The following is a 56,285-nucleotide window of genomic DNA, read 5'->3' as shown; positions in this document are numbered from 1 at the left end:
GATCATTTGATAACTACTACTCCCATCATGACTATTAACTAAAATAATCTCTGGGACATCATCTAACAAAATCTCTCCTTCACGTCGTAAACGCAACATATGACGAGCATGACCACGCTTTTCATCGTCACGAACTTTCGTCTGACATGCATAAAATGGCTGAAAACCTTCTTTTCTTAAATTATCAAGTAATGTCACAGTAGGGATATATGTATAGCGTTCAGAACGTGACTCATGCTTGTCATCAGAAAATATGCTAGGAACATACTTCATCAAATTATCATTACTTAAAGGGGTACTACTACGAACTACATTTGCAGATTTAAAGCCTTTATACATGCGAATCATATTATATTCCCTACCGATTTTTTTCCGGTGTCATTCCTTCCATTTATCAAGCTCATAATTGCTCGTGGAAGCGTTTTCTGTGACTACTTTGCAAGTCAGAGTAAGAGAAAAAATCAACGAGATACCGGAAGCCGCAGCGCAAGCAAACGACCATAGGGAGAGAGTGCGAACGGGTGAGGGTTCGATATTGATTTTTGAACGCTCAGACGTAGCTTTTGTCACAAAAAACGTAGACATGAGCAAAAAGATAATAAAAAGGGATGACACCAGAAAAGAATATTTTTCCTTAGCATTGCCGCAAATATGCGGCAATAGTGAAAGCGGCGTGAACGCAAGTTCACTGCAAGCGATGCTTTTTTCTTACAGTAATGGCTCAATGCCGTTACTGTAAGAACCGAGCAAAAAAAGCCAGCAAATTTACTGACTTTTTAATAAAAATTTAATCAATAGCTATTTATCTTGCGGTTTTAATTTTTTAGTCAATAAACCAACGTGCTTCTTCATAACCATCAATCTTATAGATCAGGCTAAGGCGTAATTGTTGAATAATTTTATAAGCAAGAGTTTGCTTATAGTTTTCAGCCTCACAGCATTGATATTCAATACAATCCAATGCTTTCAGCACGGCAGGAACTGAAAGTTGAGGCGCTGACGAATCAAAAACAAAAGAATCTATTACATTTTCTTGATACCGATGATTAAATGAATCAATATTTGCTTGATGCAATATCTTACCTGCTTCCATTTTAGCCTCATACCAATTCAAATTTAACGGGGTACAGTTAATGCAATAGTTCTCATATGCGAGCACAACAGCACTAAAATGTTTATCTGAAAGAGTGCATACGGACATAATAATATTCCCTTATTTTTGTGAAACAGACTCAAACCAATAACCTTTATTTTTGTTTTGTTCTTCCCACTGAATACGAGCAAAATCCTTATCTTTTGCTTCGATATGCTGAACACACTCAATAATCTCACCATAAAAATTTTTAGCTAAAAAACAAACTTCAAAAATATTCACTTTTACCCCTTTGCCACTCATGGGCATATCAGTACAAAAACCTTCTTTCTGGTGTATTTCCCCTTTTGGCTTCTTGCCGGGCGCGGGGCGTCTTGCGCCGTGACTCTTTAGCGGCACAGGGTTTAAGGGACGGCGTCAAGGGAGCTACCGCAGGCCGCAGCGCAAAGGAGCGACCAACGGGAGTGGATGCGAACGGGCGAGGATACGGACTTGATGCCGGCACGCCCTGTGCAAGCGTCTGTCACGGCGCAAGATGCACCGTGCTAAGCTGGGACTCAAGGGGAAACACCGGAAAATGCCATTTGGCAGTAAAAAGGCCGGTTTTGACCGGTATCCTTTAAGTCCGGCTTTGCCGGACGGTTGAAGCGGCGTGTCCACAACGTGGACGCTGCAAGCGTGCCCTCAGACTGTTAGTAGCCGGCTCAATTCCGGCTACTAACAATTTCGCTAGATGCGGAAAAAACAAACAATCATTTAATTAACATTAAAAATTGCAAATATTGCACCTTTTATCGAGCCAGTACGGTACAAAACATATAACACAGAACCAAACGAAGTTGATTATTTATCAGCCTCTTGGCGATGTTTTCATAAAAATAATATAACTCTTCGGAAATTTCTAAATGTTCCACATTAAGCAACAATTAGCGGGAAAACATCAGAATACTAGCAAAGAAAAAAGCTGGGCTGGTTCGGCATCCTTTGAGTCCGGCATCTCCAGACGGTGAAAAGCGGCGCGTCCACATTGTGGACGCTGCAAGCGGGCTGTTTTATTGGCGGTATCGGCTCTATGCCAGCTACACCGGCTAAAGTGATAGTTTCCTCATCCTGTATTCATACGGGATGAGGATTCTCTCTATTCTTTTTGTGCCTTTAAAATGACTACATCAATTGATGCATCAACAAACATATTTGAGTACACATCAGACCACTCATACGAAAATCCATTCTGTAACGATTTATTTTTCATCCCAGCAGGTAAGATTGCCACCAAGATCCCATTATCAGAAAGTAATCCTAATGCTGCCTCTACATGTGCTTTTGCTCGCCCCTCGCTGAATGGAGGATTCATTACGATACGGTCAAATTTGTCTGTGGTTGATTCAGCGCACTTAAGAAAATCACTTTGTAGCGCCGTAAACCCTTTGGTTTCGAGAATTTTGCAATGCAAAGCTGATATTTCAATACATGTGGTACGTTCTTTAGGCATAAATTTAGCCAAACCACCTTGCCCCGCGCTTGGTTCTAAACACCGATGATGGCCATTAATTTCTGCCATGTGTATAGCAACCTCCGCCAGTTCGCTTGGTGTCGGATAATACTGATGCGATTTTTTTTCGGGGATGCAACCAGAAGAGATTATTTCTCCCATTACCACCTCTGGATCATAATCAAATTCCCAAATATGGGCGATCACACGGCTATTGCGTTTGGGTTTAAATAACACCCCTCCTATAGATCGCAATACCTTATCAACTTGCTCCAGCATCGCCCGATCATCTAAATAAATTGTTAGATTAAATGGGTTCGTTGTTAGAGGTTCTCTAGCCTCGCCGTAATAATCGCGATAAGCTCTATGTCGTTCTGCTTTCATTTTATTTAAGATATTACGAACATGATAATTTAGTGGGGTATCTACCATAGTAAACTCTTTTAGCTTACGTTTTGGCTTCTGCCTAAATTCAGACGGAATTGCCTTAGGATGAAGGAAAGCCAAAATACTATTAAGTCTCCAAGCCATTTCGGGATGAACTTCAAGGTGAACTGTGCCTTTCAGATATGCCCTAATACGCAAAGTACCGCCATCAATGATCTGCCATTCCCCATGCCTTGCACGAGCAGTGCGTAAAGCACGGTCTGTCAGATCGTATGTGGGTTCTTCCAGCCCCATAAACTTAGCTATAATATGGCGTAAATCATGGATATACCCTTTTCTATCGTAATTTAAGTGCCCCGAGTCATCGAAAATTCTGGATAAAATCATCCGTTTCCCGAACCCTTCAGGCCTGTTCGTAACATGCTCCCCAGATAAGGCGCGAAAAATTCCGTCAACGCGCTCAGAAAAAAATTTTTTCCGAGAATTTAAAAGATCATTCATCGTAAATCTAACCGTTTCCTCCTCAAATTCTGGTGTCTTCATTTCTCTGATCGATTCACTCCATTCACTACGGCGTTTATTTGGCATATATTCATAAACATCTGTCATATCAATAGTTTTTTGCCAGAATGCCGCATTTAGGCTTGCTATAGCTCCATCACGCGCAAATACTTTAGATACGTCACAAGCTCTATTTTCATAGCCGTTTCCTTTTAGAAAATGGCGAACTGACACTTCATGACTACTGAGTGAATTAGATATCTTTTCGATGTTTTCCCTTAATAATCGGTACTCACCAATAAGGCTATCAATAAAGTCTGATGACGCTGGCGCAAAAAATTGCTCGTCAAAAATTGACGCATTCTGATTGATAGTAATTTCACTCATATTTTTACTCCAACTTCTTGGTTTCTTTCCGGTGTATTTCCCCTTTTGGCTTCTTGCCGGGCGCGGGGCGTCTTGCGCCGTGACTCTTTAGCGGCACAGGGTTTAAGGGACGGAGTCAAGGGAGCTACCGCAGGCCGCAGAGCAAAGGAGCGACCAACGGGAGTGGATGCGAACGGGCGAGGATACGGACTTGACGCCGGCACGCCTTGTGCAAGCGTCTGTCACGGCGCAAGATGCACCGCGCTAAGCTGGGACTCAAGGGGAAACACCGGAAAATGCCCTTTGGCAGTAAAAAGGCCGGTCTTGACCGGTATCCTTTGAGTCCGGCATTGCCGGACGGTGAAGAGCGGCGCGTACACAACGTGGGCGCTGCAAGCGGGATTTTAAATTGTTAGCAGACAGCTCAATGCTGGCAGCTAACAACCTCCGCTGTTAACGGTGAAAAAACACTCAGGAAAATAGCTAATGCATCTCATAAACTAAGTTCAGTATTTAGAGTGGGTAACGTCCAATTATGAAAAATCCCCGCAACAAATTACGGGGATAAATTAGAGCCGCATAAATTACATTACATTGATTCTTATTTCTTTCAATCCGCAGGCGCTTGCATATTTTAATATTCTTTCGACACTTGCTCTATCTGCACTTTTTTCAAGTTTAGATATTGTAGGCGGGGTTACTCCCATTTTTACTGCAATTTCGGCACTAGTTAACCCCGCTTGCTCTCTCCATGATCTCATTTGTTCTTGTAGTTGTATATGCAATTCAAGGGCTTTTTTGTGTTCATTAAATTCTTGAATAAATTCAGGATTTCCCTCTTTTTTCTTAGCTTCTAATTTCTCACGAAATGTTGTTACTTTTTTCATGCTAACTCTCCTCTTTGATACAAACGAATCATATCTTTCTTTCTATTGATAGCTGCTTGTATATCTTTTGGATCTGTTTTTTGAGTTTTTTTTATGAAAAAGCTCAAAATATAAATAGTGTTTTTTTCTTCACCATAACACCAAGTACCACGGGCTATATTGTTGCCATCTCCTGCCCTGAGTTCAAAGATTTTATTTTTTTGATCAAGTAGCTTGCAATGTGGTTCTCTCAATAAATGGGGCTTTTCTGATAACATTTCAATCAAGGAATAAAATTTTGCCTGTAATGTGATTGATAAATTATCTACTTCTAAATCAGCCACTTGATGGAAAAAAATTTCAATCATTACTATCTCCTTTTTCTATAATTAATATTAACTCAAAGTAAAACTTAGATCAAGAGGAAACTTTCATTAAAACGAAAGATTCCTCTTAAGATAATCGCGAGCCAGTGATAAGCTCACTTTTCTACCTATATTTGGCGGAAGTATTTTCTCGGTCGGGCTGAGAAAAATTAGCTTCTTTCCGGTGTATTCCCCTTTTGGCTTTTTGCCGGGCGCAAGATGCACTGCGCTAAGCTGGGACTCAAGGGGAAACACCGGAAAGCGTTCTTTGGCAGTAAAAAGGCCGGGCTTGCCCGGTATCCTTTAAGTCCGGCTATGCCGGATGGTGAAGAGCGGCGCGTACACAACGTGGACGCTGCAAGCGATCCATTTTCGTTGATATTGTTGGCCGTAGCGCAAAAGAGCGACCTGCGGGAGTGAATGCGAACGGGTGAGGATACGGACTTGATGACGGCACGCCCTGTGCAAGCGTCTGTCACAAAGTAGGAAGCACCGCGCTAATCTGTGGCTCAAGAGGAAACACCGGAAAGCGTCTTTTATCTATAAAAAGGCAGGGCTTGCACGGTATTCTTTAAGTCCGACATCGTGGGATAGTAAAGCGGCGCGCTTACAATGTGGGTGTTGTAAGCGCGCAAAATAATCATCAAATCATTTCCGATGAGCGACAATACGATCTACTTCATCAATCACCATATTTGGCGATATACAATCCATAATATGCTCATGTTTATTCAATGATAATGCTGTTCCAAAAATTACCTTATGTATTTCAGGATCTTGATATGGACCAGTTGCAGAATAACAAGCTGTAACAAAAAGGCTCACTGTAGGTACTTTTAGAGCAATAGCAATATGCATTGGTCCAGTATCTCCAGTAACCAATAAATCTAGCTCACTTATTTTTTGTGTTAGCTCAGCTAATTTTGTTTTTCCAATTAACTGATTTACTCTATTATGATATTCCTTTGGTAATAATTGCATAAACTCTTGTTGCAAGTAAATATCATTAGAAGAGCCAATCAATGCTAACTGTGCTGCATTATCATTCTTAAAAAGATCTAATGCCACCTGAACAAAATTTTTCACAGGCCAGCAACGTTCAGATGATGAAGCCCCCATTTGGAAGCCAATAGAAGCATAGTCTTTATTAATGGATTTAACATCGCATGGCGCATGCATTTCAATGCAATGTTCTGATTCTATATCACAACCTAATGGTTTGATTAATTCAAGTTTTCTTTTTATAAGATGCCCATTAAATGATTCAACATAATTAGTTAACCATTTTTCAATTAATTTATTTTCACAATAATTATCCCTAAACACATATTTAGCACCAGACATAACAGCACTTAAATAATCATAAGGATTATGTGAATGTAATATCACAGCTAAATCCGGCGTTCCATTTTCTTTTATTTCTTTCAACAAATTTGGAACGTGATTAACTTTGTTATTCCATACAACAACTCTGTCCCAATCAGATCCCCCATCAAAAAAATCTTTAAAACTCTGATGGCATATCAATGTGATAAATGCATTTCTATATCTATTCCTGATAGCATGTATTGCTGGGGTGTTCATAAAAAAGTCCCCTAATGCAGTAGTGGAATATATTATTATATTTTTGAATTCCTTTTCTTTTAGATTATTAAACTCCCTTCTCGAATGAGTAAAATCCTTTTTCTTAGTATAACCTTGTAAAAACAGATCGACCAACTTGTATTTTAAATATTTATTCACTATATGCCTTTTCTAAAACTTAACAAACGGTACTTTATAAAACTATGGAACTAGTATGTTCCATATAATATAAACAAGTAAATTTCATTACACATATAATTAAACGGCATTTAGATTAATACCGCCTAATTATATTATCTGTATCAAACTCAAGATAAATTCGCTGGCGTAAACAGCGTGGTTAATTTTGAAGTATCAACTGTTTTTTCAGCATGATAAAGGCTATAAGTATCTTGCAATTTCAGCCAAAAGCGAGGAGTACTACCTAGAACCTTAGATAACTTCACTGCCATTTCTGGAGTGACTATAGTTTTACCTGTCACAAGGCGTTGTGCTGTAGAAGAAGCAACATTTAGTGCCCGAGCAAGATCGCGAATACTTAACCCCAAGTCTTCTAAATTTCCGGCTATGATTTCGCCGGGGTGAGGCGGGTTATACATTTTCATTAGTGATAATCCTCATAGTTAACAATATACGCATCACCATCAATAAACTCGAATATTACACGTAAATTCCCTGAAACAGTAATAGACCATTGCCCTCGCCTATTCCCAGTTAACGGATGTAGGTTGTATCCAGGCAAATTCATTTCCCCTATTACCTCCGCATTATGAATAACAGCAAGTCGTTCTCTGAGCTTTTTTGCATGTTGGGGATTAATTCTAGATGTTGTCCCCGATTCAAAAAATAAACGTAATCCCTTATGCTTAAAACTCTTTATCATCACCAATCGCTCCATGTTGCGCAACGAGGAGCAGTATAACAAGGTGCTCCTCACTGTGCAACACTTTTTTACCAATCAAATACAGGAAATTCGGTTAAAACATCAAATTCAGCTGCAAAATGAATTAATTCAATGTCATGTGTCTTTATATAGTTTGCAATCAACCTTCTAGCCGGTTTTGATAACCCAAAATTTTTTAATATTAGTAGCGGGTTAGAAACTGCATTTAGACGAATCAAAAAACCTGAGCCAGTAGAATGAATCCATTCATTGTCCCCCATTTCTTGACGTAACCAAGAAATTCCTCCTAACAACAGAGCATCGCCTATCATAAGGTGGTCAGTACTGCACCGCAGTATCGTACATTGTGATAGAGATGAAGCAATGGCTAATTTCATGTGCATCAACTCCCTTGTCTGACCGTTTTCAAATTAATTGCTGTCTTCGTTATGCTAACGTTAAGATCGAGTTTTTCATGAAAAATACGCTGGAAGCGTGATTCATCATGCTTAAAAAATTCAGCAAAATCATCACCGCCGCATTCTTTACGAACTTCATCGTAAATATCACCATCGACATCAGGATTTAGCCCTTGTGCATATGCAATAGCAGGCGGTTTACCTTCAATATTAGGCATCAAATAAACCCCATGATCCTTGACTAGCCAGACTCCGCGCTTTTCCTGTAAAGCTATTTCAAAAACCTTCACAATATCTTGAGAAATAAATTTCAGCATAAAACTTCCTTTCCGGTGTATTTCCCCTTTTGGCTTTTTGCCGGGCGCGGGGAGTCTTGCGCCGTGACTCTTTATCGGCACAGGGTTTAAGGGACGGCGTCAAGGGAGCTACCGCAGGCCGCAGCGCAAAGAAACGACCAAAGGGAGTGAATGCGAACGGGCGAGGATACGGACTTGATGACGGCACGCCCTGTGCAAGCGTCTGTCACGGCGCAAGATGCACCGCGCTAAGCTGGGACTCAAGGGGATACACCGGAAAATGCCCTTTGACAGTAAAAAGGCCGGTCTTGACCGGTAACCTTTGAGTCCGGCATCGCCGGACGGTGAAGAGCGGCGCGTACACATAGTGGACGCTGCAAGCGATCCATTTTCGTGGGTACAGTTGGCATCAGCACAAAGAAACGACCAACAGGAGTGAATGCGAGCAGATCGTGCAGATGAAAATACTGATTTAATAACAGCATACACTGTGCAAGCGTCTGTCACGGCGCAAGAAGCACCGCGCTAAGCTGCGCCCCAAAGAAAAACACCAGAATGCGGTCTTTGTCTGTAAAAAGGCCAGGCTTGCCCGGTATCCTTTAAGTCCGGCATCGCCGGACGGTGAAGCGGCGCGTTCACAACGTGGACGCTACAAACAATTATTTTCTTCAACTGCATCACGATAGCCATCAAGTCTCTCAACCAAATTAGCGCATAGATGATCAATGATTTCATAAGCTATTGTAGCCTTGAAGTTTTCAAGGCCACTACATTGATACTCAATACATGCTAATGCCTCTATCAATCGTGGAACTGAAAGCAGAGGAGAAAAAGGATCAAAAACAAATTTCCCTTCTTTCTTAACACTATAACGAATATTAAATGAATTTATATTTGCCTGATAAAGCACTTTTCCCGCTACTTCTCCCGCCTCAGACCATGACAAACCTAACGGCATACAATCAATCTTATATTCTCTGTATGCACGAACAATAGAGCTAATAAGTGTTTGTGATATAGCCAATCCAGACATAGTTAATCTCTTTATATTGATAAATTTATTTTTGGAGTATTTGTTATTTACATTCAATAAGTGGCATCTAATAATGCCACTTAGATATAAGATATTATCTGTAGTATCGACTAAATACGTTCAGCCAAAATGTAAAAAATTCCCACTGTGATTTAGTCATGGGAATAGACCTAACAGATTTCCACATTGCTATATCTTCTGCGTGATGTATAATGGTAAGCGAATCTTTTGCATGATGTGAAATATTTAAAGACATAATATAAACCTCATATTAAATATTATTGTGTCATACTGCCGAATTGTTCCAGAAATTCGGCAGAGCCATTAATTGGAACCATTGTAAATTAAATGAATATATTACGCGAGCAATGACATTCATTTTCAATAATTACTTTTTGTTTTATATGGAATAAATATTCAAAACTTGGATAAATTAATAGACCAAATTTAATTTAGACTATTTTATTGCCAAAAGTATCTTATTTTTTCAGGAAGTTGATTGGCAAATAGCTTTAGTTTTTCAATGAATGTCATCATTCTAACGCAAGCAACATTATCGCCATAACCAAAGGCATACCAGCTCAACACATTAAGAATTTGAATGGTTAAAATGATACCTAAAGCATCGGCGCTAAGTTCATCGAAAGAAAATTTATTATCAATGTTTACTTTTAAAGCACCTTCTATTGACGGAGCTATATAACCGCTACCACAAGATAATTTATAACACTTCCAGGAACAAATAGAGTAATTTTCTATATAATAGGATGCGGAACGCTCCATCATATCTTTAGCTTCTTCAAAATACTTATCACCAAAAAAAGCTTTAAAAAAAATATTATTCCTTTCTTTGGTATAAGAGTAAAAAAATTTTCTAATCGTATTATCATTCATTGTTTTCATATTCATATAAATTTGATTGCTATTAACAAATGAAAGAATGGCATTTATATAACAACAACCAATAATTAACTAAATTAGTTTATAGGATATTTGTTAAGAGAATTCATTATTCCATTTAATTCGCCATGTAATCCATATTTAAATTTATTATGGTGAACTGTCCAGAGATCCCCTATCTTATATTCCTTTAAAGTTTGTTCACTTACAATTATATCATCACCACATTTACGAGATAGAATATGAATAGCTTATTTAATTAATCCATCAGAATAATTACGATTAATAAACAAATATTTAACCCCTCCAAACGCTATATTGAAAGGATCATTATTGTACTCGTATATTTTATTCATTGAATCAAAATAACCCTTTTTAAAACACCCTATAACACCTTCTACAGCCTCTTTTGTGGGGCTATCTTCCCAATTAACATTTACAGCATTACCTCCATCCATCCTTACTGAAAACTTCACACCATGAAAATGGAATTTTAAAAATTTACGAATATTCCTAGCTACAAACTTAGATTCACTTTCACTATGATCATAAATATATAGCATAATATTATTTGGTGAATCAATAATCTCCTTGCTAATTGCAATTTCTTTTTCAAGATTATTTTTATTAGCGACGATCAATTCTTTACGAATATTAGATTCTTTTTTGGACAAAGAAGGATCTAATATTTCCCAACCACAACGGGATACATCAGAGTGTGAAATATTAATTATTGAAGGGACATCAATATTTAGAAGAACATAGTTGATTAAATTTCCAACTTCTTCATTATCAATGTTTGTATTGACATTTAATTTGATAACTTCGCTTACTACAAAGCGAGATTCAGAGTAATCTTTATTACTAAGGCAGCTACCAACATTTAGAATCTTAATGCTCATTTTGTATATTCCCACGCCAAGCGGGGCGGCACCGTGAATTAACATTATCGCTAATTCAATGAATGTATTATACAAATAATGACGTTAACATTCAATAATTAATAATTGTTTTTCATGAAATAATTATCTATTATTTTAATAAAAATCAAGATGCTAAAAATAATTAATAACACTAAAATTGCAAATAGGATTTTATATATTATATATTATATATTGATCATGTTTTGTTATTTAAGACAACGCCAAAAGCACCGATGTGATGCATAACCACAGGGAGAACTCCATCAAATAAAAGGCGGCTTACTCATGTTTCAGGGAACGCAGAACCCTATCCGCCGAAGCAAAGGGGGACTAACAAGTACCCCACTCCTCCTCCCGCCCTGCTAAGCGCTAAAAACACAGAATTAGAAGCCACTCAATGGTTCGATGGTCGGAGACGAAAGAATATATCAGCGACATATAGAGAAATAAATTCGCTACACTTTTAATTAATTATCGCTATCCTGATAGGGGCTTAATTTATCAAAATTATCGACAAAATCTCTCGTCCCCTCAAGATCCCCCATAATTTCTTCATTATCAAACAAACTTTCAGACCAATCACAATATCGATTACTACGCCTAACACCATAATCATCAAATAAATAGTAAGACTTTTTTATATCTGTTTTGGTTTCCGCTTCAAGCTTTCCTGTTTCTATATTAACTAAACGCTTATATTCTATAGATTGTTCAATAAAAAAACAAACCTGCTCACCACACTTAGGACATATATATCTCATATTTTTAGCCCGATAATTGCTTATTTAATTTAGATTGTCTCTAACTCTGTCCTTAAGCATCGCTTGTTATCCGACAGGACAGAAACCCGCTTGCGGGGTTCTGCGGAGCTTACCGCCGTTTTTTGAGGCGGTTAGCGTAGTACAGGCGACATTTTACCCGAGGAAGCGGGTAAAATGCCTCCGGTGCCCCAATTAAGACCTTACTTGAAGCTCATTGTTTTAATTTCTATAAATTCCTTGCTTACTTGCAAGAAAAAACTTAATCGTGATCATCTTTCCAAAAATCCGAATTCAGGAAAATTTTAACTTGTCGAGTACGAGGATAATCTTGTTCACGTAGCTCTTTCCGTGTAGCGACTGTGAATTGGTCTTCCTTGATAATTTTGTTTAATTTACGATTCCAATGCCGGCTTACAGCAAAGTATGAGCCATTATCCAATTGATAAATTTCGAATGTATATTTATTAGAACCGCTAGCCCCTTCGTTGTGGTATAACTGTTTCATAAACTATTCTCTTCCGACCTTAAATGATTATTAAAAATAATTTTCAGAGCATTTAAATTTGCTCAGCTTATATATGATTATTTTATCTTAAACATTTTTTTTGCGTTGTTAATACCTTCATTATTTGAAGGATTATTACCCGATATACTATTACTTTCAGGGATTTCATTTTCTCTTTGTGCCACTTCTTCTGTATTACCATTACCTTGAAGATTTACATACTTTTCATTATTACTATCACCTTGAGGGTTAGCATATAGTGCTCGCACCTGTATTTTTTTATTCAAGTTAGCCAATTCTTCTCTATAGAGTTTCTCTGTTATAGGATACCATGGAGTCCATTGCCCCTCAGGAGAGTACTCATCTATAGTTCGACACTGATAACCAATGATTTCCTGAGCATTAAAGGATTGTCTAATTTCTACAGATTCATTAGTAGATGAAGTGAATAGCCTTAATATCTGTAATACCTCACTAGCTATTCCATCGTTATTCATAACTGCTAGCAACATATCAGGAAGTGTTTTATCAAGCTGCTCTAATCCATGAAGTAGAGTAAGGCCGTCTCTTGTACTCTGTGAGCGATTTTTACGAGAACTCAGAAAATTTAATAATTTTCCATGTTCTTTGTTTTCAGAATCCAGATAATAAAACTGCTTTTTCTTACTCATATGAACCCACTTACTAAGCTGCAGATAATTGTGCTATTGCTTCAACTAGAGCAGTCTGAGGATTTTTCAACTTCTGAACCTTATTACCCAAAACTGACCATTTTTTGGATATATCAGTAAAAATAAATTCAGCACCGCCACCTGTGAGAAAGATTCTATTAAATTGAGTGTAATTTTCTTCAATATGTTCAATAACCTTACGCGCGGTTTTTTTGATAGATTGTTCTAAGGATTGCATAATTACTGGGATCTGACTTTTGTCATTGATTGTGTGTTCCCATTCTTCACCAGAAAGAATTTTCCTAATAAGCAGATCAGTATCATTGTAGTTACTAGGTGTATTTGAATTAACTAACTTCAACTGAACCTCTTTAATAATATCTCCTGCTCCTAAGTTAGCATCACCAGTTACCATGAGAACCGACTCAAAGGGTCCTATTATTAACCCACAATCCAGTGTTGTTCCACCGAGATCAACCACTAAGGTCTTATCGTATTTACCAACCAACTCTCGCGTTAATATAGGAGCAACTGCCGGTATAGATTCAGGCATAACAGTAATGTCCACAAACGTAAAAATTGGAGCACCATCTTGCATGGTTATCCTACGTCTAACATTTTTAATTTTTCTTTCAATGTTTACATCATTAGTCTGAGCATCTGATGTGTAATATTCCGTAATCGGCAAGGTCACTATTAAATTAATTTCCTGAGGTTTTATTCCACTGGATTGTAAAGCATGCTGAATTCCTACAGTATTGATAGGACGGTATTGATAATTGATGTTTGTTGTTTTAACGATATCCTCACGAAATGGTGAATAAGAATATTTCTCTCCATCCAAGATATAGTTAAACGCTTTCTGAGTATAATTATTCGACCATTGCTCAATAAAACCATTTTCTATTACTAATGTTTTTAATTCGTCATTATCAAACCATGCAAGTTTTGTTGACGTAGAGCCATCATCACAAAAAAAACTTAACGTAGAGTTCATATATTCACCATGATTTATAAGGTAGCTATACACTACCATTGATTTAGTAAAAATCCCAAATTATCTACCTAAATGCTACCACAAAAAATCAATATCACAACCAAAAACCACCAAAAAGGTAACTAAAATCAAAAAAAAGCTATAATTAACAGTCAAAAGGTAGCATTCAAGAGTTAGACATTGAAAATAAAAGGTAGTGAAATGGTAGCAAACGGGAATAAATACAAAAAAAAGGTAGTAAAATGGTAGCAAAAACAAACCTGACCACGCTGTCAGTTCTCTCGCTCACAGCGCATTAATCATGCGAAACATGAATAACAATAAAATGCAAAAACACATACAATTCATGTGCGACATGATTAATGATAAGGAAAAATAATGCGCCTATCCGCTATACAGAAGGATGTTATATTTGTGCTGTTTGACCTCTCTAAACGGAAAGAGATCAATAGCCCAATTCGGGCAATGACGCTTTTAAGTATGATCAATAGCATCAGAATTATTCCTGTAGCAGGAAGTAACTTCCGTACATCCTGTCACACTCTGACAAAGCACGGTTTACTAGTAGGTTTTAGAGATAATCGTTCTTTACAATTAAATTGTACATTATCAGAAACAGGAAAGGATTTAGCTGCTCAAATTTATAAACAACGGACAGGCATGGAATGAAAGGAATTTAAAAAAACAGATGCAAGAGAACCAAAGAGAACTAGAGAAATACCCGTTTTCCATAGGCTCCGCCCTCCTGACGAGCTTCACAAAAATCTACATGATTTAAGGTGCTCTAGTCAGAAGTGGCGAAACCTGACAGGACTTAAAGATCCCCACCGTTTCCGATAGGTCGCTCCCTCGTGCGCTCTCCTGTTCCCATCTTGCAAGTTTACAGCCAGTTTACTCCGCTCTTTTAACCTTGGGGGCGCTATCTCACAGCTTCCCTTAACTGGCACTGCTCTTGTTTAGATGGTTCGCTCCAAGCTGGACTATATGCACGAACTCCCCGTTTAGTCCGACAACCACGCTATTTTAGTAACAATCACATGATTCCAATCTAAAATAACACGTAAAAACGCTATAAGTGGAAGCCTAAGGGAACTCGCAGCAGAAGGGGGAAATAGACAGTTGCTATAACTGAATGGAATCTACACAGCACATAAAAAATTATTGCGACAAATAATAGATGCTGCTAAGATCGTTGAACATATTTTGGAACTTCCCCTACTGGATGTTCCCGCGTTCAAGAGACGGCTAATCTCGTTGAACATTTGAAGAAAGCGCCTTGCAGGGCGCTTTTTTCTTTCCCAAAAAGGATACTCTTAAATACGCACTATAGTCAACATACCTTAAGAAAATACTTAAAATGAGAGAGTCATCATGTTTTAACTAATCATAGCGCTCTGTAAATTATTCGCTTTTACGTTGCCTAATGAGATTAATAGCCTCTTCAATCACTTCCCAATTAATCCCGATATTGGCATCAAAGTTATGCAACACAACCCCCATAGCTTCTGCAATATCATCATCTGTCGTTGGAACTCCCCCAGATTGGCATTTAAAATCATCATCAAACCAAAATTCTCCTATACATAATTCATCAGGAGAATAACGCTGTAAGCGTTTAATTAGTGCACCAACAGTTATTTCACGATACATAAAAACCCCTTCGTTCATAGTTAATGGTATCGGCTAACGCCGTGACCACGAACCAGAACGGGCGAACAGTCTCCCAAACAAGGGCGTTCCCGCAAGCCGCAGCGCAACGACGGGAACAACGTGGATGGAGTGAGAACGGGTGAGGACAACGACGAAGTTTCCCTTGTTTGGGAGGCGGCCCGGGCTAAGGTCTGGTCACGGCGTTAGCCCAAACGACGCGAAAGGTACATAGTGTCGGGGGCCCGGGCACCGGGTATCCTTTTTGTGGCCAGATCCTGGCCACCATAAAAAAGCGCTGGTAGCGGTAACGGCGACGATTTAGCATAATACCTGTGTGCGAAAAGCGCATCGATGTATCCATGATCACCTCGTCACGTCGGCCAAATCAGACGATCTCAGGGTGATTACTATAAAAACCAAGTGTGGCAGGCGCGAAACTGTAATTTATATGCTTATTAGCCCTATGTATGAAAACATCGGCTTTTCTTTTTCTGGAGACCACAAACGCTTAGTTATGGTCGCCCCTTAAGCTGGCTATTTTACACATTGAGTGGGTAGTCAGCTCCTGAATCAATAATTTTCGGATTATCTGGGAAACTAAATAATCAAGGGGGATCACTACAAAGAGAGCTGCTCCCCTCACTGATTTTTAATAGAATTAAATGTAGTGCATGGGTTCCTCATCTTGTAGCTCATCGCTATCACGTGGCCCAGTGAGCCAGCGGGCAGAACGAGAAGCACGCGGGGGAAATGACCAGTATATATCTGGATCGTAAATGGCTGGTTCTTCAGTCTGTTTTGCATCAAAAGGTTCGCTACGCATTATCTTCTGGTATACATTCTATAGCCTTTGCCATCATAATCATTGGTGATCCAGTCCTGCGCTTCCTTCTTAGTATCGAAGATGAAACGATAGGTGTAAGAATTAGCGCCATCCATTACACCGTATAAACGATGCCCATCTTCAAACTCAATCACAAAAATACTGTGTGACACTTATATAGCCCTCAAAAATAAGCAACAAAACTAAAATCCAATTGAATTTATATGATTGTATTAAAAACAGATCAACAGTAAAATCCAGACGATTTGGTTAAATATCACTCAATTTATTCTCAGGCTGTTTCTAATTGAAGTAGCGAGATCTGCTCTCTGGTTTTCAGCAAGGTTATCCACAGGTGCTGGGGATTAAAAAAGATTAGCACTTAAAAACCGACAGTTTTTATCGGAGGAACGGGGTTTGGGGAGCAACGGAGCAATAAAGGCAGTTAAGCGGTCATTTTAAATAGCCAAAAATCAATTAGCTAATTTACATCGCCGATTGCCATTTTTAGCCACCTCTTTTACGATAGCCAAATTAACTATGCTTATTTTTGCTTATTTTGTCCGTATTTTTAACGCTTTTATTGATGAATAGTCATTCTATTGATTTTTCATATCTTAGCCACTTAACTTAACCCCTTAACTGCCTTTATTGCTCCGTTGCTCCCGAAACCCCAGGAACCTGCAGCTACGATCGCTCTCAGATTTTGGAACAATACCTCACGCCGGCATTGAACTAATCGAGGCAGCATAACCAATAAAGTAAGAGCCTGAATAGCAAGCATTACAATACGTGGCGTGTTTTGTTCGTAGCTTTTGTAAGTTCGAAGGCAAACACCAAGTTTTTCAGCCACTTGCTTTTGTGTCCAACTCAATGACCCTCTCCATGATTTAAGCCCAGTGGAGGGCATTTGAATCTCTTTTTTATTAAATTTAGCCGTTATTATGTTGGAGACGCCAACTAATAAATTAAGCCTGGTCATTACATGAGGTAAAGGTAGTTTTTCTAATTCAGGTAACATAACCTGCAACGAAAGTGTTTGAGTTCCTAAAATTACCATACGAGAAGGGCCATTTTTTTCATAATAGCAATAGGTCCTAAAAGCGACACCTAGCTGTTCTGCAGCATCTTCCTGCCGCCAATGGCCAGTGCGTATAGAACGTGAAGAATATTGCCCAGAGCGCCATAAACGCAGTTCATAACCAGTCACAAACATTTCCCCAACATTAAAAATGCACTCATACATGCAAATATTGCACCTTATTGGTATTAATAATAGGTGCAATATTTGCATATTTTTCTTATAAATAAAATCAATATTAGATTATAATTCGTTTTATTATTGGGTTAGATAACTGATAAAATTATCACCTTTAGTCATTTATCACTAAACTATACGACAGCATTTTTTGCCCATGCCCGTAACAATCGGACGTTCATTAAAGTTTTTATAGCTAACTCTGGATTATCATTAACTAAACTATTTACCATGCCCTGCAACTGTTCCGTTCTCAGATTTTGCTCTCCACAGATTTTTTCTAGTCGTTCCTGCACCTTAACAAGAGACTCATTACTCATTTCTTCAAGAGAAAATAGTGCACGTAACCAATTATGAGGATGATCAGGATTCAGTTTGAACAATGTCAGTAAATTTTCAGCCGCTTTATTCTGTGCCCTAGTATCAGATTTAACGTTGCCCGTTTCACTATCAACGCAAATACCAACCCAATCAGCATGTTTAAAATTATCCATATAGCTAATACATTCATTAGAAGATGAGATCATGCTGCTCACCTCCGTTGCCGTGTGATTCTCCAACATCATATTTGTAGCTATACCAATAGCATTAATCATTACACCATGAGTTCCAAGGTGACATTTTCGATATTCCTCCCCCATAGAAAGTGAATGTAGTAATTCCCAATTCATCACACTGGCCCAAGCGTTCCAGAGCGAAACCGCATATTCACGTTGTTCTGGAGAGATTTCATCACCAATACGCAGGCCCAACATTTTGCGAGTAGCATCAGAAAGCGCTTTAAAGCTAATTAATTTAGCACTCTTTACAGGAACAACATTGTGTTCAAAATCAATACTTCCTTTAAAGGCAGGAACAACGGAGGTTAAATATCTAACCAACTGATTTAAAGGATTATTATGGTTATAGGCCATATTGATGGCTGCTGCCGGCTTACATGCATTATTGTTAATATCAGAAAAAAATTGCTGACGAACAGCAAGAGAAACATTTTCAGTAAGTACTACAGTAATCGTGTCACTAGTTTCCCTTTTTTTAACAAAATCAATCACACCGCGAAATTTATGCTGACCATCGAAAACTTTAATATCTGTATCCAAACGAATAGAAACAATACCGAGATTGCCTGATTCGTGAACTTCCTGAAATTTAGCAACTTCCTCAATATTTCCACATAGTGTAGGTAGAAAGTAAGGCGCTTTTTTATCATGGGCATTCACAAGATAGCGGGTAATTTTACGTGCTCTAGTGAAGTTAATTTCTCTCTGAGAACGCTCTAAAACATCATCAGCGTAATCTATGATAAAAATACGCTTTAACATCGACATAGGAATAGTAAGGGAATATTGGGTTATTCCTCCTTGTTGACCTCGTGTAGCTGGAAAATGGAGGTACATTTGGTTATCTGGCTGTGTCATATATAATTCTCTCTAAATTTGAAAGTTGACCATCAAGTTTGGCCAACTGAATTATGCTTCACGAAAATAAACTTTCTTTCCGGTGATACCCTTTATTTAGCTTTCGCTGACGCAGGGCGTCTGGCGCCGTGACACTAAGACCGAGACGGGGTATAAGCAGACAGGGCAAGGGCGGCATAGCCGGCGATAGCGTACCCTTGCGCTGTTTGCGCCCCGGCTCAGAGTCTGTCACGGAGAAAGACTCACTGCGTATGAGAGCCAAAAGGGGGAATACACCGGAAAGAAATAGCCAGGTTTTATCCTGGCCAACCTTAACGCCGGCACAATCTGTGCCGGCAGTGGGAGCGGCGCAAGCAGAGCTTGCTGCAAGCGGGAAACATGAACAATTGCGGGTTCAATACCTGCAATTGTTTAAAAGGTCTAAAAAATTATAATGTGTATAAAAAATACAAATATTAGTATAATGAACACACTGCTTATCCAATAATTTTTCATTATTAAATAATGAATTAATAGATAGAGACACAATGCAAGATTCAGAACGGAAAATACGCCAATTTTTAAAATCAGTGCAGGATCTAAAATCCCTAGAGTTCATTGATGACATCGATCATTTAACCCTTTCTCAATTACAAGAAAAGTTATTGAAGCAATCCAACAATGGCACTCGTCTAAAACAGCAATTTCTTCGGCATGGTGCAAAATGGGAACTAGAAGAAGAAGAAGAGCTAAAGAGACTTTTTTCTATAGGGGAATTAAATGCAGGAGAGTTTGCTAACCAATATCAGAGACGCCCAAAATCTGTTACAACACGAATGATCAAATTAGGTCTGATAGACCAAGAAAATTCATAATTATCATCTATTACACAATCACGCAGCAGCTGGGCAGATAGACTCAACGCTCACACCTGCCCATATAATACTGTATCAAGCATGAAATCCGCTCTGGCTGGCAATCAGTTTTGCTCCGCAGGCGGTTTGCATGCCTTCCAATGCAATGTTTTTTCCTTGATACTTTAAATCGTTACTTCCTTCTACAATCGGAAAGGTTCCTTTGCATTTTGGGCAAGTTACTAAATCACCTTTAGCAGCAACTGGTACACCTTGATAAGAATAGCCATCAATAGCAGTAACGACCTGGCCACCATGATCTGTCATGTCATTTAATCGAATAACAGCTTTACCTGCCATAGCTTATACCTCACTCAGTAACGGTAGTAGCTGCAAATCCCGTAAGCAAACTTCGATATCATTGGCTTTATTGATATGCCCTTTATTTTCTATGTCAAAGATTTCTTTTGTGGTGACAATCAATGTACCGATCTGGCCTTCCTTATCAGGGATAGATAAAATTTCTTCTGCCATTGGAACTAAAGCTGGATCAATTTCTGTAGGTAAATACAGCATCCAACCTGCACTCAACCTATCTGTAAACACTTGTTTTCTATACAGAGAATAACCATCAGTCTCTACTAATATATAAGGTGAATCGCGACCTGAAATTAAATTTTTAATAAACTCGCTTAAACGCAATAATTGAAGATCTTTTTTATTAATGATTAGATTAAGCGTTATTTCTGTTTGTCCTAACCGGTCACGTCTGTAATTTTGGTAATAAATTGAGCATGACTGATCATCCTCCTCTCCATCCCAAATTCCTTTTATGACCATAGGATTTTTTTCTGTATAATCTTTCTCAAACTCTTTTATAGCTTCTTCTGTTGCCCCTTGTGCATTAAAAGCAATATGAAGCAAAGCCTCTTTACGGGTGTTTCCAGGTAAATACCACATTTTATGGCGATCCGTAAAAAGTGTTATATTTAGTTGTTGCGTGATTTTAAGTAAATCTTCAAGGGCTATCTTGGGAGTGAGTGGTGCTTTCCAATCAAAATATAATCTTATTTCTAATGATAAGGTAGTCATTTATTTTTCCTGTTAATTTATAAAGGAGTGTTAAATACCTTGATATTTGGGAATTTAGAGAATGCCCTTGCGTAGTAAGCAAAACTTATAGGTTGTAGAAAGTGCCAATGAGAATTTGGAATACCATTTAATGAAGAACATACCATCTGTTGTCTTTCTGCCTGAGATATCATAGACAGATGTCCATTAGCCCACCAATCTAGAGGTCTACCATTTTTAAAGAAATTATCATATTTAGCTTTAGCCTCAAGAAATAAACAGTTATGAGGCTGCCAACCATCAAAGTTTACACCTAAACAATCCCACGATTCAATTCTCGACAAATTTGCATCATATATTGTTTTAGATATTGTCATTTGATAATTAATTGCTAAAGCTGAACGTCCATTAGTACTTTCCCAAACCATCATAACTTTCCCAATAGCAGGACATTTTTCACATTCGGTACGAGATGAAGTAACTGTTCCTGTTTCTGCCTCAGCTTTATCTTTGTCTTTTGTCGCTTCATCGATTCCTATAGCCACACCAGTGCCAATGGTTATCCCGGCAAGCGCTGTAAAAGTAAATTCTGCCGCTGCTAAAATTGCAGAGCCAGCAAGAATAGGTAGAGGTCCTGGCATATCAAGTTCTCCTCTTCATTAAGTTATCCATTACTTGTAAATAATCACGGTATTGTTGTTCTGGGTTATCCCCCGCGCTCAACATATTTTTAATTTCAGGGAATTCGTGATAATTGCGATTAAACGCAACGAAATAGAGATAAGAGCGTATCAATTTCTCATCTTTAAATCCCATATCAACCAAATCCAGATACGTTTCTTTAAGTCGTTTATGCAGGCTTTGTTCGCTTTCATCTCTGATGAATTCAGCGTGTTCTGACTGAATTTGTTTTCGAACGTGGGTGATATAAGCCTCATCTTCAGCATCGATAAATTTACCAACCTGTTCTTTACTGAGCTTTATCATCGTTGTGCTCCTTTCACAGAATAAAACTGGTCATTCAGCCAATACTCCCATTTATCAATAGATTGTGTGAATGCAGTTAACTGTTCCTGACTAAAGATATCTGGGATTTGATACAGAATGCGGGGATCGTAAAAACGTAACAACGCCGTTTCACCGCTTTCCAATTGAACATTCATATAAGGCTCAAAATGGCGAGTTAGTGCATCCAACGACTGTGTGGTATACAACCATGAAACAGCGGGAAAGGTTTTTTCCAATGTTAAAAATTTTTCCATTAATACCGTGCCGATTGTGGTGTCAAACAACCACGGCCCAGCAAAGGCGATTTCTGCATCAGGGTATTGCCGAAACAATGGATTATTCAGCCCTACATGGTAAGTTAATTCCTCACCAAAAAGGCGTTCATACTGTAAGCCATCAACCAATGCATACCTTTTTATATCAGGGTGATTTTTTTGATATTCCAGCCATTTTTCCTGTGACATTGAAATCATTATTGCCCCCTGATAACCATGGAAGAACCGCCTAATGCTGCTTTCATTAAGCAGCTGATACAAATTTTCGTTGGCGGTGTGTCTAACACTTTTTCCGACTGGGCCACATTAATGGATGACAGCTTATCCAGCATATCAGGCAGTTTTCCGCCCCAGCCTGAGCCATTACCCGGAGAACCACTCCCCATATTAACGGCAGCACTACTAGTAATCCCGCCTGCATCGATTTTCAGAAAATGCCCTGCAGCTTGAATCGTCAGTTCAGAACCGGCATCGATCACCACTTTGGCACCAGAACTGAGATGAATTTCATTTCCGCTTTGGGTTAACAGCGCATCGTCAGCTTTGATATGGAGCTTTTGCCCAGTGGACAGCGAAATATCATTGTTTGCTTGCACACGATATTCATTATCAACACGTAAATGCGCATCATTTTTTATGTGATGCGTCCGGTTATGACCTATATTGTGGGTTTCATCATTGAGCACCTGCGCTTTGATGTCTTTCTGAGCATGAATAAACACTTCTTCGCTGCCTTTGGCATCGTCAAAACGCAGTTCGTTAAAACCTTCCCCTTTGTGGGTTTTGGTTTTAAAAATGGTACAGGTCTTGGCAGACGGTAAATCCAGTGGCGGACGGTTCAGGCCATTGTAAACACAGCCAGTGACAATCGGCCGGTCAATATCACCATTAAGATAAGAGATAATCACCTCTTGGCCGATACGCGGGATTACCATAAAACCAAAACCGTTGCCGTTCCATCCCTGAGCAACACGTACCCAGCAGGATGCACTGTCATCCGCTTTATCGTAGCGGTTCCAGTGAAAATGCACTTTAATCGCTCCATCTTTGTTGACGAAAATTTCTTCGCCTTCAGGTCCAACAACCGTAGCACTTTCATCACCGTCAGCCAGTGGCTTATAGTGAAATGGTGGTCGCCAGTCGGCATAGCCATCAATAAAACTGAAATCGTTACTCAGCGTAGTGCCCTCGCCACCGTCCCCCACTGCCTGTGGGCAGCGACCATGATGGCTGATTTCAACAATCTGCCAGCGGGTATTAAGCGGTTTATATGGGTGATTTTCGATCTCGAAGATTTTGCCCGGTCGTAGCTTGATGCAATTACTCTGCCCATTACCCTGTTGCATCTGGTTTTTTAGCACTTCGTGGCGGTATTTTACAAACGGTTTTCCTTCGGCTTCTTGCTGGAAGCGTCCGTAACTTTCGTAAATGGTGTACGGCGTAAGTGAGCCTAATGATTCATATTCGGGGCTACTCTCTAACTGATACACCGGAGAAAGCGGACTATCGGGGTTGTAATCTCTGTGGATACTGCGCTTTGGTGCCATACCGACCCCCAAGCGCACCTGATAAATCACATCCTGTCCGTGAGCGGTGTCTGGCTGAGGCTGATATTGCAGCGGCAGATTTGCCGTCATCCCTAAATGGCTGTCACTGAAAAACAGTATTTCATCTTCAAACCAAAAACTGATCCCTTCTTCCGCTGTCAGCCGGCAGAAAAATTGATAATCCGATTCCCGTTTCTGGGTGGTGTATTCCCGGTTATGATGAGGATCTTCCAGTTGAGAATTAGCCCGGATATGGTGTTTTTTCAGCAAGAGTTTAATGATATCCGGCACACTCTGGCGGTGATAAATATGACTGTCCTGATTCAGCGCCAGCCGCCAGAGAAATGGGCGAACGGTGAACGTGTAGAGTGTTTTATTACCATCAGTGCTGCACCAGTCAGCATGAGAAATAATCCCGGTGATTTTGCGCTGCTCCGTCTCATTATAGAAAATTTGCAGTACTACTTCTTGCATCAATAGTGTGGTTAAATCGATCTCTAGTGGAGGTTTAAAAGGATTGGCCGGCAAGGACTGAACTAGGGTCAGATTCAATGTGAAAAGATGAGAAAGCCCTTCCCGCAGAGTAAAATCCGCTACCGCAAATGTATCTTCGGGCAAGTCTCCTACCCGACAAAGAAAACGTAATCCGCTTTTTGGCATTATTAGCTCCTGATTTTTCATATATTGCATTACATTTCGCTACGTAGTCCTTTCCGTTCCTTAAACTGCCACAGCGCGTCCTGTTCCCCCTGCCGATAAATGCTCAACATAATGAAATTATTTTGCACAACAAAACACGCCAACAGTTGGTCGATAACCCGACAAAACTGATACATGATGCCATCATTGTCATAACATGCTGGATCAAGATAAATATTCAGGTAGTTGCCATTAATTGTCCGCCCTTGGCCCTGTTTACTGTAGTCAAGGCGAGAACCAGACTGCGTTTCAATATGCACAATGCCATTGATATGCTGCTGCATTCGACGACTCAGAGAGCGATCATGCTCCACATAGCAATCATACAGACGTAGAAAGCCTCTCAATGATTCGGCATCGAACAGTAAAAAAGGCGGGCAATTAAGGAAATTGATCAGCGACCAGTCTGATTTTCCCATCACCATCGGTGGAAAATCAGGAGAAACCGCCGTGATATTATGGGCATGCAAATGCGCGGGCACTGACATTGGGGTAAGCGTAATTTCGCCAACACACAATTGCATAGCCTGAATATGATAACCAGAAAAATGGGCACATACCGTCTGGGGAAACAAATTATTTGCGGCTTCCCCATCCATATCGACAAAACGTATCTGGTTACGCAGCCGTCCCAGTAAATCGTTTGTTATCAACGATTGAAAATAAACGTTATCAGGATCACCTGCATCAAGCAGCCAATCACTTTTGGGCTGAAACAACTCAATGGGTTGGAAGTAACAGGGTTTGCCACGCGACTCATTTCCCTGCGTAGCTTTTTCACCAGGTTGCTTCGCCGTCTGAATGCTTTCTATGCGGTAAAGCCGAACAGTGTCTGCCAACGGCAACGGAAAATACGCATTATCTGGTGCTAATGAAATGGGCAGGCTGGTCATCGGCTCCAAATGAACCGCTGGCACACAGCCTAATTGAAAAGCATCTCCCAAATCATCTATCGGCAGCTCTCCCTTCAGGCGAAAAATCAGCTCGCATGAACCATCGGGGTTTAACCTCAAATCACGTTGTTCCTTGACATCGAGTGTGATGAAACTGAACACGTGAGGCAGGCAATAATACTCGGTCATCTGCTGCAAATAAGCAAAAAACAAATTTTCGGCAGGCAACAAAGTGTGTTGTAAATTTGCACCCCAGCCAGAAGAATAACTGTCTCTGAGTCTGATTTCTCCCTCGTCAGTTCGTAAATAGAAATCCTCAATGTGTATATCTATCCATAAACTGAGTTGCGCAGCCCGATTTTGGTCGATACCCAGAAAGAAATGCAGGTTTCCCCCAGACCAAACAGGCAATGTATTTCCCGTCTGACGCAGCGTCAAAACAATATCACTGTATTCACGTGTTTTTTGGATCTGTTTATTCAGGACAATGAAAGGCTCAATATGCAAGGGACTACAGGTGTGGAACCGTAATGCTTGTTCTCCCTCAGTGGCAATAACAGGCGTTCCTTGAGGTATATCTACAACACCTTGATGAATGCTTTGATAAGGAGCGAATTGAACAATGGCTGTCGGCGGTACAGGCCGCATGGTATGGGGCCAAATCCTCCCCAGCATTTCATGGGTGATTTCAGGGTAGGAGTCCTTAATAGTGCTTAGCAAGTTTGAAGACAATAACGAAAAACCCTCCATAAGCCGCTCAACATCAGGATCATGAGGTATATTCAAAAAATTGGCCAAATGAGGATATTCTGCGGCCATCAACGCCGCTTTTTCGCGCATATAAGCCAATTCTTTCAGATACAGAGATTCCTTATTATTTTTCATCTTTCTCTTTTCTCTTAAGCATGCACTGGTTAATTATTTATCGAATATTTGTTAAATAAATTTATGTATTTTAGAGTTGATGAGATTAATACGCTATATTACGGGATTACTCGTTAAATTTAACTTATGTAAGTATTATTTTTGTTGTTTAGGAAAAATCTTAATTAATGGGGGTAGAATTCCTTAAAATTTATCCTAATAGGTAGTGCTTATATTCGTTTTTTAATAAAGGGTATCCAGATTTAGCTGTTGATCTGCTTTTGATGTAATTACATGAATAAACCTGATAAAAAGTGAAGAGCATTTCATTAAATACATCAGCAGCATAAAAAATTACTTTATAAAAGAAAGATATCCATTTGAACACATCCAATTTGGTTAACCATAAAATTACAATAAAATAAAATACTTAATCTCTAAACTAAAAGGTTTAATCGCATTTAGAAAAGAAAATATAGATAATAGAATCCATTAAAAAGCAATTGATTTATTCTTTAAAAATTTTAAAAATCTCAAAAAAAATAGCAATCAGTTAACATACTAAAATCACATGTTAGCTGATTACAATCCATTGCATAAACAAAAAAACTTAAATCCATGAAAAACCATTCAATATCCAAATAACAAATCAACCACTCTATCAGCACCATGCTTAGTAATATGTATTCCATCCTTAGTTCTGATAGGTATAGAATTAAATCTCTCCATATAATCTATACCTAAGGCCAATCGTGTATCAATCATTTTTATATTTTTATTTAAACAAACACTAATAATTTCTTCCCTGCTATTTTTTAATAAAAAATTTTTATTTTTGTCAGCCAACTCAGGAGGTAGCAACCATATAATTTCCCTTCCTCCTGAAAAAACTTGCAATTTACTGATAAAGTTAGATACTTTCATAGCATACTGTTCTTTTTGTTTTTTATTTATAAGATCATTCGTTCCCAACACCACGTAAATTTTTTCATAATTTGAATAATTAAGATACTGTAAATAGCCATCCCAATCAAAGATACGATTCGATGCCAATCCCGAACCTGGCATATAAATAGCATCAAGAGGGGCTGTTTTTTTATAGCTATGTGCTATTTGATAAGTAAGTGAGTCTCCCAAAAATAGTGACTTAGCATAAGAATTAGAAAAAAAGGAAATAAGGATCATAAAAATAAATCTATTCATTATTAGAAATCTTTTTTCTTATTAACTAAAAGTGACGATAAGTGATTATTTTGTTCTTTTAATGCCATATTTTTTCCTACTAGGGATACTTTTTCTTCTAGAGCATCAAAAACATCCTTAAACGCTATATCTAAAGGATTTTTAGTATCCATAAGACTTTTTTCTGTAGCAACCAAAAGTTCATTTAACTGTACAATATCAATTGTCATAGACTGTTCTCGCGATTTAATGTCATTCAATTCAAGCTGCGCGGCATCATAGAGATTACGCAGCTCATCAATACTCTCTTCCAAACCCTCTACAGCTTGCGCAGCATCGACCCGTTCTCGTTCTACTTGTATCGTCTGTTTTTGGAGACCATGAAATACTGTGGGATATTTTACACCGCTAGAGCCAATAATTGTTGGAGTTTTGGACGATACGTATCTTTGCCGCTGGCTACCTCGGTAAAAACAGTTTTTATCTCATAACCGGCATTTTGAATGGCTATTTCTTGTCGGGCTGAATTTTGTTCTGCCGAGCTGACGCGTATGTAAGCATAAATCATGAAATAATCCATAAAGGTTCTCTAAACCTTACTTTATCCTACCTTTAGAGACCATTTTGAAGTCGGGATCTTTCTTTACGTAAAAGTACACCTTTAGAGATCCCAATCCAAGCCCTGAGAATAGTTCGGTGTGTAAAAATCATAGTTTTTTAATAACCGATTGAGCCGGTGGCGATTAAACCTGACGCGATTGAATTCATCGATAAGTTCTTGAATGTCGCCAAACGTGGTCTCGTCATCACTCTCAACCAGAGCTTCTAGGAGTTTAATTGTCGCTTCTGTTTCATCATATTGGATGGTGTCAGGCATACCTTGCCCACTCATACAGAATAGCGTACTTTTATTTGAATCAGGTTCAATCGCTTCGATACGGATATCCAGTAACTAATGCCGGAAAAAATTATACTCATAGGTGAATTTATCACGGTTTTCGAATTGAAAAGAGGCCAGTGAAACCGCCCAGGGGTTATCATAAAAGTTGAGGCCACCTTCATAGCAGATACCATAATCTTTGCCGTGGATATGAAAGTATGGAGATGATCATTATCCCAGCCAAAAACAAATTGCAGCAGAAAATGAAAAGCGCCTAATGACATATCACTTTGTATTCGAAAACGTCGCCAGATCATGGAGCTGATATTTCGAATAGCAGCTTTGACCTGATATACAGGCATAATTGTCCTTTCCTCATGATGGAAGTGAGAACCTCCATATTAAGTGATGAAAGGAATACCCCACAGTATTTCATGGTCTCCTTCAATCACTGGTATTGATATTCATAAATTGCTTACATAGGAATAAACACTCATTAGCCAGTACAAAAATGGCAGCTTGCATTTAATGAAGTGTAGATCACGTTGAACATAGAAGAAAAATAACAATGAATAATAACCAGAAAACTTATCATGCTATTATTGCCCTAGATGATATATTTTATCCTGATGGAAACCTTGAATTAAGAGACAAAATTAATAACGGCGAGAAGTTAACACAAAAAGAGTTATCTATGTTACCTTATTCAAAAATCACAAGTGAAATAAAAATAGATAATTCAGATGATGTAACGAACCTAGTTGATATAGTTTCTTTGATTTGTGGTATCCCACAGTGCTTATTTGAAATAGATGGAATGTCTTATGATTATTTCTTTATTTAACCATCGGATATTCGTATTCATAATTTCTTTCTTAAACATGTGAAATACAATTTTCCTGAGTTTTGGGATGCTTGGGTAAACGGCGATGATAATGACATAGTAATTAGTTTTCCTAACAAAATAGTACTAAAAACCATAAATAACCTTTAATTAAAACCTAAATTCCAGACGGTGACGCAATTTATTTGCGTTGCTGTCTGGAATTCACCAACTGAGCGCAGCGAGGGCGGTAGGGTAGCTTTGCGCAGATTCCATACAAAAAGAACGTGTAAAAAATCATCAACCAGTACAAAATGTAGTGTTTGTACTGGTTGATGAAGAGCTACTATTTATTGATTAATACAGATGACGATTTTTTAAAGCTGTGGGGGAAATGAGGTTGTTTTATGACCGTAACTCTTAATCGAGAAAAATATCAAAATTTATCTTAGGGGGCAATAAAAACATTTGAATTTTGTCTATGACCTACAAAAAAAGAAACAGTTATGTTTCTTTTTCCAGTTGGGAAATTACATTTTTTGTGGTGTCAAACACCGTTTCTAAAGCCCGTTCATATTGCTTTATTCTTTTTTTCGCTATCAGTAATTCGTCTTCTAATGGCGTATTTTCTTTTCTGTATAATTTTAAAACTTGTTCAGCGAAAATATCATCTTCTATATAAAAATAGCAGGGCGGGACGTTTAGCACTTCTGCGATTTGACAAACCGTGTTGTAGACAGGGAAATTTATTCCACGCTCATATCTCGATATCGTCGTCCTAGCGAGTTCCCCATCAACTAACCCTATCTTTTCACCGAGTTCACGTTGTGAAAGTCCTTGTGCCTTTCTTGAATCTGATAATCGTTTTTTGTTCATTGCATAATCTTATATTTAACTTGACTCTTTCTTACCACTGTTACAGAATCCTCGCCAGAGCAATTATTTGCTTCTAGAATCAATTTTTGATTCTTTTGTGCAAGGTTTTCCCATTGAAATCGAGTTTATTATAACATCAGGGAATTATAATAAATAAAGACTATTCATTACCTTAGTTTGCCCAAACACCAATAGAAATATGTAACTCCATTATTCGCCCCCTCCTCGCCATAGGGGGTTTTTCTGAAAAAAATCGCGATAAAGGGGCTTTTATGCCAGACACAAATCTAACGCATGAATGCTATATTGATACCCACGAATATATTAAAGAACAGATAATTGAATTCTCCTTGAATGATGCAGAATCTGATTTTGAAGAGGAAATGAAGAGACTCATTATTTCCTATGAAGGAAATCGGGACTCTCTTGGATCGGTAATTATGTATCTTCTTTATGATTTTATTGAAGAGAAAGAATTAAGCGAGGGATTGCCTTTACATAATGAAATGATAGAGAAATTCAGAAGAATTATTCGCTATATTCGTCAAAATGCAGAAAATAAATTAGAATTTCAAAAGTTGATGAAAACCTACCAAAAAAACAACCCCCATTAATGGGGGTTATCATTATGGGGAATTGATGAATAAATCAGCATCAGATAAAAGTAAAACCGGTAATCATGATATCAATGTTTTTATTGGTCAACGTATCAGAAGGAGACGAAAAGAATTGGACATATCGGGAGGGGATTTAGCTAAACGATTAGGCGTAACCCAGCAACAAATGTCCAAATATGAAAGAGGCGACTCGAGAATTAACTTAGCGTACCTAGTTAGAATTAGCTGTGAACTAAACGCGCCTATTAGTTAGTTTTTTCTGGATTGTTACTCTGATAAAGAGAAAACTGATGGCTCAGTCATTTTACCGTTATCAATGGATGATGAAGAATCAAAGATGTTAATCAATAGAATGTGGGATAAATTATCTCATGCAGAACGGCGCATTTTGGTCTCGTTTTTAGACAAAATGTCTGAGACAAAACGGCATAAAAAAAGACCTGATTAAAGGTCTTTTTTAATATACTCATTTTAGCCACATAGTAATGTGGGATCGTGTCGATCGTTTATTTGTATTAGTCTCGATTTGATCTAATAGATACCTGTATTAATAATCGGTAACAGGGTCTGACGCTCAGTGGAACGAAAACTCACGTTAATAAGCTGCTGATGGGTAGCACGCCAAAATCAAGCACACATCGCCAATTATTCTCTGGTCAATCTGAGCATATTGCTAGAGAGATTGTGACAATACCCATTAATGAAACAGAAAAAATATTAGATGCCGCATTGTCGCTATCTCGTCAGGCGGGTAACTGTTGGGTCTGTGACAGGTCAGGGTTAGGGATTGATCAACTCTATAAATCTAAATTCAATAAGTAATCGATATAAGTTCCCCGTATGAACGGGGATAGTTTTATTTCTCACCACTGTCCACATTAAGGTATTTCAACACCCAGGCACTCAATTTCATGTTCTCTCTCTGAGCCTGTTTTACATAGAGCGCCTTTAATTGTGAATTTATTCTAATAGTTAATACGCTATCTGCTGGCAACAATCCGGCAGCATTGAGGTTTCCAATATTTCCGTGGAATCCCTTAGGCGGGTTTCCCGCTATACCATCTTGATAGCCAATCACCCAATCAGCACAATCATGATTAGGGGATGAATCAGATTACTTAACCGTCTATCCGCTTACAAAGGGACTGCCCGGGATTTTTCACCGTCTGAATTGGATCGGGAGCTGGAAACACATCTAACCATCAAGGATAGCGGAGTACGGTTGATAGTTCTATATTAGCTATCGCGGCATAACACCAATGTAGTGCCCCAAGGTTTTATGCTCTCCATCTAAAATCATTTGTGAACACTATCAAATAAATTGCATATTTTTTGATTATGGTATTTCCTATATTCAAATTATGATCTATATTTATATGCAGCAAGGCATGAACAAAAATTGACAACTGCAAATAAAAGAGGTGGGAATGAAAAGCAACTTACTTTATATCGCTGATTATAAAAATGAAGAATTTCACGAGAAGTTAATGAGCAGCCTTTATGATGCGCTAGAAAACTACTCAATACTAACAGAGGAAGAAAAATCAAATCTGGATATTGACGTAGAATTTTTTGAATTGGATAAGGTATATACAACTCCACATCTACTTAATGATGATGTGCTCTACATACGTGTACGTTTTGGAAGATCGGATTATATTGCACGATATAAAAATGGCATCTTGGTAATATGGATTGATGATCACATCACTCATGTTGATTTTTGTTTTGGTGAGCGCGTGCAGGATGGACGCGTGCTAGCTAGAACAATTATTACATTATTCGGTTTAAATGAAAAAATTGAGTGGATTACTATGGCGTAACTATTACCGCTACTCCGGTATTAACATGATTAATGAGATAAAATATGGCAAGAATAAGAATATTGACAGTGAACAGGAATTGTCCTCTATGCGGCAATCCCATTAAAATGGAATACATGGGAATTTCACGGAAAAGTGCTGAGTATGATGTGGATAGAAAAATAAAAAACGGGCATATTTGCCCGGATTGTTTAGAAAAAAACAGAATCAAAGAAAATGAAGCTGCCGCCCGTGAAAATGCAGAATCTGGATTACCCGTACTGGAAGGCAGCGAAAAACAAATTGCATGGGCAGAAAACATCAGAAAAACCCTGCTGTCAATGCTATCCCCGTATGATGAATTAGTCAGCGATGTGGGAACATTGAGGAGAAAAGATCTGTACCGGTTGAAAACCGCAGCTTGGGCATCTGACCTCACCGGAGCGTTACAAACTGGATTGGCATTGGAAAAATATTCGCGGATTAGCATTAATGATGATGAATTATTCTCTATTGCCAGGGCATTTTTAACCATTATAAAACAAAAAACGAAAGCCTATTGGTGGATAGATATCAGGGCGATGTCATTATCAAATATTATCCGCGAATTGCGGGATGAAATATTGTCTCATGCGATGTTCAGTTATGATGGTTATGACGAAATGTCGAATGAGTCCACTGTCCAGCCAGAAAACCCGATTGAAAAAATAAAAACGATTTTGACTGCTTACACAGATAAAATCCAACTGGAGTTTGAGGGCGAAAATGATAAATTCACCCATCTGGTGATGTCCCGCAAATTTAAATTCTGGAAAAGCATTAAAAAATGGGTTTTACCCATAAAACCAACCGATGGGGAGGCGAAAGACCGGGCGGCTGAAATCATGTATACTCTATTAAATGCCGGTTTCCCTGTGTCATGTTTGAATCAATCTATCACTGAGATGGCAATCAATGCCAATTTTGAAACTGTGCATCCCAGATGGATTTATCACTCTGAAAGATTCGGCAATGACAAATATGTGTTCATTTTCTGGCGTGATGATGCGGATTTGCGTCAAGAAATGAAAATATTAAAGGGCGCTGTAGAGAGAAAAGAAAAACTCTGGAAAATACGGATGGAGCACTGGGAGGTTATTAGGGATTTTGCCGAAACACACCACTTTAAAATCACTCAAGATGCTGAACATATTTTAAATAAAGCCGAACGTGAAGAAAAATCAAGACTTATTATCATCAGTGCTCTTCCTGAAGCTAAAAAAACTGACCTGTCCCCCAAAGAAAATGTCCATAATGACAATGGAATACACAGAGATTTAATCGATGATGAATAATCACCCGTGGGAAATTATTACATCGCCCATGAGCCACCAAAATGAAGCGGCCAATAAATTAATCCCTCTAAAAGTAGGAGGGTTGTTTATGGAAATGGGAACAGGGAAAAGTTTAACGGCAATAATGATAGCCTGTGCGCGCCGACATAAAATAAGTAAATTCGTATGGTGTTGCCCCGTGTCATTAAAAATAAACACAATGGAACAAATTATTACGCATACGAACAGAGACGACAATATTTATTTATTTGATGATAAAACAACAGATAATAATATTAAAGATGCGTTCTGGTATATTGTAGGGTTAGAGAGTATTGGTGGAAGCGATCGCGTCACAATGGCATTCAATAAACTCGTCGATGAAAATACGATGCTCATCGTTGATGAATCCAGTTATATTAAAGGCCATAAAGCCAAGCGAACAAAAAGATTAAAACTCATCGGTGAAAAATCAAAATATCGGCTCATCCTGACAGGGACACCGATTAGTCAGGGTATAGAAGATATTTATACCCAAATGGCATTTTTGAGCGATAAAATATTGGGCTATCGGTCATGGTTTTCATTTGCCAGAAAACACCTTGAGTACAGTGATGATTATCAGGGGATGATTACAAGCAGAAAAAACATTGATTTGGTCGCCCAAAAAATAGAGCCTTATATTTATCAGGTCAGAAAAGAAGAATGCCTTTATTTGCCCGAAAAGACCTATCAGAAAAGAATGGTGCCTTTGACTTCTGAGCAATTGAAATTATATGAGCAAACAAAAGAGCGGTTCACCGAGACTATTCTTAATATGGAAGATGACAATGGCATGGGAATAGAAATATATCGCTTATTTTCTGCGCTTAAAGCCATTGTTAATGGCATCGTTCCATTGGGTTTTGAAAATGCCGGAAATGTGATAAACAACAATCGGGTTTCTGAATTATTATCGATATTGCTGTCATTACCCCAAGAGCAGCCGGTGGTTATTTTTACCCAATACAGAAAATCCGTGGAATCTATACAGAATATGTTATCCGAGAATTTCAACAGTAATATCAGTCTATATTATGGGGGATTGACAGAAAAAAATAGAGCCAAAAACATAAATAAATGGCGGGATAATGGCGGATATTTATTGGCAACAGCCAGTTGTGGCGGGTTTGGATTAACATTGACAGAATCTAATCATTGTATATTTTTCGGTAACGGATTTAAGTACAGCGAACGTATTCAGTGTGAGGACAGATTACACCGGATAGGACAAAATAAAAACACACATTATACTGATATTTGGACTGAATCAGGAATAGAAAGAAAAATAATGAAAGCACTCAAAATCAAAGGAAATGCCCTGGAGATATTTAAACAAGAAATTATGGAGGCCAAAAAACGCACACCCAATAAATTATCAAAAATTATAGAGGCACTGTAATGAAAAATCTTGACTGTAATGTCTATCAGGCGGCAATGGTCAGAATTAAATATCTATTTTCTGAATTTGATAATATTTATATTTCATTTTCTGGGGGCAAAGACAGTGGGGTGTTATTAAATTTAGCGCTGGACTATGCCCGTAAAAATAATCTTACCCATAAACTGGGGGTTTTTCATATCGATTATGAGGCGCAATATAACGCCACTACGGAATATGTTGATAAAACCTACGACGCACTAGAGGATGAAATTGAAAAATTACGTTGCTGTGTGCCTGTCAAATGTCCCACCTGCACCAGTATGTTTGAACGCCACTGGCGGCCGTGGGATGAGACTAAACGGGATTTGTGGGTACGGGACAGGCCAGAGCCGTGTCTGAAATGGGGAGATTTTGATTTTCTGAATGAAGAAACGTCTGATTATTCATTTCAGAGTGAGTTTTCATTGTGGTATCACAAAAAGAAAAACGCAAAAAAGACCTGTGTTTTGGTCGGTATACGGGCTGAGGAGAGTCTGGACCGATGGCGAACCATTATCAGTGACAAAAATATCAACAAATACCATGATAAAATATGGACAACCCAAATAGCTGAGAATATCTACAACGCCTACCCCATCTATGACTGGAAAATCGAGGATATTTGGGTAGCGAATGCGCAATTTGGCTGGGAATACAATCGGCTCTATGATTTATTTTACTATGCCGGATTACCCATTCATGCCATGCGCGTAGCCTCACCATTCCATAATGCGGCCAAAGCCTCGCTCGGGTTATATCGGGCAATCGATCCTGATATGTGGGGGAAAATGATATCAAGGGTAAATGGGGTTAATTTCACGGCCATCTATGGCGGAACTACCGTAATGGGATGGCGCAACATTACCAAGCCCGGTCATTTCACATGGGAGCAGTACGCCAAATTCCTGCTGGACACGCTGCCCAGTGATATTGCTGACAATTATCGCAAAAAACTCGCAACCAGCATTAAATTTTGGCGTGAAAAAGGCGGGGTTTTGGGTGATGAGGCCATCAACGACTTAAAACAGGCTGGCATTGTATTTGAAGTGGGGAAACAAACAAATTATAAAACTGATAAATTACCCGTTCGCATGGAATATGCTGATGATATTGACAGTAAGGATTTTTCATTAATTCCCACATGGAAACGGCTTTGTGTCTGTATTCTGAAAAATGACCATGTAGGTAAATACATGGGGTTTAGCCAAACCAAGGCTGAGACACTCAAAAGAAAGTCCGCGATAGAAAAGTATAAAGACTTATGATGGGGCTAAATGATGAAGATAGTAAATTTACTGAATGAGCTATGTGAAGAACTGAATAAGCTGGACACTGACAGCAAAATCACGTTATTGAATACCATACGTCGGCGATTACATGAGATCAGCCCATTCAATGAAGAACCTGTAGATCTGGTTTTGTGGGAAAAAGTTGATGATGTTGTGGCAAATGACTACAACCCTAATCGTGTAGCGCCACCAGAAATGACGCTGCTTAAAAAATCGATAATCGAAGACGGTTACACGCAACCGATAGTGACATTTAGGGAAAACAATAAACACACGGTTGTTGATGGTTTCCACCGACGCGAAATCGGCTCAAGCTCTGTCATGTTGAAGAGATTGTTCGGCTATGTGCCTATTACTGAAATACGTGATGATAGAGGGGAACGAGCGAATAGGATTGCCAGCACAATCCGACACAATCGGGCGCGTGGGACGCATGAAATCGATATGATGGTATCAATTGTTGGCGAACTTGTTGGCTCAGGGATGTCCGATGCTTGGATTATGAATCATATTGGTATGGATGCCGATGAATTGCTACGATTAAAACAAATTTCAGGACTGGCTGCGTTATTCAGTAACACGGAATTTACACAGGGATGGACTAAAAACAATAACGATACGGCATTTTATGAAGAGGAAAAAAATGAATAATATTTTTATCAGAAATAAAGGGAAATTAATTGAAAAAACCAATTATTGGGATTCAACGCCCTCAAAAAAGGGATTTTTGTATTTGTCCTGGAACGCGAGTGCTGGGCGGTTATTAATTCCTGATTTAAAAAAATGGATAATCAACGACATAAAAACAGCCAAAATGGTGATTGTTTCTCGGGGCATCTGGCACAATCGCGACGCATTGGAGTTATTATTTGAGGATAATAGTGATCATCCATTTTCTGTGCATTTGGTTTCAGAACAGACAGATAGATTAATCCCCAACCCTGAACAGGGCAACGAATTTGTTATCACTGCTTGGACACGAGAAGGACAAGTCTCCAAAGCCACAGGAAAATACAGGGTGGTAGAGAAACTTCCTTGTTTAGAACCTTGGATGGAACAATAAATGAACAGTTCCAAAACTCACGGCGGTAAACGTGATGGCGCAGGAAGGAAACCCATTGACAAAAATGTCAAAAAATCCCCCATGACAATAAAAATGTCTCAGTGGATTATCGATTGGCTAAATAACCAATCAGAGACAAAAATCAGTTTGATAGAAAATGCCCTCATTAAACAATATAATTTGATTTCACCAGACATGACGAATAAAACTAAAAATGAGGCGTGAATTAAATAAATGCGCCAAATAATAGATCACAGGTAGGTAACTCAATCCGAATGGGGAATCACTAAACTGTATTAGTTCAGACTAGATCTGACACTTCGGTTTGAAAAGAAAAGAGTTACCGACTTTGATTAAAGGTGATGAATCCATAATCAAAGACTAAGAGGTAACTCTCATGCTTTATACTAGCAATCCAATCATCAAACACAAGGCGGGTCTGCTTAATCTCACTGAAGAACTCAGTAATGTCTCAAGAGCCTGTAAAGTGATGGGTGTATCCAGAGATACGTTTTATCGTTATCAGGAACTCGTTGAAACAGGCGGGATTGATGCGTTAATCAACCAAAGCAGAAAAAAACCTAATTTGAAGAACCGTGTGAATGCGGAGACTGAACACGCCGTTATCAACTCGGCCATCGAATTCCCGGCATATGGGCAAGCCAGAACAAGTAATGAGTTCAGAAAAGCAGGCATCTTTGTGTCTGCCAGTGGTGTCCGTTCTATCTGGCTCAGACATCATCTTGAGAACTTCAAAAAGCGTCTGGCAGCCCTTGGCTGACGAAGGCATTATCCTGACGGACGAGCAGGTTGCCGCCCTTGAACGTAAGCAGCATGATGACGAAGCGTGTGGCGAAATTGAAACCGCTCATCCTGGCTATTTAGGGTCGCAAGATATCCGGGGATCAAATTAAGCGAAGAAACAGATCACTATTTGGCAAAGACTATTGCTGCATGAGTGCCCAAAGATTTTTTATGCTCTATATGTTGCAGAACGTTTTTACCGTTGATTTTACCCGGCGGCTGAAGCAGCCAGGCCAGACGGGAAGGCTGTTCCCCCTCAGAGATAAGCAGGCTGTCCAATGCTAATTTATGTTTTTCTTCAAGCGATGCAGTGAGTGTGTAAAATACAGATCTGTCAGCGAGTGTGACAACTTCAGCAAGCGTTCGTTCTATCACCTCAACAGAGTGAAAAATAACATTATTACTCTGCAACCAGCTGAGCATTTCTTCGGCAAGCATAAATCCTTTATCTGTACGCATGGCATAGGAATGCAGATGTCGGATGCAATCTTTTTGTCGTGCTTGATTGAACGGAGATAATTTTAGGTAGCGATAAAGCTCGGTTAAGTGTTCCCAGCGGGTTTGTTCTCTCGATGCATATTCATGCCATAAATCAGACGAAACTTTAAGTTGGGAAGCTATTCTGGATACAACACCATTGTGAGGAGCATTGTTTTTATCCGGCAGAAACCCGGGGCCACGTAGATAACAAAGTAATACAGCAAAGCCCAGGCGGTTTGCTGGCCGGCGGTGTTGCAATATCATTTGTATTCAAAAAACACATTCTGGTCAGAATAATCTCATCATCCGGAATAACCAGTAAGCGATCCTGTTCTTCATTGCTCAGTATCTGTCTCCGTGGCATAAATGTTTAGCCCCCATATAGTTCCATGCGTTGTAGATTTACAGTGACCAAAAACGAACCATTTCGGACACGTTGCAAAGAGAATGTCCGAAAGTAAGTTAATTTTATATCGTACACCTGTTATAATCCGTACATCTTTTTCGGACAGGAAAACATATCATGTCGCGGGTTTTTGCTTACTGCCGTGTTTCTACTTTGGAACAAACAACGGAAAACCAACGTCGGGAGATCAAGGCGGCTGGATTTAATATCCAGACACACCGCGTGATGGAAGAGAATATCAGTGGTTCGGTAACAGCTTATGAACGCCCCGTGTTTAATCGTTTGTTGGATAGGATGGAAGGTGGTGATATTTTGGTGGTTACACGACTTGATCGGTTAGGACGCAATGCAATGGATGTCAGAAGAACAGTCGAAGATTTGGAAAACCGAGAAATCCGAGTTCACTGCCTAGCACTTGGCGGGGTTGATCTGACAAGTTCAGCAGGAAAAATGACAATGCAGGTTATTGCTGCGGTGGCTGAATTTGAACGTGACCTACTCATTGAGCGCACTCATTCAGGTATCATGCGGGCTAAAGCCGCAGGAAAACGCTTAGGTCGTCCCCCTGTACTGAATAAAGAGCAGCAAAAATTAGTGCTCGAACGTTTGAGAACAGGAAATAGCGTTAGTGCAATTGCTCGTGAATTTAAGACAACAAGGCAAACGATTCTGAGAGTAAGAGCTGCAAATACTGAGTTAGAGTGAAACAAATTTATATCCCTCAATCCATTTTACGCTCTTAAAATTCCGTGAAGTCGTCTTTTGAAAATTACACTCTTTGGTGCATACGAGTACTGAGCATAATCACGTTTAGTGCAGCCGACTTCTGAAATTATTTTATCAGAAGTCATATGCACACTTAACTTTAAGTCCTATTAATTGGTGCAGTCGCCTTCTGAAAATAACAATGTAAGTTGGCCACCTGATTTTTAGCTATTTAAAATGACCGCTTAACAGTGTTTACTGTTCCGTTATGGCGATTGCCCGGGAAAAAGGAAAGTTACGTGGGAAACAGCCTAAACTCTCCAATAAGCAACAGAAAGAATTGTGCCGGATGCACGGCACCGGGCAGTATTCGATCAGTGATTTGGCCGAGCTTTTTTCGGTATCGAGGCCCACGCTTTACCGGACGTTGGTACGCAATAAAATGGCTTATGAAAACTAAAATAAATTTCGGTAACTCCGGCTTATAACTCTAACTCTTATAACGGGGACCAATATTAGGATGCTAGAACATCCTCAGCAATCATACCAATACAACAGAGCACTATATCCGTTTACTTTCAACTATCAATAATCAGTTATGCGGGTCATTTCCAGTGAATTTAACTTCAAATATATTCGACCAATTTTTCCCCGTCACGTAAATTTTATCGGAGACAGGATCATAAGCGATTCCATTCAACGTGTTGGTATTTTTATCAAAATTATCAAGGCTAAATTGTATACCAGCCAAGTCAATCCATTTAATGACCTTCCCATTAGTAGGGTCGATAACAAGTATGATGTCGGTGTACCAGACATTGGCGTAAATCAGCCCCTTTATCCATTCGAGTTCATTTATTTTCCCAATTCTCTTACTGTTGTAAGTAACTTGAATACTTTTTTCCACCGAAAAATCTGAGGGGTTACGATAAAATAACTCAGCACTGCCATTACTCATGATAAGGTTTTTACCATCAGTCGTTAAACCCCATCCTTCCCCCTCATAGTTAATTGACTCAATAATATGAAAATTGTCAGTATCCAATACTAACAGTTTATTTTCCTTCCAGGTCAGAACATAATACCTCCCGTTCAGTTTAGTCAATCCCTCTCCCCATACATCTTCAGGTAATTCTTTAGATTTGAGTAGAGTTCCATTAGCAGAATCGATAACGTTTATTTTCGATTTCTTATACAATCCAGTGGATTCTATAATATTATTTCCATCTAAAATTAATCCTTGTGTAAATGATTCTTGGTTGTGAGGAATTTTACGAATGATTTTATATCCCTCTTTTTCCGGAATAACGCAGGAATAACTAGCCGTGAAAATCATGAAAGTAGATATAGCTATAATAGTATTATAGTTTTTAAGAAAACCCTTATATTTACTCATGTCGTGTTCACATAATAAGCTACCATCTTGATTGTTAAATATTGATAGCATGGTTATTTATAATGATGAGATCTTTAACTTAGTCGTGTTTCTAATACAATCATTTTCTTAACCCCATCAAACTAAATGGTGATATTTATCACATAAATTATGAACAATAAAAAATACTACTTTACTTTGTCATAAAATTCATCATTTATGTATAAATATATTACTTATTTTTTAAAAAATAACCATCTATTTGATATGGTTCAAATTGAAGTAATATAAAATGAAAATAAATCATGGGTGGATAATAAATTAATGGTTTTATATCATATAATTTAAATAATTTTAAACGTAAAGGAGTTTTGAATGGATAATAAACTAGGGATAATGATACAAAGTGGTTTAATAAAAAATCCAGAGAAAATTGCCATTCAATCTGAATTTTTTAAATTAACTTACAAAGCATTGGCTGATAAAGTCGAGGATATATCTAAACTATTAATTAATAAACGAATTACAAAATATTCATGTGTGGTAGTTGAATTAAAAAGAAATCTTGATTGCATATGTTACATACTAGCTTTGGTAAATATTGGTTCTGTTTATGTTCCTGTAGACCCCGTTCATTCTAAAGAAAGAAAGGAATTCATAAAACAAGATGTTGGTGCCGACTTTATTATTTCAACAAATAGCATGTCTAATAATATAGAAGTAATGCCACTAATAGCAAAAAACAACATGGTAATTGATAATAATCAGTTACCACATATCGCATATATTCTTTATACATCTGGAACAACAGGAAACCCCAAAGGGGTAAAAATTAAATCATCTGCCGTAGCCAACCTTCTAAGCTGGATGACTGAAACTTATGGTTTTAACACCGAAACCAGAATTATTAATAAAACGGCACTGACATTTGATGCTTCCGTGTGGGAAATATTTATCTCATTTTTTTGTGGCGGTACGCTTTTCTTGGCAGACCCTGATAAAGATAAAATTCCTCGCTATCTTGCGGAAACAATTAATAAATTTAATATAAATACTGTGCAGTTTGTTCCAGCCATGCTAAGAAAAGTTCTTAAAGAACCAGCCTTCAAAGAATGTAGATCGCTGAAAAACGTCTTTACAGGAGGTGAAACTCTAACAAGTGAACTTGCCAAGTCTTTCTTTAATCTTTCTGACGCAGCCCTTCATAATCTTTATGGACCAACAGAAACTACCATACAGGTGCTAACTCATACAGTGACGAAAACGGATTTACTAGGTGAAATTCCTATCGGAAAACCTGTTGCAAATGTTCTGGTATATATTGTGACACAGGATGGTAAAGAAGTCGCTGTCGATGAAATCGGTGAGCTTTGTATAAGCGGTATTGCACTTGCCGAAGGATATGTTCATCGTGAAACTGAAGAGAGTCAAAAATTTGTCTGTATGTATTCCCTTCCTGGTGCACCATTTGTTTACAAAACCGGTGATTTTGCCTATCGGAACGCTTTTGGAGATATTTTTTTCTGTGGTCGCATCGATGAACAGATAAAAGTTAACGGGTACCGTGTTGATTTGAATGAAATAGAAACTGTCTTAAACAATCATACCTCCATTGACACTGCAATTGTTACTAAGGAATCTAGAGGAGAATTTACGTTCTTGATTGCATATCTTAAATGTCATCAAGAAAATGAAATTCTTTTTGAGCAGGTCAATGAACGAATACAGAATACACTTCCACACTACATGTGGCCATCTGATTATTATCTTATTAATGATGTGCCATTAACTGCACATGGTAAAATTGATCGTAAAGCTCTTTCCGTAAAATTGAATAAGATAAAGCTCACTCCTACAAAACATAAAGTTACTGATTTAAATGATGAATTAAAAAGCTCCGTATTGAAGATATGGCGTGATGTTTTAAATAATGATGAAATAGAACTGGATAGTGATTTTTATTCTTGTGGAGGAAGCTCTATTGAGGCAATGATTATTTCAATGAAATTGAAAGAACAGCTAGGAATAAATTTATCTTTTGAAGATTTGCTCAAGCTTAGAAATATTATCAACATTGTAGATAGTATTTCCTGAGATCAGATATAATTTTCGCAAAGGAATATTAAATGATTAAAGCAACGCTTACAATAGAAAGTATCTGGAAAGCCGATCTCAAAACACATAAAAATAGTACCAGCTACAATGAATATAGAACAGTGTGTATTCAGGGGCCAATATCAATTGCTAAACTTTCTACTGCAGCAGAGAAAGTTCTATCGCGTCACAGTGCTTTTTCTATTAAATATATGTATGAAGATGATGGACTATGGATTGAAAATAGTTATCCTATTTCTGCTAAGGACATCTGTGTCATTCAAGCTACTTCAGAAGAACAGGCACAATCTCTGTTAGAGGAATCTATTTATAAATCCTTTGATATTCAGTTAAGTCCATTATATCGATTCACCATAATACACTGCGAAGAAAATGAAAAGGTGTTTGTTAACTTGACTGCACATCATACCATCGTTGATGGATGGTCTTTCTCTATATTTTTTAAAGAGCTGGCTGAAGAGTACAAGAAAGACCATAATACCGAGAAAATTCAGCTGCAAGTTGGAACCAGAGATTTCAGAAAGGCAGCTCAAGCTGAACTTGATAGTCTCGCTAACGGAAATATTAAAGAGTCTCTTGACTACTGGAAACTACAACACCACGTTATTGCTGATAATTTAAAGCTTCCTACTGATTATATACGTAAGTCTTCGATAGAGCAGGAAGGTTCATCTATTGAATTTGTATTGAATAATGATATTTCACAACAAATTAGAGAACTATCATCTAAAAAAAATGTTTCTGTCTATACCATTTTCATAGCCTTATATTCTTCCCTGCTATACAGATACACAGAACAAAGCGAAATCAATATAGGAGTACCGGTGCTGAATAGGCACAATCTTGAAGACATGTCAGTGATTGGGTGTTTTGTAAATACCCTAGCATTGCATTTCGAATTCAGTCAAGAAATCACTTTCCGAAATATACTAGAAATGACAAGCATAAAATTGAATGAAGCATTATTGCACCAGAGAGTGCCTTTCCCATTACTTGTCAAGGAACTAAATATCAAGACTGATCCTAGTGTAAATCCCCTTTTTCAGACTATGCTCACTTGGCTCGGTAAAGACAGTATTATTGATTTTGGAGAGGGGCTATCCACAAAAGATATTCACATAAAACGCCGACATGTAAAATTTGATCTCCTTGTCAACATTCGGGAACAACATAGTGGACAGTTTATTCTGGATATTGAATATAATTGTGCTGTTTTCAAAAATTCAACCATCAATCGTATTTTCAATCATTTTGAAACTCTGTCAGCGTCAATCCTGAGTGATGTAGATGCACCGATCAACCACGCTGAGCTTCTCTCTGTTAACGAGCGTCAGGAAATACTAGCCTGGAACGCCACGAAAAAAACTTATCCAAAAACGAATGTTCTGGAAATGATCATCTCTATTATGAAAGAACGTAGCTCGTCAGTTGCGTTGGAATGCGGTAATAGTACTCTCACTTACGGAAGGCTTAATTCTCTGACATCAGACATTGCTCAATGGCTATTTGCTAAAACCAGAAGCGAATTCATCGGTGTTATTATGGAAAGATCCTTCAACATGACTATCGCTCTGTTAGCCATCATGAGGTCAGGTAAAGCTTGGGTACCGATCGATCCAGAATATCCCCAAGATCGTATTGACTATATGATTCAGGATTCTGGTGTAGAATTAATACTTACGCAGGATAAATTCTTTGGAAAGCTAAAAAACTTTCGTGGAGAAGCCATAACACTTGAAAAAGCTTTAAACGATGTACCTGATTCCAGCGGCCCCTCACTAAACCTGACGCCGGATAGCAGAGCCTACATGATTTACACGTCTGGTTCAACAGGCAAACCAAAAGGAGTTATTAATACTCACAAAGGTATGTTCAACCGGCTCTACTGGATGCAGGAACAATACAGATTAACGCCAAAAGACCGTGTTCTTCAGAAGACACCATTCAGTTTTGATGTTTCTGTGTGGGAATTTTTCTGGCCACTTATGTTCGGAGCCCGTATTGTCATAGCGAGTCCCGGGGGACACAGAGACACTACCTATCTAAAAGATCTAATCGCAGATAAAAGAATAACTATCCTCCATTTTGTTCCTTCAATGCTCAATGCGTTCCTTAAAGAAGACGATCTCAGCATAAAATGTTCGAGTCTGATCAATGTTTTTTGCAGCGGTGAAGCTCTCTCTGCGGAGATAATAAAATCATTTTATTCCCAGCTTTCCTGTAGTCTTCACAATTTATATGGCCCCACTGAAGCTGCGATCGATGTATCTTTCTGGAAATGTGATAAAAATTACAGTGGAAATGTTGTTCCTATCGGCAAGCCTATCGCGAATACTCAACTTTTTGTTTTGAACAAAGCTCTTAGAATGCAGCCCGTAGGTATTGCTGGAGAACTATTTATTTCAGGTGTGCAACTTGCAGAGGGATATAATAATAAACCTGAGCTGACAGATAAGGTCTTTATTGATGTAAGAGGTGAAGATGGCAAACATACTAGGATGTACAAAACCGGCGATTTGGCTCGATATAATTCGAGTGGAAATATTGAATACATTGGAAGAGCAGATCATCAAATTAAACTCAGAGGTTTCAGAATTGAGCTTGGTGAAATTGAAGCTGTTATTTTAACTGTAAATAAGGTTAGGGAAGCCGCCGTTATTCTTGACGAATCTACTGGGGTCAAAAGACTAGTGGCTTACTTGTCCCTGAATACCAGTTCCAAAAACAGTAATGAACAATATGAAATATCTAAGATTAAAACCGAAATCTCGCAAAAATTGCCCGGATTTATGGTTCCGAGTCATTTCGTTTTTATGGAAACACTCCCCCTCTCAGCAAATGGCAAACTAGACCGCCGAGCTCTGCCTGCACCTTTAGCACACCATACTGAACCGAAAGAAATTGAGTTCAATAGTGAAAAAGAAGCTTTATTTCATAGAATAATCAGCAGATTAATTCCCTCCGATTCTTTCAACCTTGGCGACAACTTCTTTAACATAGGTGGTGATTCGATTCTAGCTCTGAGATTAATCTCAGAACTTAAAAAGAATGCATTAACGCTTACGCTTAGAGATATTTATGAAGCGAGAAACATTTCTGAGATGGTTCTAATGGCATCGGATTTAAATTTCCATCGTGCAAAAAAGATGGAACCTTATTATTTAATTAACTCAGCAGATAAAGCAGTAGTCAGCAACAAAGGAATTGATGCATGGCCTATGAGTGTTCTGCAAAAAGGGATGGTCTACCATTCTTTACTTCACGAAGAATCATCGGTTTACCATGATATTTTTTCCTATGAAATTGATGATGCATCTGTCAGTGAACTCACTGCAAGAATAGAAAGAGCATTTAAGCATAACGAACAGCTGCAATGTGTCTTTGATATGACAACCTGCAGTGTTCCGATCCAGATACGTTTAGCAGAGCCTGTCAAGGACATCACCAGAATCCAGATCATGGGTGACCTCAACGACCATCTGGTTCACTGGGAGCATAAGCGCAAACAGGTACCTTTTGATTTTGAATCTGGTCCGCTAGTTCGCTTCACCCTGCACACCGTTGATGAGCGTGTAAAAGCTCTGTCATTGGATTTCCACCATGCGGTGCTCGATGGCTGGAGTGTAGCCACATTGATTAATGAAATAGTTAACGGTACTGTTGTTGAACCTCAATCAGAAGTTGAAAATCCAAACAACGGTTATGCAACTTTTGTAGCAGCTGAAGCTGAAGCTGTGAATTGCCGGGACAGTGAAGCTTACTGGATGAATATCATCCAGCAGGAAACTTGTAAAGGTTTTGGATTAGATGTTGATGTTCATACAAGCAAATCAGAAACTATTATACTTTCAAATGATTTTGTTCTTACACTGCGTGAGCTGAGTAGGAAACATTCAGTGCCTTTGAAAACGGTCGCTCTATATTTCCACTGCCTCACCTTGCGTACTGTGAGTGGTCAGAAAAACATTTGCTTTGGTCATGTCGTTAATGGCCGACTTGAATATGAAGGGGCCGAAGAATCACTGGGATTGTATTTGAACACAGTACCATTTTTTGTGAAAAAATCGCCTACTTCCGCAAGCGATCTCCTCAATGATATTTTTAACACCGAAAAGTTCAGCCTTAATCATCGCAGATTTCCACTTGCAAACATGCTGAAAGCAGCTAATCGTGACAACGTCTTTGACGTGGTATTTAATTTCACCGATTTTCACGCCTATGCTCTTGAAAAGAATTTCATCAGGCGGGCGCGTTACTACGAGCAGACTAACTTTCCGGTGATGATCCATTTTGCCCGAGATCCGTTTACCGGGGGCTATTCCGTAACGTTGAATTATCATGACACTGTTAAAAATAGTGCATTTGTCAAAGACTATATTTCAAGTTTTAACCAGCTACAGATACCGGAAAGGGGGCTTTCCGTACCTGAAGATTTGGTAACCATTTTCCACGATGTCACAAAAAACCACTTCGGACTAGATGATAATTATCATTCCCGAGGAGTGGATTCAATCTCCGCACTGCGTATAGCCGCATTGCTCAAAAAAGCTGGTTATTATGTCAAACTTAAAAATATCGTTGAGTCAACTAGTCTGACAGACTTCTGGGTGTCCATTCAGAAGAAAATGGAAGAGCAAACAGATACTGAAATTCCTCAGTTCACATTCGACATCCCTGCTGCCCTGAAGGCAGATCAGACGGCAGAGGACTATTATCCTCTAACAGACACACAGCTGTTAATGATTGAGGCTTATCACGAGGAAGCAAACTTTTCAACATATCACGACATATTTGGGTATGAATTGAGTCTCCGCTGTGTGCCTGAATATATTGAAAATGCTCTGGAGGGGCTAATCGCTGCTCATCCAGCACTCCGTACAAGCTTCGTTATAAATGAAGAAACCATTCCTCTGCAAAAAGTACATAAAAAAAGTTTTTTGAACCATCAAAATTCAGATTTTAGCCAATCAGATAAACTTAACGCGTATCATAAATACCTCCGTTGGTTTGAAGCTGAGAAAGAAAAGCCTTTTGATTTCAGTAAACAGGAACTGGTACGATTCTATAGCCATAAAATTGAAGAGGAACGTTTCTATCTCACTGTCAGCTTCCATCACAGTATTCTGGATGGCTTTAGTCTATCCCAGTTAATCAGGTCGTTTGTGACGGACTACCAAAACTTGCTGAACAAGAAACCCATTCTGAGAGAAGAACTACTGATACCCACCTTCAGGGAGTATTGCTTGCTCAGTAAGGCTGAATCACTCTCGCATGAGGCAAAAGCTTTCTGGAAAGAAGTGCTTTTTGAAGAGCCTATACTTAAGCTGCCATTTACCTTCAGTAAAAGTAGCCGAAAATGGTCAGAGACGAAAATCATCTTCAAGCCCGATCTCTCCCTAGGACTCGCTGATGTAGCCCAGAAGTCCGGAGTTTCACTGAAACATCTTCTGCAGGCGGTACACTTCACTGTCCTCAAAACCCTTTTTAATACTCCTGAGCTGATTTCGAGTATGTTCAGCGGGGGAAGAACGGACTGCCTTCACTCAGAGAAAACCTTAGGTATGTTTTTGAATTTTCTTCCTGTCAGATGCAACCTTTCAGATTTGACTATCACTGAAGCAGCCCATCAACTCAGGGATTTTGAAAATAGAGCTCTTCCTTACAAGCGATTTTCCTTAAGCGAAATTAATGCACTGTCTCGTCATAAGAGTTATCTGACTACATGTTTCAATTTCACCCGATTCTCAAACTATCAGGCAATCTCAACTCCTCAGACGGGCGGAAACGACGGCAACCCCTTGATTCGAACCTTATGGTTTGAGCACAGCCACTTTGGCCTGCTCGTTAATGCAGGATTTGATCTTTCCTTTAATGAAATAGTCATCACCCTAAATGCAAAAAGCAAAGTAATTTCAGCGTTTGAACTGGAGCAGTTAGCACAGATGTACATGAATACGGCACGCGCTGCAGTATCTAGTCATAACCTTGAAGGCATCACCATCCACTCTCCCAACGTAGATATCAGCTCAGCACGCGAAATAGGAAAAGCATATGAAGCTAATTAATCCTACTGAGATCCATCCTCCCATAGGGGAGTATTCCCATCAAGCATTGCTCGGAAGTAATAAATCACTGCTTGTTATCTCGGGTCAGATAGGTATGTACCAAGATGGTTCAGTCCCTGATGATCAATCCCAGCAGCTCAGCTTAGCGCTTAACAACATTCGTATAAATATCGAAGCGCAAAAGCTAAACATACAAGATATTGTCAAAATGACCTTTTACTGGAGTGGTGAAATATTGGAAGCCAGAAAGCGTAACCACATTTTGAATACATGGCTTGAAGGACATCGGCCATGTATGACCATGATGGTAGTTAAGGCATTGGCAAGATCAGATTTGTTAATTGAAATTGATGCTCTTGTGACAGGAGTAACACATGATCAGTAACTTCAATGAATTCGGAAATTCGACAATTCACACTCACACGTCATCTGATGGCTATACGCTTCATTATCGTTCCTGGGGCAATGAGTGTGCAAAAGACATCATTGTAATGTTACATGGCGGCGTGAGTCATTCGGGATGGCAGTATCCGCTAGGGAATAGCTTTACTAATCGTTCTCCATATCGCTTCGTGGCCCTAGACCGTAGAGGATCTGGGCTGAACGCCGAGAAAAGAGGGCATATTGTATCTGTTCAGCAGGAGCTGAACGATGTAGCCTCTCTGCTACTAGATCTTGTGCAAAACGGAGCCAAAATACATCTGGCTGGTTGGTGCTTCGGCGGTCAAATTGCTGCTCTGGTTGCAGCGCAGTCTGAACTTAAGGGCAAGATTTCCAATCTGATTATGATCACTCCGGGCTTCTGGTTTACAGAGCGTTATGGCGATATTCTTGTTAGGACAACCCATAGCGTCAAACAGGTGCTGAATAATATTAATTACGAGTTATCCCGTGATATTGATTATTTTCCGGTGCCATTGGCAGTAGAAGACTTTACGGATGATCCTGACCTTCAGAATACTCTGATATCAGATCGTCTACTTTTAAGGAATGTCACTCTGAACACCATTGATGTGTGGCAGGAATTTGCCGATCTGTCCCGAACTGATCTAATTTCTTCGTCAGGAGGAATACCGGTCATGTGCATTCTTGCCAATCGGGATCGACTTGTTGATAACCATACCGTCGCTGAATATTTGATTAGTAGGTATGGTAAAGAAAATACAGACGTTATTTGGCTAGATGGACCTCACGCCATTCAGTTTTCTGAGGCAGATCGGATAGTAAAATATATCTGTTCTTTTCTGCGGTAAGAATATCAATAGCTGGCCATTGTGCCAGCTATTTAAAACAGGTGATAATATGGAAAAATTAGGAATCAGGGAATTAATCCTTTATTCAGTTAGTGTTCTGACAATAACAGGTACGACAATTATAGCGCCTTCACTTCCTGAATTTAACTTTCAAAACTTATTTTCAGGAATTAAGTCCGATTTTCTTTATCGTGTAACTCTAACTTTACCGGCTTTTTCAACCGCGCTGACTGGCCTATTACTCGCCATTCTAAATAATGTTCCTAATAGAAGAAATTTTTTGATTGCTGGACTTCTATCTTATGCATTTTTTGGGAGTATGGGTTATTTTACGAATGATGTCATTATACTTATTATTTCTAGATTTTTTCTCGGTATCTCAATTGCTATTCTAATGTACAGTGTAACATTTTTTCTGGCTGAAAGTGATAATCTAAAAGATATACGTAAAAAATTCTACGATCAGTCAGCTTTCATGGGAGGAGCAAACATATTCGTTTCATTAATTAGCGGATTTTTGGCGACTATGGAATGGAAATATCCTTTCTTTATTTACTTAGTTTCATTAGTCTTAATACCGGGTGTAATCATAACCTTGAATAAAACGCCTCCAAGATCAGGATTCCAGCCTCAGAATGTTAAGAAAAAGCCTAAAAATCCACCGACTAGAACAGTGTTACCCCTAGTCTTCTGTGTGTTCGCATTTTTAAATATGGCCATCTATTTTACAATACCATCGCTTCTACCCTATTACATCATGGAGATTAACTCTAAAGTCGTGCCTCCTGTTGGAATTTACCTTTCTTTTGTTTGTGGCATATGGTGTTTATCTTCTCTCTATTTCGGTCGCAGTAGAATTTTCGCTAAAGATTTCACCTCTGTAAGTTTTGGTTTTATAATCTTGGGGCTAGGACTATTCATTCTTGGTAACAGCCATTCTACTTGGATGATTTTTATTTCGTTATTTTTCATTGGAACTGGATTGGGGTTAAACGTCCCAGGATTTAACATTTTAATTATTTCGGCATCCGATGAACGTTCTCGACGATTTCTTATCCCTATATTAATAACCGCAATATATCTGGGCCAATTTCTCGCGCCTACTTTAGCAGAGCCAATCATTGATATATTAGGGCTATCTCTGACTTTCAAAGTCTATGGAATCATTTCGAGTGTGATCGCTATATCTGGATTCACACTCTGGCAGTGGAATTTTTTGAGAATATAGTCTTAAAAAATGCTGCTGATTAACCCAGGTGGTGAAATGACAGTTAATTCTTTCTGGGGAATCATTTCCTTATGGAAGCGTTTGTTTTCATGCCAGCCACACACAGCGCTATCTCCGTTGACCTCAATAACCGTCATTTCTTTTTTTTTGAGGTCATTTTTCATTACTACAGTGCTACCAACTATCATATAGCCTCCGGAAAAGTGAGTTGCTAATCTCTTCATGTTACGAGGATATCTTATTTTTAGTGATTATTTGATAATAGCAGAAATTTTTAACGAAAATTTCTCATGGAAAGGTAGTCAGCATCAGTGAATAACCATCTTGCTTTTCGCCCTTTTCCAGATCCGGGCGAGTGTGATTCATTTACTACAATTCAGCTTTAATATCTCGGCTGATGCAGAAATATGGCGAAAGTCTGGGATCTACAGAAAAAGCGGGAATTTTTATCAGCAAAATGCCCCCCATGACATGGCAAGAAGCCATTATTCCTTTAACAATGAAGGGAAAGAGACTGACTTCGATGCTATGTTCGAAGACCTGAAATTAAGCTGACAAAATTTTGGACGGTTTCGGCTTACGTGTGCCACGAATGCATCCTGTGGCAAATAGAGGGTGCAATGCTGTGCGAGAGATGAGGGTCGGCCCCTCGGAGGCGGTGTCCAGACGCAGCCTTCAAACTACCCTGAGTTGCTGCCGTTAAGAGCGGTGGTGGTGAGCGTCAGGGAAAAGGCGCAGTCAGATGCGTCATGTATGTGTTGTGAAGATGAACGAGAGTGAACTGTAGATGCAGTGTCGAAAGGAACAAGATGATGTCAAAAACGCGCTTTCTAAGCGGTGCGTGATAAGTCCAGCGGTTATCTGGTTACTGGCTGGTCGGCATATAGACAGCATGAGCACAACACAGGCTCTGGCATGGAACGTGGGAACCTGTCGTCCCGATGCGAAGGGAGCGGCGTCGAGCAGAAACCCTGCGAGCGCCTGAGTACCAATGCGGGGCACAGGGGCAGATGGTTCCGTAGTAGTGATGAAGCGCCTGTAATGGGCGTGGAGCGAAGGGGGCCAGTCGTTGGGGCTGTATTACAGGTCAACCGCGTAAGCGGGAGGAACCTGTGAGCCAGTCCAAATCGTTTGCGTTATCCAGACAGGCTGTCTGGAGCGCGTACAAGAAGGTAAAAGCCAACAAAGGCAGTGCCGGAATCGATGGCCAGTCGATTGAGGAATTTGACAAGAACCTCGTGGGGAACTTGTACAAGATCTGGAACCGAATGGCCTCGGGCAGCTATATGCCGCCAGCAGTTCGGCGTGTTGAGATACCAAAGGCGACGGGTGGAACGAGACCGCTGGGGATACCTACGGTCGCGGATCGCATCGCGCAGATGGTGGTCAAAAACAGGCTGGAGCCGATTCTGGAGCATGACTCCTATGGCTACCGCCCGCACAAATCTGCGCATGATGCCCTGAAGCTAGCCCGGCAACGATGCTGGCGTATGACTGGGTGCTGGATGTAGATATCAAAGGGTTCTTCGATAACATCGATCATGAACTCCTGATAAAGGCGGTGCGCAAACACACGGACTGTAAGTGGGTGTTGTTCTACATTGAGCGATGGCTGACCGCTTCGGTACATATGCCGGATGGGACGGTGCAGATAAGGGATAAAGGTACGCCGCAAGGGGGCGTCATTAGTCCGTTGTTGGCGAATTTGTTCCTGCACTATGCATTCGACATGTGGATGAAACGGGAATTTCCTGTCGTCCGGTTTGAGCGATACGCTGATGATATTGTCATCCACTGCAAGAGCCATGCGCAGGCAATGATGTTGCGTAGCAGGCTCAGAGCGCGCCTGGGTGAATGTAAGCTGGAAATGAGTCCGGGCAAGACGAAAGTCGTCTATTGCAAGGACAGGGAAAGAACGGAGGCATATCCTGAAATCAGCTTTGACTTTTTGGGCTATACATTCAGGCCAAGAAAGTCATTCTCAAAAGAGGGAGAGCTGTCGGTGAATTTCCTGCCAGAGATAAGCGCCAGAGCGGCGAAGGCAATCCGGCAGACGGTACGGGGTTGGGATCTGAGTCATAAAACCCCGTTGTCTCTGGAAGTAATGGCGCGATGGCTCAATCCCATGTTACGAGGCTGGATTAAGTACTATGGGCGCTTTTATCGATCAGCGATGGGCTGTATAGCCAGTCATATAGATCTGCACCTTGCGAAATGGGTCGCCCGCAAATATAAGCGGGTACACGGCAGCTTGGCTCAGGCATATGAATGGTTGAGAAGGATACAGAGCGCTAAGCCCGGCCTGTTTGCACACTGGGAAATTTGTACGCGGCGTGAACGGTCAACGACAAGAGCCGGATGACGGGAGACTGTCACGTCCGGTTCCGTGGGAGCGCAGGGGGGAAGTTCCCTTGCGCGACCCGATAACCCCAATCATCGGAGAATGTAATGAGCGCATCCCAATCACTTAGCCCTTGGCACCGTGCTGAAATTGAGAGGTGAAGCATGGATCCTCTCAGATTTCCGGCCTTATAGTGCCTAAGCGGGAAGCCTGTTGCTCCCTGATGACTGGAGGATCCACCCATGAAATTTACTCCTGTTGGCGTCGAAAGCTGGTACTCAGAAATACAGAGGAACACAGTAGGTTAGCCAGCGAGCCCGGCGTTAGCCGGTAGAGGATCTTTATAGATCACTTAACCTCCCTCCGCCCTATTGAGCCAAGCGACCTTATAGCGATGATTAAGTAATATAAGCCCAGTAACCCCGGTGAGTAAAATTAACGGCGTGACGACGTTAATTTTATGATTTCCGGGGCCTTTGCACTGGCAGTGTACTGCCAGTGCTTAGGGGGCTTTTATCATGGATGCTGTAGCAATTTTCTGAGCACGTGGCCGGAGGCCGCTGTATGCGAAGTTATTATATTTGTTTTTACCGTTATTCACAGAAGTTGTTGCATAGAATAACTAGTTATTTTTGAATAAAAAGATAAGACTTTGTCTTGATTATGTTGCAGATAAATAGGCTGCTACTTGCTGGTAATGCTTTTATTTCGTTTGCAGGTAATTGTGTATAAATTTAAATGACACTATCTCTATAGCTCTAATGACTCTTGTGCTGTATTTAACTTAAATTGGAATGGGTGTTTATTGTACAAACATGGAAGAAATAGAAACACGGATACCGCCAATTAAGGCGGTGAATTCTAATCGTTATAGAAAGAGTCAGTGAATAATATCGGGGGGCGTATCCGGTTGAGCAGCCATCACCTCTGGCCCCAATTGTAACTGATACAGTTCATTCCAAATCCGTTTTTCAAACTCAAGTTCAGTCATGCTACTTAATAGTTCAGGGGTAAGAGAACGAAGCAGCCTGTTAGCCACTTTATATTTCCTATCATCGAATGGCAGACGGCTAAGAATTCTCTGTTGTTTCTTTTTTAATGCTTCGGTACGACGACGAACCAACGTAGCTAGCCGGCATTGATTATACCAACGCGCTCTAGATGCTTTTACCGATAGAACTTCACCTGGTGCAACGATTCCCTCTGATTCTGCAACACGACGTTCATACTGTTCAGCTCTTAACTTATCCATATTAATACCCGTTAAGCGCCAGCCTGCATCAGAGATAATGACATGTTTAGGAAAATAGATACCGTTGATGTGATCAAAAGATTGTTCAGATTCTGGAATACTGAGAATCCCGAATTTAATCATTTCATCAATAAGTCGTGATATCCTACTTAAAGTTACCACCGTATCAGGAATGATATTTCCTTGTTCGTCTTTTGCACTGAGTCTTTCAGATAATTTTGTCAAATTGATAGTTACGATACTGTTAGACAAATTTACTGTGTCTAGCATAACAACAAACAGAGCATCCAATAATGCACTACGTTCTGGACGAAATCCTCTCTGACGCCCAACAACCGGGCGCATAAAAACAAAGTAGGGTGAACGTGATGGACGACGACGGAATGACCATTGTCCAGTATTGCGGTCTTTGATTACTAAATTTCTCTGGGCGCGTCCAAGTTCACCTGGCAAAGGTTTATATCCAACGGGACGGGTATAGAATGGGTTTGGACACTTACAAGCAGTAGAATGATTACCCCGTTTGCGCCCAGTTATTTTTTTCGCAGGAGAGATTGAAGTCTGTTCAAACAC

64 protein-coding genes and 3 pseudogenes (1 of these 67 running past the window's edge) are annotated in these 56,285 nt (G+C 39.3%); 27 read left to right on the top strand and 40 right to left on the bottom strand.

Going from position 1 to position 56,285, the window contains the following annotated elements; genetic code table 11:
• Nucleotides 1–348, bottom strand: the 5' end (the start) of a protein-coding gene (locus tag AC5JQI_RS19455) for a DUF932 domain-containing protein (RefSeq protein WP_493914748.1). The gene continues 471 nt to the left of window position 1, outside the view; the window shows 348 of its 819 coding nt (coding positions 1–348); it begins with the start codon at nt 346–348; its stop codon lies beyond the left edge, outside the window.
• A gap of 79 nt (nt 349–427) precedes the next feature.
• Between AC5JQI_RS19455 and AC5JQI_RS19450 the strand changes: the two genes are divergently transcribed.
• The gene (locus tag AC5JQI_RS19450) at nt 428–739 is read left to right on the top strand and encodes a hypothetical protein (RefSeq protein ID WP_493914747.1); all 312 of its coding nucleotides are present in this window, start codon (nt 428–430) and stop codon (nt 737–739) included.
• 84 nt (nt 740–823) lie between these two features.
• Here AC5JQI_RS19450 and AC5JQI_RS19445 read toward each other — a convergent pair whose 3' ends face one another.
• The gene (locus AC5JQI_RS19445; RefSeq protein ID WP_493914746.1) at nt 824–1,093 is read right to left on the bottom strand and encodes a hypothetical protein; all 270 of its coding nucleotides are present in this window, start codon (nt 1,091–1,093) and stop codon (nt 824–826) included.
• 120 nt (nt 1,094–1,213) lie between these two features.
• Nucleotides 1,214–1,375, bottom strand: coding sequence for a hypothetical protein (locus AC5JQI_RS19440; RefSeq protein WP_493914745.1), 162 nt, complete (start codon nt 1,373–1,375; stop codon nt 1,214–1,216).
• 724 nt (nt 1,376–2,099) lie between these two features.
• Between AC5JQI_RS19440 and AC5JQI_RS19435 the strand changes: the two genes are divergently transcribed.
• Entirely contained in the window at nt 2,100–2,222 is a 123-nt protein-coding gene (locus tag AC5JQI_RS19435) for a hypothetical protein (protein WP_493914744.1), read from the top strand.
• Between the two features lie 9 nt (nt 2,223–2,231).
• Here AC5JQI_RS19435 and AC5JQI_RS19430 read toward each other — a convergent pair whose 3' ends face one another.
• From AC5JQI_RS19430 to parM, 15 genes are all read right to left on the bottom strand, one after another.
• Nucleotides 2,232–3,860 (bottom strand): DUF4942 domain-containing protein, encoded by a 1,629-nt coding sequence (locus tag AC5JQI_RS19430; RefSeq protein ID WP_493914743.1) that lies wholly within the window; start codon nt 3,858–3,860, stop codon nt 2,232–2,234.
• A 563-nt stretch (nt 3,861–4,423) separates the two neighbouring features.
• Nucleotides 4,424–4,726 carry a helix-turn-helix domain-containing protein gene (locus AC5JQI_RS19425; RefSeq protein ID WP_493914742.1) on the bottom strand — a complete coding sequence of 101 codons (303 nt, stop codon included), beginning with the start codon at nt 4,724–4,726 and terminating at the stop codon, nt 4,424–4,426.
• A complete protein-coding gene (locus AC5JQI_RS19420; RefSeq protein ID WP_493914741.1) occupies nt 4,723–5,073 on the bottom strand; it encodes a type II toxin-antitoxin system RelE/ParE family toxin in 351 nt (116 codons plus the stop codon). The genes AC5JQI_RS19425 and AC5JQI_RS19420 overlap by 4 nt, the downstream gene beginning before the upstream one ends.
• A 645-nt stretch (nt 5,074–5,718) precedes the next feature.
• Nucleotides 5,719–6,813 carry a glycosyltransferase family 9 protein gene (locus AC5JQI_RS19415; RefSeq protein WP_493914740.1) on the bottom strand — a complete coding sequence of 365 codons (1,095 nt, stop codon included), beginning with the start codon at nt 6,811–6,813 and terminating at the stop codon, nt 5,719–5,721.
• A 149-nt stretch (nt 6,814–6,962) separates the two neighbouring features.
• Nucleotides 6,963–7,259, bottom strand: coding sequence for a HigA family addiction module antitoxin (locus AC5JQI_RS19410; RefSeq protein ID WP_493914739.1), 297 nt, complete (start codon nt 7,257–7,259; stop codon nt 6,963–6,965).
• Nucleotides 7,259–7,537 carry a type II toxin-antitoxin system RelE/ParE family toxin gene (locus AC5JQI_RS19405; protein WP_493914837.1) on the bottom strand — a complete coding sequence of 93 codons (279 nt, stop codon included), beginning with the start codon at nt 7,535–7,537 and terminating at the stop codon, nt 7,259–7,261. Before AC5JQI_RS19405 ends, AC5JQI_RS19410 begins: the two co-directional genes overlap by 1 nt.
• Before the next feature lie 68 nt (nt 7,538–7,605).
• Nucleotides 7,606–7,935 carry a DUF5983 family protein gene (locus tag AC5JQI_RS19400; protein ID WP_493914836.1) on the bottom strand — a complete coding sequence of 110 codons (330 nt, stop codon included), beginning with the start codon at nt 7,933–7,935 and terminating at the stop codon, nt 7,606–7,608.
• Between the two features lie 5 nt (nt 7,936–7,940).
• Nucleotides 7,941–8,273 carry a DUF3085 domain-containing protein gene (locus AC5JQI_RS19395; RefSeq protein WP_493914835.1) on the bottom strand — a complete coding sequence of 111 codons (333 nt, stop codon included), beginning with the start codon at nt 8,271–8,273 and terminating at the stop codon, nt 7,941–7,943.
• A 628-nt stretch (nt 8,274–8,901) separates the two neighbouring features.
• Nucleotides 8,902–9,285, bottom strand: a complete 384-nt coding sequence (locus AC5JQI_RS19390; protein WP_493914834.1) for a hypothetical protein — start codon at nt 9,283–9,285, stop codon at nt 8,902–8,904.
• A 462-nt stretch (nt 9,286–9,747) separates the two neighbouring features.
• Nucleotides 9,748–10,194: an antirestriction protein gene (locus tag AC5JQI_RS19385; protein ID WP_493914833.1), complete on the bottom strand. Its 447-nt coding sequence runs from the start codon at nt 10,192–10,194 to the stop codon at nt 9,748–9,750.
• Nucleotides 10,195–10,436: 242 nt separating this feature from the next.
• Complete coding sequence (locus tag AC5JQI_RS19380) at nt 10,437–11,087, bottom strand: LPD29 domain-containing protein (RefSeq protein ID WP_493914832.1); 651 nt, start codon at nt 11,085–11,087, stop codon at nt 10,437–10,439.
• A 488-nt stretch (nt 11,088–11,575) separates the two neighbouring features.
• Entirely contained in the window at nt 11,576–11,869 is a 294-nt protein-coding gene (locus tag AC5JQI_RS19375; protein ID WP_493914831.1) for a hypothetical protein, read from the bottom strand.
• Nucleotides 11,870–12,128: 259 nt separating this feature from the next.
• Complete coding sequence (locus AC5JQI_RS19370) at nt 12,129–12,374, bottom strand: sugar ABC transporter substrate-binding protein (RefSeq protein WP_493914830.1); 246 nt, start codon at nt 12,372–12,374, stop codon at nt 12,129–12,131.
• Between the two features lie 77 nt (nt 12,375–12,451).
• Complete coding sequence (locus AC5JQI_RS19365; RefSeq protein ID WP_493914829.1) at nt 12,452–13,045, bottom strand: hypothetical protein; 594 nt, start codon at nt 13,043–13,045, stop codon at nt 12,452–12,454.
• A gap of 13 nt (nt 13,046–13,058) precedes the next feature.
• The gene (parM, locus tag AC5JQI_RS19360; RefSeq protein WP_493914828.1) at nt 13,059–14,042 is read right to left on the bottom strand and encodes a plasmid segregation protein ParM domain-containing protein; all 984 of its coding nucleotides are present in this window, start codon (nt 14,040–14,042) and stop codon (nt 13,059–13,061) included.
• A gap of 378 nt (nt 14,043–14,420) precedes the next feature.
• Between parM and AC5JQI_RS19355 the strand changes: the two genes are divergently transcribed.
• Nucleotides 14,421–14,711: a chromosome segregation protein ParM gene (locus AC5JQI_RS19355; RefSeq protein ID WP_493914827.1), complete on the top strand. Its 291-nt coding sequence runs from the start codon at nt 14,421–14,423 to the stop codon at nt 14,709–14,711.
• 732 nt (nt 14,712–15,443) lie between these two features.
• Here the strand turns inward: AC5JQI_RS19355 and AC5JQI_RS19350 are convergent.
• The 5 genes from AC5JQI_RS19350 to AC5JQI_RS19330 all read right to left on the bottom strand — a co-directional run bounded on the left by AC5JQI_RS19350 (nt 15,444) and on the right by AC5JQI_RS19330 (nt 19,191).
• A complete protein-coding gene (locus AC5JQI_RS19350) occupies nt 15,444–15,692 on the bottom strand; it encodes a hypothetical protein (protein WP_493914826.1) in 249 nt (82 codons plus the stop codon).
• Between the two features lie 658 nt (nt 15,693–16,350).
• A complete protein-coding gene (locus AC5JQI_RS19345; protein ID WP_493914825.1) occupies nt 16,351–16,515 on the bottom strand; it encodes a hypothetical protein in 165 nt (54 codons plus the stop codon).
• A complete protein-coding gene (locus tag AC5JQI_RS19340) occupies nt 16,515–16,688 on the bottom strand; it encodes a hypothetical protein (RefSeq protein ID WP_493914824.1) in 174 nt (57 codons plus the stop codon). The genes AC5JQI_RS19345 and AC5JQI_RS19340 overlap by 1 nt, the downstream gene beginning before the upstream one ends.
• A gap of 452 nt (nt 16,689–17,140) precedes the next feature.
• Nucleotides 17,141–17,761, bottom strand: a complete 621-nt coding sequence (locus AC5JQI_RS19335; protein WP_493914823.1) for a helix-turn-helix domain-containing protein — start codon at nt 17,759–17,761, stop codon at nt 17,141–17,143.
• A gap of 146 nt (nt 17,762–17,907) precedes the next feature.
• Entirely contained in the window at nt 17,908–19,191 is a 1,284-nt protein-coding gene (locus AC5JQI_RS19330; protein ID WP_493914822.1) for a DGQHR domain-containing protein, read from the bottom strand.
• Nucleotides 19,192–19,319: 128 nt separating this feature from the next.
• Here AC5JQI_RS19330 and AC5JQI_RS19325 point away from each other — a divergent pair, with 128 nt between their 5' ends.
• Together AC5JQI_RS19325 and AC5JQI_RS19320 are read left to right on the top strand one after the other, a co-directional pair.
• Nucleotides 19,320–19,625, top strand: coding sequence for a hypothetical protein (locus tag AC5JQI_RS19325; protein WP_493914821.1), 306 nt, complete (start codon nt 19,320–19,322; stop codon nt 19,623–19,625).
• Between the two features lie 93 nt (nt 19,626–19,718).
• On the top strand, nt 19,719–20,045 hold the full coding sequence (locus tag AC5JQI_RS19320; protein ID WP_493914820.1) for a hypothetical protein: 327 nt from the start codon (nt 19,719–19,721) through the stop codon (nt 20,043–20,045).
• Nucleotides 20,046–20,120: 75 nt separating this feature from the next.
• On the opposite strand, the gene AC5JQI_RS19315 is transcribed toward AC5JQI_RS19320, so the two are convergent.
• The 12 genes from AC5JQI_RS19315 to AC5JQI_RS19260 all read right to left on the bottom strand — a co-directional run bounded on the left by AC5JQI_RS19315 (nt 20,121) and on the right by AC5JQI_RS19260 (nt 28,760).
• The gene (locus tag AC5JQI_RS19315; RefSeq protein WP_493914819.1) at nt 20,121–20,384 is read right to left on the bottom strand and encodes a PAAR domain-containing protein; all 264 of its coding nucleotides are present in this window, start codon (nt 20,382–20,384) and stop codon (nt 20,121–20,123) included.
• Nucleotides 20,385–20,387: 3 nt separating this feature from the next.
• Nucleotides 20,388–21,116 carry an immunity 52 family protein gene (locus AC5JQI_RS19310; RefSeq protein WP_493914818.1) on the bottom strand — a complete coding sequence of 243 codons (729 nt, stop codon included), beginning with the start codon at nt 21,114–21,116 and terminating at the stop codon, nt 20,388–20,390.
• Nucleotides 21,117–21,133: 17 nt separating this feature from the next.
• Nucleotides 21,134–21,736, bottom strand: coding sequence for a restriction endonuclease fold toxin 5 domain-containing protein (locus tag AC5JQI_RS19305; protein WP_493914817.1), 603 nt, complete (start codon nt 21,734–21,736; stop codon nt 21,134–21,136).
• Between the two features lies 1 nt (nt 21,737).
• Complete coding sequence (locus AC5JQI_RS19300; RefSeq protein WP_493914816.1) at nt 21,738–22,082, bottom strand: hypothetical protein; 345 nt, start codon at nt 22,080–22,082, stop codon at nt 21,738–21,740.
• Entirely contained in the window at nt 22,079–22,576 is a 498-nt protein-coding gene (locus AC5JQI_RS19295) for a DUF4123 domain-containing protein (RefSeq protein ID WP_493914815.1), read from the bottom strand. Before AC5JQI_RS19295 ends, AC5JQI_RS19300 begins: the two co-directional genes overlap by 4 nt.
• Complete coding sequence (locus AC5JQI_RS19290; protein ID WP_493914814.1) at nt 22,576–24,585, bottom strand: type VI secretion system Vgr family protein; 2,010 nt, start codon at nt 24,583–24,585, stop codon at nt 22,576–22,578. Before AC5JQI_RS19290 ends, AC5JQI_RS19295 begins: the two co-directional genes overlap by 1 nt.
• Nucleotides 24,586–24,614: 29 nt before the next feature.
• Entirely contained in the window at nt 24,615–26,402 is a 1,788-nt protein-coding gene (locus AC5JQI_RS19285) for a type VI secretion system baseplate subunit TssF (RefSeq protein ID WP_493914813.1), read from the bottom strand.
• Between the two features lie 609 nt (nt 26,403–27,011).
• The gene (locus AC5JQI_RS19280; RefSeq protein ID WP_493914812.1) at nt 27,012–27,584 is read right to left on the bottom strand and encodes a DUF459 domain-containing protein; all 573 of its coding nucleotides are present in this window, start codon (nt 27,582–27,584) and stop codon (nt 27,012–27,014) included.
• A gap of 2 nt (nt 27,585–27,586) precedes the next feature.
• Nucleotides 27,587–27,877 (bottom strand): hypothetical protein, encoded by a 291-nt coding sequence (locus AC5JQI_RS19275; RefSeq protein WP_493914811.1) that lies wholly within the window; start codon nt 27,875–27,877, stop codon nt 27,587–27,589.
• Nucleotides 27,878–27,963: 86 nt separating this feature from the next.
• On the bottom strand, nt 27,964–28,131 hold the full coding sequence (locus AC5JQI_RS19270; RefSeq protein WP_493914810.1) for a recombinase family protein: 168 nt from the start codon (nt 28,129–28,131) through the stop codon (nt 27,964–27,966).
• A gap of 93 nt (nt 28,132–28,224) precedes the next feature.
• Nucleotides 28,225–28,440: a hypothetical protein gene (locus AC5JQI_RS19265; protein ID WP_493914809.1), complete on the bottom strand. Its 216-nt coding sequence runs from the start codon at nt 28,438–28,440 to the stop codon at nt 28,225–28,227.
• Between the two features lie 11 nt (nt 28,441–28,451).
• Complete coding sequence (locus AC5JQI_RS19260) at nt 28,452–28,760, bottom strand: IS1096 element passenger TnpR family protein (RefSeq protein WP_493914839.1); 309 nt, start codon at nt 28,758–28,760, stop codon at nt 28,452–28,454.
• A 251-nt stretch (nt 28,761–29,011) separates the two neighbouring features.
• Here AC5JQI_RS19260 and AC5JQI_RS19255 point away from each other — a divergent pair, with 251 nt between their 5' ends.
• Complete coding sequence (locus tag AC5JQI_RS19255; protein ID WP_493914808.1) at nt 29,012–29,287, top strand: hypothetical protein; 276 nt, start codon at nt 29,012–29,014, stop codon at nt 29,285–29,287.
• 483 nt (nt 29,288–29,770) lie between these two features.
• On the opposite strand, the gene AC5JQI_RS19250 is transcribed toward AC5JQI_RS19255, so the two are convergent.
• Nucleotides 29,771–30,142, bottom strand: coding sequence for a helix-turn-helix domain-containing protein (locus tag AC5JQI_RS19250; RefSeq protein ID WP_493914807.1), 372 nt, complete (start codon nt 30,140–30,142; stop codon nt 29,771–29,773).
• Nucleotides 30,143–30,414: 272 nt separating this feature from the next.
• Between AC5JQI_RS19250 and AC5JQI_RS19245 the strand changes: the two genes are divergently transcribed.
• The 11 genes and pseudogenes from AC5JQI_RS19245 to AC5JQI_RS19195 form a co-directional block, all read left to right on the top strand.
• A complete protein-coding gene (locus AC5JQI_RS19245) occupies nt 30,415–30,756 on the top strand; it encodes a hypothetical protein (protein WP_493914806.1) in 342 nt (113 codons plus the stop codon).
• Nucleotides 30,757–30,781: 25 nt separating this feature from the next.
• Nucleotides 30,782–31,012, top strand: a complete 231-nt coding sequence (locus tag AC5JQI_RS19240) for a helix-turn-helix domain-containing protein (protein ID WP_493914805.1) — start codon at nt 30,782–30,784, stop codon at nt 31,010–31,012.
• A 356-nt stretch (nt 31,013–31,368) separates the two neighbouring features.
• Nucleotides 31,369–31,581 (top strand): hypothetical protein, encoded by a 213-nt coding sequence (locus AC5JQI_RS19235; RefSeq protein WP_493914804.1) that lies wholly within the window; start codon nt 31,369–31,371, stop codon nt 31,579–31,581.
• A 605-nt stretch (nt 31,582–32,186) separates the two neighbouring features.
• Nucleotides 32,187–32,582, top strand: coding sequence for a hypothetical protein (locus AC5JQI_RS19230; RefSeq protein ID WP_493914803.1), 396 nt, complete (start codon nt 32,187–32,189; stop codon nt 32,580–32,582).
• 116 nt (nt 32,583–32,698) lie between these two features.
• Entirely contained in the window at nt 32,699–33,895 is a 1,197-nt protein-coding gene (locus AC5JQI_RS19225; RefSeq protein WP_493914802.1) for a hypothetical protein, read from the top strand.
• A complete protein-coding gene (locus AC5JQI_RS19220) occupies nt 33,885–35,315 on the top strand; it encodes an SNF2-related protein (protein ID WP_493914801.1) in 1,431 nt (476 codons plus the stop codon). Before AC5JQI_RS19225 ends, AC5JQI_RS19220 begins: the two co-directional genes overlap by 11 nt.
• Nucleotides 35,315–36,601: a DUF3440 domain-containing protein gene (locus AC5JQI_RS19215; RefSeq protein ID WP_493914800.1), complete on the top strand. Its 1,287-nt coding sequence runs from the start codon at nt 35,315–35,317 to the stop codon at nt 36,599–36,601. The genes AC5JQI_RS19220 and AC5JQI_RS19215 overlap by 1 nt, the downstream gene beginning before the upstream one ends.
• A gap of 12 nt (nt 36,602–36,613) precedes the next feature.
• A complete protein-coding gene (locus AC5JQI_RS19210; protein WP_493914838.1) occupies nt 36,614–37,276 on the top strand; it encodes an IbrB-like domain-containing protein in 663 nt (220 codons plus the stop codon).
• The gene (locus AC5JQI_RS19205) at nt 37,269–37,688 is read left to right on the top strand and encodes a hypothetical protein (protein ID WP_493914799.1); all 420 of its coding nucleotides are present in this window, start codon (nt 37,269–37,271) and stop codon (nt 37,686–37,688) included. The genes AC5JQI_RS19210 and AC5JQI_RS19205 overlap by 8 nt, the downstream gene beginning before the upstream one ends.
• Nucleotides 37,689–37,913, top strand: a complete 225-nt coding sequence (locus AC5JQI_RS19200) for a hypothetical protein (protein ID WP_493914798.1) — start codon at nt 37,689–37,691, stop codon at nt 37,911–37,913.
• Nucleotides 37,914–38,085: 172 nt separating this feature from the next.
• Nucleotides 38,086–38,584: pseudogene (locus tag AC5JQI_RS19195) on the top strand (helix-turn-helix domain-containing protein); the annotation flags it as partial.
• Between the two features lie 67 nt (nt 38,585–38,651).
• Here the strand turns inward: AC5JQI_RS19195 and AC5JQI_RS19190 are convergent.
• Nucleotides 38,652–39,336, bottom strand: a pseudogene (locus AC5JQI_RS19190) (DUF4158 domain-containing protein); the annotation flags it as partial.
• A 159-nt stretch (nt 39,337–39,495) separates the two neighbouring features.
• Between AC5JQI_RS19190 and AC5JQI_RS19185 the strand changes: the two are divergent.
• Nucleotides 39,496–40,083: a recombinase family protein gene (locus AC5JQI_RS19185; RefSeq protein WP_493914797.1), complete on the top strand. Its 588-nt coding sequence runs from the start codon at nt 39,496–39,498 to the stop codon at nt 40,081–40,083.
• Between the two features lie 268 nt (nt 40,084–40,351).
• Nucleotides 40,352–40,543, top strand: a pseudogene (locus AC5JQI_RS19180) (helix-turn-helix domain-containing protein); the annotation flags it as partial.
• Between the two features lie 132 nt (nt 40,544–40,675).
• On the opposite strand, the gene AC5JQI_RS19175 reads toward AC5JQI_RS19180, so the two are convergent.
• Nucleotides 40,676–41,479 (bottom strand): glutaminyl-peptide cyclotransferase, encoded by an 804-nt coding sequence (locus AC5JQI_RS19175; RefSeq protein ID WP_493914796.1) that lies wholly within the window; start codon nt 41,477–41,479, stop codon nt 40,676–40,678.
• 354 nt (nt 41,480–41,833) lie between these two features.
• Between AC5JQI_RS19175 and AC5JQI_RS19170 the strand changes: the two genes are divergently transcribed.
• Genes AC5JQI_RS19170 through AC5JQI_RS19150 form a run of 5 tightly spaced genes read left to right on the top strand, consistent with a single transcriptional unit; the run spans nt 41,834 to nt 52,119 of the window.
• Nucleotides 41,834–43,552 carry a non-ribosomal peptide synthetase gene (locus AC5JQI_RS19170; RefSeq protein WP_493914795.1) on the top strand — a complete coding sequence of 573 codons (1,719 nt, stop codon included), beginning with the start codon at nt 41,834–41,836 and terminating at the stop codon, nt 43,550–43,552.
• Between the two features lie 32 nt (nt 43,553–43,584).
• Nucleotides 43,585–49,638 carry a non-ribosomal peptide synthetase gene (locus tag AC5JQI_RS19165; RefSeq protein ID WP_493914794.1) on the top strand — a complete coding sequence of 2,018 codons (6,054 nt, stop codon included), beginning with the start codon at nt 43,585–43,587 and terminating at the stop codon, nt 49,636–49,638.
• Complete coding sequence (locus AC5JQI_RS19160) at nt 49,625–50,023, top strand: RidA family protein (protein WP_493914793.1); 399 nt, start codon at nt 49,625–49,627, stop codon at nt 50,021–50,023. Before AC5JQI_RS19165 ends, AC5JQI_RS19160 begins: the two co-directional genes overlap by 14 nt.
• Entirely contained in the window at nt 50,013–50,891 is an 879-nt protein-coding gene (locus AC5JQI_RS19155; RefSeq protein ID WP_493914792.1) for an alpha/beta hydrolase, read from the top strand. Before AC5JQI_RS19160 ends, AC5JQI_RS19155 begins: the two co-directional genes overlap by 11 nt.
• Nucleotides 50,892–50,940: 49 nt before the next feature.
• Entirely contained in the window at nt 50,941–52,119 is a 1,179-nt protein-coding gene (locus AC5JQI_RS19150; RefSeq protein ID WP_493914791.1) for an MFS transporter, read from the top strand.
• 2 nt (nt 52,120–52,121) lie between these two features.
• On the opposite strand, the gene AC5JQI_RS19145 is transcribed toward AC5JQI_RS19150, so the two are convergent.
• Nucleotides 52,122–52,307, bottom strand: coding sequence for a hypothetical protein (locus AC5JQI_RS19145; RefSeq protein WP_493914790.1), 186 nt, complete (start codon nt 52,305–52,307; stop codon nt 52,122–52,124).
• Between the two features lie 599 nt (nt 52,308–52,906).
• On the opposite strand from AC5JQI_RS19145, the gene AC5JQI_RS19140 reads away from it, so the two are divergent.
• The 3 genes from AC5JQI_RS19140 to AC5JQI_RS19130 all read left to right on the top strand — a co-directional run bounded on the left by AC5JQI_RS19140 (nt 52,907) and on the right by AC5JQI_RS19130 (nt 54,481).
• A complete protein-coding gene (locus tag AC5JQI_RS19140; protein WP_493914789.1) occupies nt 52,907–53,104 on the top strand; it encodes a hypothetical protein in 198 nt (65 codons plus the stop codon).
• Between the two features lie 127 nt (nt 53,105–53,231).
• Nucleotides 53,232–53,630 (top strand): reverse transcriptase domain-containing protein, encoded by a 399-nt coding sequence (locus AC5JQI_RS19135; RefSeq protein WP_493914788.1) that lies wholly within the window; start codon nt 53,232–53,234, stop codon nt 53,628–53,630.
• Nucleotides 53,600–54,481, top strand: a complete 882-nt coding sequence (locus AC5JQI_RS19130; protein WP_493914787.1) for a reverse transcriptase domain-containing protein — start codon at nt 53,600–53,602, stop codon at nt 54,479–54,481. Before AC5JQI_RS19135 ends, AC5JQI_RS19130 begins: the two co-directional genes overlap by 31 nt.
• An 859-nt stretch (nt 54,482–55,340) precedes the next feature.
• Here the strand turns inward: AC5JQI_RS19130 and repA are convergent.
• Nucleotides 55,341–56,285: a plasmid replication initiator RepA gene (repA, locus tag AC5JQI_RS19125; RefSeq protein WP_493914786.1), complete on the bottom strand. Its 945-nt coding sequence runs from the start codon at nt 56,283–56,285 to the stop codon at nt 55,341–55,343.

It is taken from the genome of Xenorhabdus sp. XBWT (genome assembly GCF_059072735.1).
This window is presented reverse-complemented; position numbering and strand designations above follow the sequence as displayed.

What these genes read in the sequence shown, in the direction of transcription:
- AC5JQI_RS19260 (WP_493914839.1), bottom strand. Translation starts at nt 28,760, where the DNA reads ATGATCTGGCGACGTTTTCGAATACAAAGTGATATGTCATTAGGCGCT.
- AC5JQI_RS19375 (WP_493914831.1), bottom strand. Translation starts at nt 11,869, where the DNA reads ATGAGATATATATGTCCTAAGTGTGGTGAGCAGGTTTGTTTTTTTATT.
- AC5JQI_RS19155 (WP_493914792.1), top strand. Translation starts at nt 50,013, where the DNA reads ATGATCAGTAACTTCAATGAATTCGGAAATTCGACAATTCACACTCAC.
- AC5JQI_RS19410 (WP_493914739.1), bottom strand. Translation starts at nt 7,259, where the DNA reads ATGAAAATGTATAACCCGCCTCACCCCGGCGAAATCATAGCCGGAAAT.
- AC5JQI_RS19420 (WP_493914741.1), bottom strand. Translation starts at nt 5,073, where the DNA reads ATGATTGAAATTTTTTTCCATCAAGTGGCTGATTTAGAAGTAGATAAT.
- AC5JQI_RS19245 (WP_493914806.1), top strand. Translation starts at nt 30,415, where the DNA reads ATGCCAGACACAAATCTAACGCATGAATGCTATATTGATACCCACGAA.
- parM (WP_493914828.1), bottom strand. Translation starts at nt 14,042, where the DNA reads ATGAACTCTACGTTAAGTTTTTTTTGTGATGATGGCTCTACGTCAACA.
- AC5JQI_RS19250 (WP_493914807.1), bottom strand. Translation starts at nt 30,142, where the DNA reads ATGAACAAAAAACGATTATCAGATTCAAGAAAGGCACAAGGACTTTCA.
- AC5JQI_RS19290 (WP_493914814.1), bottom strand. Translation starts at nt 24,585, where the DNA reads ATGCCAAAAAGCGGATTACGTTTTCTTTGTCGGGTAGGAGACTTGCCC.
- AC5JQI_RS19330 (WP_493914822.1), bottom strand. Translation starts at nt 19,191, where the DNA reads ATGACACAGCCAGATAACCAAATGTACCTCCATTTTCCAGCTACACGA.
- AC5JQI_RS19160 (WP_493914793.1), top strand. Translation starts at nt 49,625, where the DNA reads ATGAAGCTAATTAATCCTACTGAGATCCATCCTCCCATAGGGGAGTAT.
- AC5JQI_RS19280 (WP_493914812.1), bottom strand. Translation starts at nt 27,584, where the DNA reads ATGAATAGATTTATTTTTATGATCCTTATTTCCTTTTTTTCTAATTCT.
- AC5JQI_RS19295 (WP_493914815.1), bottom strand. Translation starts at nt 22,576, where the DNA reads ATGATTTCAATGTCACAGGAAAAATGGCTGGAATATCAAAAAAATCAC.
- AC5JQI_RS19380 (WP_493914832.1), bottom strand. Translation starts at nt 11,087, where the DNA reads ATGAGCATTAAGATTCTAAATGTTGGTAGCTGCCTTAGTAATAAAGAT.
- AC5JQI_RS19345 (WP_493914825.1), bottom strand. Translation starts at nt 16,515, where the DNA reads ATGCGTAGCGAACCTTTTGATGCAAAACAGACTGAAGAACCAGCCATT.
- AC5JQI_RS19255 (WP_493914808.1), top strand. Translation starts at nt 29,012, where the DNA reads ATGAATAATAACCAGAAAACTTATCATGCTATTATTGCCCTAGATGAT.
- AC5JQI_RS19370 (WP_493914830.1), bottom strand. Translation starts at nt 12,374, where the DNA reads ATGAAACAGTTATACCACAACGAAGGGGCTAGCGGTTCTAATAAATAT.
- AC5JQI_RS19320 (WP_493914820.1), top strand. Translation starts at nt 19,719, where the DNA reads ATGCAAGATTCAGAACGGAAAATACGCCAATTTTTAAAATCAGTGCAG.
- AC5JQI_RS19400 (WP_493914836.1), bottom strand. Translation starts at nt 7,935, where the DNA reads ATGAAATTAGCCATTGCTTCATCTCTATCACAATGTACGATACTGCGG.
- AC5JQI_RS19140 (WP_493914789.1), top strand. Translation starts at nt 52,907, where the DNA reads ATGCAGTGTCGAAAGGAACAAGATGATGTCAAAAACGCGCTTTCTAAG.
- AC5JQI_RS19425 (WP_493914742.1), bottom strand. Translation starts at nt 4,726, where the DNA reads ATGAAAAAAGTAACAACATTTCGTGAGAAATTAGAAGCTAAGAAAAAA.
- AC5JQI_RS19405 (WP_493914837.1), bottom strand. Translation starts at nt 7,537, where the DNA reads ATGATAAAGAGTTTTAAGCATAAGGGATTACGTTTATTTTTTGAATCG.
- AC5JQI_RS19355 (WP_493914827.1), top strand. Translation starts at nt 14,421, where the DNA reads ATGCGCCTATCCGCTATACAGAAGGATGTTATATTTGTGCTGTTTGAC.
- AC5JQI_RS19170 (WP_493914795.1), top strand. Translation starts at nt 41,834, where the DNA reads ATGGATAATAAACTAGGGATAATGATACAAAGTGGTTTAATAAAAAAT.
- AC5JQI_RS19145 (WP_493914790.1), bottom strand. Translation starts at nt 52,307, where the DNA reads ATGATAGTTGGTAGCACTGTAGTAATGAAAAATGACCTCAAAAAAAAA.
- AC5JQI_RS19365 (WP_493914829.1), bottom strand. Translation starts at nt 13,045, where the DNA reads ATGAGTAAGAAAAAGCAGTTTTATTATCTGGATTCTGAAAACAAAGAA.
- AC5JQI_RS19165 (WP_493914794.1), top strand. Translation starts at nt 43,585, where the DNA reads ATGATTAAAGCAACGCTTACAATAGAAAGTATCTGGAAAGCCGATCTC.
- AC5JQI_RS19390 (WP_493914834.1), bottom strand. Translation starts at nt 9,285, where the DNA reads ATGTCTGGATTGGCTATATCACAAACACTTATTAGCTCTATTGTTCGT.
- AC5JQI_RS19385 (WP_493914833.1), bottom strand. Translation starts at nt 10,194, where the DNA reads ATGAATATGAAAACAATGAATGATAATACGATTAGAAAATTTTTTTAC.
- AC5JQI_RS19350 (WP_493914826.1), bottom strand. Translation starts at nt 15,692, where the DNA reads ATGTATCGTGAAATAACTGTTGGTGCACTAATTAAACGCTTACAGCGT.
- AC5JQI_RS19310 (WP_493914818.1), bottom strand. Translation starts at nt 21,116, where the DNA reads ATGACTACCTTATCATTAGAAATAAGATTATATTTTGATTGGAAAGCA.
- AC5JQI_RS19230 (WP_493914803.1), top strand. Translation starts at nt 32,187, where the DNA reads ATGAAAAGCAACTTACTTTATATCGCTGATTATAAAAATGAAGAATTT.
- AC5JQI_RS19130 (WP_493914787.1), top strand. Translation starts at nt 53,600, where the DNA reads ATGCTGGCGTATGACTGGGTGCTGGATGTAGATATCAAAGGGTTCTTC.
- AC5JQI_RS19185 (WP_493914797.1), top strand. Translation starts at nt 39,496, where the DNA reads ATGTCGCGGGTTTTTGCTTACTGCCGTGTTTCTACTTTGGAACAAACA.
- AC5JQI_RS19220 (WP_493914801.1), top strand. Translation starts at nt 33,885, where the DNA reads ATGATGAATAATCACCCGTGGGAAATTATTACATCGCCCATGAGCCAC.
- AC5JQI_RS19175 (WP_493914796.1), bottom strand. Translation starts at nt 41,479, where the DNA reads ATGAGTAAATATAAGGGTTTTCTTAAAAACTATAATACTATTATAGCT.
- AC5JQI_RS19235 (WP_493914804.1), top strand. Translation starts at nt 31,369, where the DNA reads ATGGGTAGCACGCCAAAATCAAGCACACATCGCCAATTATTCTCTGGT.
- AC5JQI_RS19300 (WP_493914816.1), bottom strand. Translation starts at nt 22,082, where the DNA reads ATGATAAAGCTCAGTAAAGAACAGGTTGGTAAATTTATCGATGCTGAA.
- AC5JQI_RS19265 (WP_493914809.1), bottom strand. Translation starts at nt 28,440, where the DNA reads ATGCCTGACACCATCCAATATGATGAAACAGAAGCGACAATTAAACTC.
- AC5JQI_RS19335 (WP_493914823.1), bottom strand. Translation starts at nt 17,761, where the DNA reads ATGTATGAGTGCATTTTTAATGTTGGGGAAATGTTTGTGACTGGTTAT.
- AC5JQI_RS19305 (WP_493914817.1), bottom strand. Translation starts at nt 21,736, where the DNA reads ATGCCAGGACCTCTACCTATTCTTGCTGGCTCTGCAATTTTAGCAGCG.
- AC5JQI_RS19430 (WP_493914743.1), bottom strand. Translation starts at nt 3,860, where the DNA reads ATGAGTGAAATTACTATCAATCAGAATGCGTCAATTTTTGACGAGCAA.
- AC5JQI_RS19395 (WP_493914835.1), bottom strand. Translation starts at nt 8,273, where the DNA reads ATGCTGAAATTTATTTCTCAAGATATTGTGAAGGTTTTTGAAATAGCT.
- AC5JQI_RS19200 (WP_493914798.1), top strand. Translation starts at nt 37,689, where the DNA reads ATGAACAGTTCCAAAACTCACGGCGGTAAACGTGATGGCGCAGGAAGG.
- AC5JQI_RS19210 (WP_493914838.1), top strand. Translation starts at nt 36,614, where the DNA reads ATGAAGATAGTAAATTTACTGAATGAGCTATGTGAAGAACTGAATAAG.
- AC5JQI_RS19285 (WP_493914813.1), bottom strand. Translation starts at nt 26,402, where the DNA reads ATGAAAAATAATAAGGAATCTCTGTATCTGAAAGAATTGGCTTATATG.
- AC5JQI_RS19315 (WP_493914819.1), bottom strand. Translation starts at nt 20,384, where the DNA reads ATGGCAGGTAAAGCTGTTATTCGATTAAATGACATGACAGATCATGGT.
- AC5JQI_RS19270 (WP_493914810.1), bottom strand. Translation starts at nt 28,131, where the DNA reads ATGATTTATGCTTACATACGCGTCAGCTCGGCAGAACAAAATTCAGCC.
- AC5JQI_RS19205 (WP_493914799.1), top strand. Translation starts at nt 37,269, where the DNA reads ATGAATAATATTTTTATCAGAAATAAAGGGAAATTAATTGAAAAAACC.
- AC5JQI_RS19445 (WP_493914746.1), bottom strand. Translation starts at nt 1,093, where the DNA reads ATGGAAGCAGGTAAGATATTGCATCAAGCAAATATTGATTCATTTAAT.
- AC5JQI_RS19225 (WP_493914802.1), top strand. Translation starts at nt 32,699, where the DNA reads ATGGGAATTTCACGGAAAAGTGCTGAGTATGATGTGGATAGAAAAATA.
- AC5JQI_RS19215 (WP_493914800.1), top strand. Translation starts at nt 35,315, where the DNA reads ATGAAAAATCTTGACTGTAATGTCTATCAGGCGGCAATGGTCAGAATT.
- AC5JQI_RS19240 (WP_493914805.1), top strand. Translation starts at nt 30,782, where the DNA reads ATGAATAAATCAGCATCAGATAAAAGTAAAACCGGTAATCATGATATC.
- AC5JQI_RS19150 (WP_493914791.1), top strand. Translation starts at nt 50,941, where the DNA reads ATGGAAAAATTAGGAATCAGGGAATTAATCCTTTATTCAGTTAGTGTT.